Source organism: Mycolicibacter kumamotonensis (genome assembly GCF_002086285.1).
GTDB classification, from domain to species: domain Bacteria; phylum Actinomycetota; class Actinomycetes; order Mycobacteriales; family Mycobacteriaceae; genus Mycobacterium; species Mycobacterium kumamotonense.
Genome location: NZ_MVHU01000001.1, coordinates 171580 through 229250, shown reverse-complemented (window position 1 = coordinate 229250; position 57671 = coordinate 171580). Strand labels below are relative to the sequence as shown.

The following is a 57671-nucleotide window of genomic DNA, read 5'->3' as shown; positions in this document are numbered from 1 at the left end:
GGCCGGCGGCCATGATTCCCCCGAGGGCCGTACCCGCCACGCGGTGGTGCGACTGCTGATGGAATCCGGATCGATCACCGCGGGGGAGATCGGCGCCCGGCTGGGTTTGTCGGCAGCCGGGGTGCGCCGCCACCTGGACGCCCTGATCGAGATGGGTGATGCCGAGGCGCATGCGCCGGCGTCCTGGCAGCAGGTCGGCCGCGGGCGGCCGGCAAAGCGGTTCCAGCTGACCGCGGCCGGGCGGGGCAAGCTCGGCCACCGCTACGACGACCTCGCGGTGGCAGCGATGCGCCAGCTACGCGAGATCGGCGGTGAGGACGCGGTGGTCGCGTTCGCCCGCCAGCGCATCGATACCATCCTGTCCGAGGTCGCGGCCGTTGCCGCCCGCGGCGACAGCGACCCCGAGGAGGATCTGGAGGCGACCGCGGAACGGATCGCCGCGGCGCTGACCGAGGCCGGCTACGCCGCTTCCACCGCCCGGGTGGAGGGTGGTGTCCCGGGGGTGCAGATCCTGCAGCACCATTGCCCGGTGGCCAACGTCGCCAAGGAGTTCCCGGAGCTGTGCCGGGCCGAGCGGCAGGCCATGGCCGAAGTACTGGGCACCCACGTGCAGCGGCTGGCGACGATCGCCGACGGCGGCTACGTCTGCACCACCCACGTACCGCTGACCAACAGGACCGCCAAGTCGGTCCGGGCCGGCACGACAACCAAAGCCGGCAAGGCCGGCGCCGCCGAAAAACAGCACTAGCCGCACCGATCGACCTTCGGCGCACAGCCTGCGCCGAAGCCATCACGAGCACTGAAGGAGCGTCACCATGACACTCACGCCGGAGGCCACCGCTTCCCCCACGGCGGCCACAGAGCCGCTGACCCAGGAAGACACGATCGCGTCGCTGGGCCGGTACGAATACGGTTGGGCCGACACCGATGCCGCGGGCGCCGCCGCCCAGCGCGGTCTCTCCGAGGACGTCGTGCGCGACATCTCCGCGAAGAAGAACGAGCCGGAGTGGATGCTGCAGGCTCGGCTGCGCGCATACCGGACCTTCATGAAGAAGCCGATGCCCAACTGGGGCTCGGATCTGTCCGGGATCGACTTCGACAACATCAAATACTTCGTCCGGTCCACCGAGAAGCAGGCCCAGACGTGGGACGACCTGCCCGAGGACATCCGCAACACCTATGACCGGCTGGGCATCCCGGAGGCCGAGAAGCAGCGCTACATCGGTGGGGTGGCCGCACAGTACGAGTCCGAGGTGGTCTACCACAAGATCCGCGAAGACCTTGAGGCGCAGGGCGTCATCTTCCTCGACACCGACACCGCGCTCAAGGAACACGAGGAGTTGTTCCGGGAGAACTTCGCCACCGTCATCCCCGCCGGGGACAACAAGTTCTCCGCGCTGAACACCGCGGTGTGGAGCGGGGGATCGTTCATCTACGTGCCCAAGGGCGTGCACGTCGACATCCCGTTGCAGGCCTACTTCCGGATCAACACCGAGAACATGGGCCAGTTCGAGCGCACCCTGATCATCGTCGACGAAGACGCCTACGTGCACTACATCGAGGGCTGCACCGCGCCGGTGTACTCCAGCGACTCGCTGCACTCGGCGGTGGTGGAGATCATCGTCAAACCCCGGGGCCGGTGCCGCTACACCACCATTCAGAACTGGTCGGTCAACGTCTACAACCTGGTCACCAAGCGGGCGCGCGCCGAAGAGGGCGCCACCATGGAATGGGTCGACGGCAACATCGGCTCCAAGGTCACCATGAAGTACCCGGCGGTGTGGATGACCGGCGAACACGCCAAGGGCGAGGTGCTCTCGGTGGCGTTCGCCGGCGAGGACCAGCACCAGGACACCGGCGCCAAGATGCTGCACCTGGCGCCCAACACGTCGTCGAACATCGTGTCGAAGTCGGTGGCGCGCAGCGGGGGCCGGTCCTCCTACCGGGGTCTGGTGGAGATCCACAAGGGCGCGCACGGGGCGAAGTCGAGCGTGAAATGCGATGCGCTGCTGGTCGACGACGTCAGCCGCAGTGACACCTACCCCTACGTCGACATCCGCGAGGACGACGTCACCGTGGGCCACGAGGCCACCGTGTCGAAGGTCAGCGAGAACCAGCTGTTCTACCTGATGAGCCGCGGTCTGACCGAGGACGAGGCGATGGCGATGGTGGTGCGCGGCTTCGTGGAGCCGATCGCCAAGGAACTGCCGATGGAGTACGCGCTGGAGCTCAACAAGCTGATCCAGCTGCAGATGGAAGGCTCGGTGGGCTAGTGACTTCGACGGATGTGAGGTCCGCCTCCACCACCAACCTGACCGAGGCAGCCGAAGGCGTCAACAAGGGTGCCCAGTTCACCTCGTTCGACGTCGAGGCCTTCGAGGTGCCGCACGGTCGCGACGAGGCGTGGCGGTTCACCCCGCTGCGCCGGCTGCGCGGCCTGCACGACGGCTCCGCGGTCGCCGACGGGTCGGCCACGATCGAGGTCTCGGCGGACGCGGCGGTGCGGACCGAGACCGTGCAGCGCGGCGACGACCGGTTGGGCGCGGCGGGCGTACCCGCCGACCGGATTGCCGCCCAAGCCTTTTCGGCGTTCCGTGACGCGACGGTGGTCACCGTGCCCAAGGGCACGAGCGTCGAGGAGCCGATCACCATCACCGTCACCGGTCCCGGAACCGGTGCGACGGCCTACGGACACCTGCAGCTGCGGGCCGAGGAACTGTCGCGGGCGACGGTCGTCATCGACATCCGGGGCAGCGGAACCTACGCCGACAACGTCGAATTCGTCGTCGATGACGCCGCGCAGCTGACCGTGGTGTGGATCGCCGACGCCGCCGCGGACCTGGTGCACGTCAGCATGCACCACGCGGCGCTGGGCAAGGATGCGGTGCTGCGCCACACCGCCATCGAGCTGGGCGGCGAGTTGGTGCGACTGACCGGGCGGGTCCGGTTCGACGGCCCGGGCGGCGACGCCGAGCTGCTCGGCCTGTACTTCGCCGACGACGGCCAGCACCTCGAGTCGCGGCTGCTGGTCGACCACGGCCAGCCCAACTGCCGCTCCAACGTGCTCTACAAGGGCGCGCTGCAGGGCGACCCCGATTCGGCACTGCCGGACGCCCATACCGTCTGGGTCGGTGACGTGCTGATCCGCGCCGCGGGCGTGGGCACCGACACCTTCGAGGTGAACCGCAATCTGGTGCTGGCCGACGGTGCCCGCGCGGACTCGATCCCCAACCTGGAGATCGAGACCGGTGAGATCATCCAGGCCGGCCATGCCAGCGCAACCGGGCGATTCGATGACCTGCAGTTGTTCTATCTGCAGGCGCGCGGCATTCCAGAAGATCAGGCCAGACGGCTGATCGTGCGGGGTTTCTTCGGCGAGATCATCTCCAAGATCCCCGTACCGTTCGTGCAGGAGCGCCTCACCGAAGCCGTCGAGCGTGAACTCGCGGTCACCGAGAACAAGTAGCCACCAAGACTTAAGGACACGAATCAGCAATGAGCACACTGGAAATCAAAGACCTGCACGTGAGCGTCTCGCCGGGCGGCGTCGGCGACGATGCAACGGAGTCGATCCCGATCCTGCACGGCGTCGACCTGACGGTGAACTCCGGTGAGACCCACGCGCTGATGGGGCCCAACGGGTCGGGCAAGTCGACCCTGTCGTACGCGATCGCGGGCCACCCCAAATACACGGTGACGTCCGGGTCGATCACCCTCGACGGCCAGGACGTGCTGGAGATGACGGTGGACGAACGCGCACGCGCCGGTCTCTTTCTGGCGATGCAATACCCGGTCGAGGTGCCCGGGGTGTCGATGTCGAACTTCCTGCGCACCGCGGTGACCGCGGTGCGCGGCGAGGCCCCGAAGCTGCGCGCCTGGATCAAGGAGCAGCGCGCGGCCTTCAGCGAGCTGGGCATCGATTCCGGCTTCGCCGAGCGCAATGTCAACGAAGGCTTCTCCGGCGGGGAGAAGAAGCGCCACGAGATCCTGCAGCTGAGTTTGCTCAAGCCCAAGATCGCGATCCTCGACGAGACCGACTCCGGCCTGGACGTCGACGCGCTGCGGGTGGTCAGCGAAGGGGTGAATCGCTACCAGCAGGCCGAGAACGGCGGCGTGCTGCTGATCACCCACTACACCCGGATCCTGCGCTACATCCAGCCGCAGTTCGTGCACGTCTTCGCCGGTGGGCGCATCGTCGAGTCGGGCGGCCCGGAGCTCGCCAACGAGCTCGAGGAGAGCGGCTACGAGCGCTTCACCGAGCAGGCCCCGGCGGGAGCCTGACATGACGGTGTCGGTCAGTCGTCCGGCGGCGCCGGACCTCGACGCGATTCGGGCGGACTTCCCGATCCTGAATCGCGTGATGCGCGGCGGAACTCGGCTGGCCTACCTGGATTCCGGCGCCACCTCGCAGCGTCCACTGCAGGTGCTGGACGCCGAGCGGGAGTTCCTGCTGAACTCCAACGGCGCGGTGCACCGCGGCGCGCACCAGCTCATGGAGGAGGCCACCGACGCCTACGAGGACGGCCGGCGCGCCATCGCGCGTTTCGTCGGTGCCGACCCGGACGAGCTGGTGTTCACCAAGAACGCCACCGAATCGCTGAACCTGGTCTCCTATGCACTCGGCGATGATCGCTTCGAGGCCGCCGTGGGCCCGGGCGACGTCATCGTCACCACCGAGTTGGAGCATCACGCCAACCTGATTCCGTGGCAGGAGTTGGCGCGTCGCACCGGTGCCACGCTGCGCTGGTATGAGGTGACCGGCGACGGACGCATCGACCTGGACTCGCTGAAACTCGACGAACGGGTCAAAGTCGTTGCATTCACCCACCATTCGAACGTGACGGGCGCGTTGGCTCCGGTAGCCGAACTGGTGGCGCGGGCCAAGGAGGTGGGTGCGTTCACGGTGCTGGACGCGTGCCAATCGGTGCCGCACCAGCCGGTCGACCTGCACACCCTGGACGTCGACTTCGCCGCCTTCTCCGGCCACAAGATGCTCGGCCCCAACGGGATCGGGGTGCTCTACGGTCGCCGTGAGCTGTTGGCGGCCCTGCCGCCGTTTCTCACCGGCGGGTCGATGATCGAGACCGTGACGATGTCCTCGAGCACCTACGCCCCGCCGCCGCAACGTTTCGAGGCCGGTACGCCGATGACCTCGCAGGTGGTCGGGCTGGCCGCGGCCGTCCGCTACTTGGAGGCGATCGGGATGGACGTCGTGGAAGCCCATGAACGCGAGCTGGTGGCCGCCACCCTGGAAGGGCTGGCCGGCATCGACGGGGTGCGCATCGTCGGGCCGACCACGATGACTGACCGCGGGTCGCCGGTCTCATTCGTGATCGACGGTGTGCACGCACACGACGTCGGCCAGGTGCTCGACGACGACGGTGTCGCGGTGCGGGTGGGTCACCACTGCGCAATGCCGTTGCACCGCAAGTTCAATGTGGCGGCCACCGCTCGGGCGTCGTTCGCGGTGTACAACACCCACGACGAGGTTGAGCGGCTGCTGGAGGGAATCCACCGGGCCGTGAAATTCTTCGGCGGGGTGTGAAGACGTGCGACTCGAGCAGTTCTATCAGGAAGTGATCCTCGATCACTACAAGCACCCGCAGCATCGTGGGCTGCGGGAACCCTTCGGGGCCGAGGTGCACCACGTCAACCCGACCTGTGGCGACGAGCTGACCCTGCGGGTGGCGTTGTCGGCCGACGGTGAGCAGATCGCCGACATCTCCTATGACGGGCAGGGCTGCTCGATCTCGCAGGCCGCGACCTCGGTGCTGGCTTCTGAGGTGATCGGATTGACTGTGCCCCAAGCCTTGACGAAGTTCGACGCGTTCCACGAGATGATCTCGTCGCGGGGAACCGTGGAGGGTGACGAGGAAGTGCTCGGCGACGGTGTCGCGTTCGCCGGGGTCGCCAAGTATCCGGCGCGGGTCAAGTGTGCGCTGCTGGGCTGGATGGCGTTCAAAGACGCGTTGGCGCAAGCTCTCGCGAAGGCAGAGGAACAACCACTGGCGTCCGTCAGTGCGACAACTCAGGAGATGAAGCAATGAGCGAAACCGGACCGGACGAGCTGCTCGCCGAGGTCGAGGAGTCGATGCATGATGTCATCGACCCCGAGATCGGCATCAACGTCATGGACTTGGGGCTGGTCTACGACTTGTCGATCCGGCAGGACGAGGACGGTGCCGCCGCCGTCGTGACCATGACGCTCACCTCACCGGCTTGCCCGCTGCAGGACATGATCGCCGAACAGGTCGAGAACGCCACGGTGGGCGCGGGCCTGGTCAAAAAGCTCGACCTGTCCTGGGTCTGGGAGCCGGCCTGGGGCCCGGACAAGATCACCGACGAGGGCCGCGAGATGATGCGCGCCGTCGGTTTCACGGTCTGAGGGAGCCGGCCGCGTGTTCTGGCTGTGCAGGACATGCGGCGTCGAGCACGACGCCACGCCGGAGGTCTGCACGATCTGCGCCGACGAGCGGCAGTGGGTGCCGGCCGAAGGGCAGCAGTGGGCGACGCTGGAGGAGTTGGCCGCCGAGGGCGTTCGGTCCACCGTCGCCGTCCTAGAACCCGGGCTGATCGCGCTCGGCAGCACCCCGCCGCTGGGGATCGGTCAGCTGGGCAAGCTGGTGTGCACCGTGGGCGGGAACGTGCTGTGGGACCCCTCGGGGTTCCTCGACGATGCCGCCGTGGCCGCGGTGACCGAGCGCGGCCCGGTCGTCGGGATCGTCGCGAGCCATCCGCACATGTTTGGCGCCCAGGTCCAGTGGAGCCGCCGCCTCGGTGGGGTGCCGGTGTACGTCAACGCCGCCGACGCGCACTGGGTGATGCGGCCCGACCCGGTGATCAACTACTGGTCGGACCGCTTGACGCTCACACCGACGCTGACCGTGGTCCAGGTCGGTGGGCATTTCCCCGGCAGCGCGGTGGCCTGCTGGGCGGACGGCGCCGACGGGCGCGGGGTGCTGCTGGTCGGCGACACCATCTTCCCGAACCCGGATCGGCGCACCGTGGCCTTCTTGCGCAGCTATCCGAATCGGATCCCGTTGTCGGCAACGGTGGTGCAGCGGATGGCCGACACCCTGGCCGACCTGCGGTTCGACCGGATCTACGGGCTGCTGGCCAATACCATCGATACCGGCGGCGCGGCGGCGGTGCGATTCTCCGCCGACCGCCATGCTGCCTGGGTGCGCGGCGACTACGACGACCTGACCTGATCCGGCCCGAACGGCCGGGTGACCGGGCTCGTGATGGTCGCTGACATACTCGTCGCGTGAACCGCGTAGGGCCTTCGGCGGCGGTCGACTGCGACTGAGAAGAGCGGACAGGGTGACGACGAGCAGGCGACGCTTCATGGCCGGGATGGCGGCTGCGGCCGCCGGTACGGCGGTCGGCGGGCTCGCCGGGTGTGGATCGCGGGGACCCGGGGCCGACACCATCTTCATCGGCGGCCCGGTGGTGACGGTGGCGCCGGGACCACCCGAGGCCGAAGCACTTGCGGTCACCGGGGCCCGGATCAGCAAGGTCGGCACCGCCGACGAGGTGTTGCGGCTGCGGGGATCGGGGACCACCGTCGTCGACCTACGCGGGCGGGCGTTGCTGCCGGCGTTCGTCGAACCGCACGGTCACCCGTTCGAGATGGGCACCACCTTGGCCCCGCCGGCCATCGACGTGCGCCCCTTCACGGTCTCGACCGCCAGCGGCGTGTTCGAGAAGCTGACCGAGGCGGCTGCCGACACGCCCAAGGGCCAGCCGATCCTGCTCAACGGTGTCGACCCGCTGCTGCAGACCGGGCTGGGGTCGTTCACCCGCACCGAGCTGGACCGCCTGGCACCGCACAACCCCGTCGTGATCATCACCAACAGCGGCCACGCCGGCTACGGCAACACCGCCGCATTCGCCGCGGCCGGAATCACCAAGACCACGCCCAACCCGCCCGGTGCGCAGTATCTGCACGGGCCGGACGGGCAGCTGACCGGTGAGGTGCGCGAGACGGCGGCGCTGATGGCGCTTACCGCCCCGTTCTCCGGTGCGATCATGGCCAACGCCGGCGACAACCTGCGCTGGGCCTACGCCCAGCTGGCCCGCGCCGGTATCGCGACCGCCACCGAGCATTCCTATGACGCCCGTGCGCAATCGGAGGTCTTCTCCAAGCTGGCCCAGCAGGCCGACTGCGCGGTGCGGGTGCGCGCCTATGAGATCGGCACCCCGGAGCTGGCCGACGATTCGAGCAATGTGCGCGGTAAGCGGGCCGGCGCGGACGTGCTGTTCGACAAGATCGGCATGAAGATCTGGGCCGACGGATCGCCGTGGCAGGGCAACATCTTCACCACTTTCCCGTACCTGAACAACGCGACCACCGCGGGCATGGGGCTGGGTCGCGACCATCGGGGCGGGATGAACTACACACCCGAACAGATCCAGCAGCTGGCAACCGCTTTCATCGATCAGCGCTGGCAGGTCTCCTGCCATGTGCAGGGCGACGCCGCGATCGACGTGGTGCTGGACGCCTACGAACAGGCGCAGGTGCCCCCGGCGCTGCGGCCCAGGCTCGAACACGTCGGGGCCATGCGGCCCGATCAGTTCGCCCGGGCCGCACACCTGGGTGTCACCCCGAGTCTGTTCATCGAGCACATCTACTTCTGGGGAGATGTGTTGGTGGACAAGCTGTTCGGTCCCGATCACGGCGCGCACTGGATGTCGGCGCGCTCAGCGCTGGACGCCGGTTTGCGGCTGTCGTTCCACAACGACGGCACCGTCACCCCGCCCGACCCGATCGGCAACATCGCCACCGCGGTGAACCGGATCGCCAAGGGGAGTGGCCGGGTGCTGGCCCCGGAGCAACGCATCGGCGTCGACGCGGCGCTTCGGGCGCAGACCATCAACGCCGCCTGGCAGCTGCGGCTGGACACCGAGATCGGCAGCCTGGAGCCCGGCAAGTACGCCGATCTGGTGGTGCTGTCGCGCAACCCACGGCGTATCCCGCCGGCCGACCTCCGTGACGTCGCGGTCGAGGCGACCTATCTGATGGGACGCCAGACCTACGGGAAGGTGCTGGGGTAGCCCCGGTTACACCGGCGGCTCGGGGCAGCCGTCGCCGTCGGGCGCCCAGACCGAGATCCTGGTCGCCTGCAGCACGCCGTCGGCGTCCTTGGCGCCGCGGGCCGCGACGCACTTGCCGTCGCTGATCACCCCGGCACCGACGGTGACCATCCTGCGCAGGTGGGTGTCGTCACTGACCGTCACGGTGGTCTGCCCGTTGGCGCCGGTCACGGTGATGGTGTTGCCGGCCACGGAGTCGACGACACCGCGGACACCGCGATGCGGAGCGGGCGGCGCGGGGGCGTCGGTGCCACCGGGTCGCTGCGGGCATTTGCCGTCGACCGGAGTGCTGATCGCCACCCATTTCGCGGTGATCGCACCGCTGTCGGCGGGGGCGCTGTCCGGGGTGGCCCCGGCTTTGATGCAGGTCCCGGCGGTGATCTCGCCGAGCTGGGCCGGTACCGGTTCCACGATGCGGGTGGAGTCGCTGAAGGCGACCGTGGCGGTGCCGGTGGGCCGGGCCACCTCGAAGGTGCTGCCGGTCACCGAGGACACCGGGCCGATCACCCGGTCGCCCTCGGCGTGGGCCGGTGCCGGAACCAGCAGCGCGGCAGCGAACAGCGCGGCGGCGCCGGTCATCGACCAGATCGCCGGTGCGGGATTGGGGTGGGCGAACATCAACATTTCTCCGTTCGTCGACATCTGCGGCGGCTGCCGCCGGACAGGGTGTTACCACCGTTAATGGTTAAGTTAGCGCACGGCTAGCACTGTGCTGTGCGCCCGCTGTGTAGCCACTGCACCATCACCCGGCGGCGGCCGGGAACACCACGGCTTACCCGGGCGTTGGGGCAATCATGGCAACTCAAGACCTCACCGCAGCGAAATTCGAAGAAACCATCGCCGATAACGACATTGTTCTGGTCGATTTCTGGGCCTCCTGGTGCGGACCGTGTAAATCATTCGCGCCGACGTTCGAGTCCGCCTCGGAGAACCACCCCGACGTGGTGTTCGCCAAGGTCGACACCGAGGCCGAACAGCAGCTCGCCGCCGCGGCGCAGATCCGGTCCATTCCCACCCTGATGGCGTTCAAGAAGGGCACGCTGGTGTTCAACCAGGCCGGCGCGCTGCCCGCGGCGGCCCTGGAGCACCTGGTTCAGCAGGTCAAGGAGCTCGACGTGGAGGCTGCCCTGGCCGCGCAGGCTGACCAGGACAAGCCCGAACAGGTCTGATCCGCCGCACGCGATAGCGTGCAACCGTGACCGCCGCATCCGAATTCGTCCTCGTCGAACGCCCGCGTCCGCAGGTCGCGCTGATCACGCTGAACCGCCCGGAGCGGATGAACTCGATGGCGTTCGACGTCATGGTGCCACTGCGCGATGTGCTGGCGCAGATCAGTTACGACAATGCGGTGCGGGTGGTGGTGCTCACCGGCGCGGGGCGCGGATTCTCCTCCGGTGCCGACCACAAGTCGGCCGGTTCGGTGCCGCACGTGGCCGGGCTGACCCGGCCCAGTTTCGGGTTGCGGTCGATGGAACTGCTCGACGACATCATCCTGTCGCTGCGGCGGCTGCACCAGCCGGTGATCGCCGCGGTCAACGGCGCGGCCATCGGCGGCGGACTGTGCCTGGCACTGGCGGCCGACATCCGGGTCGCCGCGGCGGGCGCCTATTTTCGGGCGGCCGGGATCAACAACGGCCTGACCGCCAGTGAACTGGGGCTGAGCTATCTGCTGCCGCGGGCGATCGGGGCGTCGCGGGCGTTCGAGATCATGCTCACCGGCCGCGACGTCGACGCCGCCGAGGCCGAGCGGATCGGGTTGGTGTCCCGGGTGGTCGAGCCGGCGGATCTGCTGGATACCTGCTATGACCTGGCCGAGCGGATCGCCGGATTCTCCCGGCCGGGCACCGAACTGACCAAGCGGACGCTGTGGAGCGGACTCGATGCCGGTAGTCTGGAGGGGCACATGCAGGCCGAGGGGCTCGGACAGCTCTATGTGCGCCTGTTGACCAGCAACTTCGAGGAAGCCGTCGCTGCGCGCGCCGAGAAGCGCCCACCGGTCTTCACCGACGACAAATAGCTCAGGAGTACGCGCGCGTGATCACCGCTACGGACCTCGAGGTCCGCGCCGGAGCGCGCACGCTGCTCGACTCGGTGGGGTCGGTGTTGCGGGTGCAACCCGGCGACCGGATCGGCCTGGTCGGCCGCAACGGCGCAGGCAAGACCACCACGCTGCGCATCCTCGCCGGTGAAGGCGAGCCCTACGCGGGCGCCATCACCCGTACCGGAGAGATCGGCTACCTGCCGCAGGACCCCCGTGAAGGCAATCTCGACGTCCTGGCCCGGGACCGGGTGCTCTCGGCCCGCGGCCTCGACACGATCCTGGCCGACCTGGAGAAGCAGCAGGTTTTGATGGCCGAAGTCGTCGACGACACCGAGCGGGACCGCGCCATCCGCCGCTACGGCCAGCTCGAGGAGCGCTTCGCCGCGCTGGGCGGCTACGCCGCCGAGAGCGAGGCGGGCCGGATCTGCACCAGCCTGGGCCTGCCGGATCGGGTGCTGACCCAGCCGCTGCGCACCCTGTCGGGTGGGCAACGCCGCCGGGTGGAGCTGGCCCGCATCCTGTTCGCCGCCGGCGAGGGCGGGGCAGGGGGAGCGGGTGCCGAGACCACCCTGCTGCTCGACGAACCGACCAACCACCTCGACGCCGATTCGATCGGCTGGCTGCGCGACTTCTTGAAGAACCACAGCGGGGGACTGGTGCTGATCAGTCACGACGTGGGCCTGTTGGCCGATGTGGTCAACCGGGTGTGGTTCCTCGACGCGGTGCGTGGTGAGGCCGACGTCTACAACATGGGCTGGCAGAAGTACCTCGACGCCCGGGCCACCGATGAGCAGCGGCGCCGGCGGGAACGTGCCAACGCCGAACGCAAGGTCGCCGCGCTACGCACCCAGGCAGCCAAATTGGGCGCTAAGGCCACGAAAGCCGTTGCCGCGCAGAATATGCTGCGCCGCGCCGACCGGATGTTGGCCGCGCTGGACGAGGAACGCGTCGCCGACAAGGTCGCCAAGATCAAATTCCCGACGCCGGCCGCGTGCGGAAAGACTCCGCTGATGGCCAGCGGCCTGACCAAGATGTACGGCTCGCTGGAGGTGTTCAGCGGCGTGGACCTGGCCATCGACCGGGGTTCGCGGGTCGTGGTGCTGGGCCTCAACGGTGCCGGTAAGACCACGCTGCTGCGGGTGCTGGCCGGAGTGGAAACCCCCGACGCCGGTCAGCTCGAGCCCGGACACGGTTGCAAGATCGGCTATTTCGCCCAGGAGCACGACACCATCGACAACGCGGCGACGGTGTGGGAGAACACCGTCCATGCCGCCCCCAACACCTCTGAACAGGATCTGCGCGGCCTGCTGGGCGCGTTCATGTTCACTGGGCCGCAGCTGGATCAACCGGCCGGCACGCTGTCCGGCGGCGAGAAGACCCGGCTGGCGCTGGCGGGTCTGGTGGCCTCGACCGCGAACGTGCTGCTGCTCGACGAGCCGACCAACAACCTCGACCCGGCCTCGCGCGAGCAGGTGCTCGATGCGCTGCGCAGCTATACCGGGGCCGTCGTGCTGGTCACCCACGACCCGGGCGCGGCCGAGGCCCTCGATCCGCAGCGGGTGGTGTTGCTGCCCGACGGCACCGAGGATCACTGGTCGGCCGACTACCGCGATCTGATCGAGTTGGCATAGCACCCGGGTCGCGGTCCGTCTGGATTTCAGCCAAAGCCGCCCGGCGCCGCCGATGCCTTCCTACGCTGAACCCGTTGGTACGGCGAAGGGGTGGTGAGGGCACGTGGCGACGACGAAACCGAACAAGCTGCGCGATCGACAGCTGATCGAGTTGCGCAACGCCTACGAGCGCGGGGCCAGCATCCGCACCCTGGCGGCGTCCACCGGGCGGTCATACGGTTCGGTACACAGCATGTTGCGGGAGTCCGGTGTGGCAATGCGTAGCCGCGGCGGGCCCAACCACCGCACCCGGTCCCGCTGAGTGTTCACCCCCGGCGAGCGTGCGCGTTTGCGCGCGACACGCCGGGCGCCACTGACATTGTGTGCACGCTCGCGCCGGGCTGGCGAACCGAAAGCCGCACAACCGAAATCAGCGCTGCCGCACCGAATCCTCCACCAGGTCGAGCACCGCGGACAGTCGCCGGGGATCCTCTCCCGAGGCCAGCCGTGCCACCAGGCCGTCGAGCACCAGGTCTAGATAGGTGTGCAGCACATCGCTGGGAACGTCCTCGCGCAGTCGGCCGGCCTGCTTCTGCCGATGCAGCCGATCCGTTGTCGCAGCGGATAATTCGGCTGATCGCTCCGCCCAGCCGCGGCGGAACTCCGGGTCGTGGCGCAGCTTGCGCGCGATCTCCAGGCGAGTGGCAAGCCAGTCGAACTGCTCCGGCGCGGCCAGCATGTCCCGCATGACGCCGATCAGGCCGGACCGGGCGGCCACCTCCGCCATCTGCGCGGCATCCTCTTGGGCCAGCTCGAAGAACAGGGTGTCCTTGTCGCGGAAGTGATGGAAGATAGCCCCCCGTGACAGCCCGACGGTCTGCTCCAACCGTCGCACCGTGGCCCCGTCGTAGCCGTAGGCGGCGAAACACCGCCGCGCGCCGTCAAGGATCTGGCGACGCCGGGCCGCCAGGTGATCCTCGCTGACCCTGGGCATCAGCTGCTCGCCGCCTACGTGGCCTACCTGACCTACTTCGACTTCAACATGTTGCGCAGCACGTACTGCAGGATGCCGCCGTTGCGGTAATAGTCGGCCTCACCGGGGGTGTCGATGCGCACCACCGCGTCGAACTCGACTGCACTGCCATCGCCCTTGGTGGCCTTGACGTGCACCGTCTTCGGCGTCTTGCCCTTGTTGAGCTCCTCGATGCCGGTGATGTCGAAGACCTCGGTGCCGTCGAGCTTCAGCGACGCCGCGGACTCCCCGGCCGGGAACTGCAGCGGGATCACGCCCATGCCGATCAGGTTGGAGCGGTGAATGCGCTCGAACGACTCGGTGATGACGGCCTTGACGCCCAGCAGCACGGTGCCCTTGGCGGCCCAGTCGCGCGACGAGCCCGACCCGTATTCCTTGCCGCCCAGCACGACCAGCGGAATGTTGCGCGCCGCATAGTTCTGCGCGGCGTCGAAGATGAACTCCTGCGGGCCGCCGTCCTGGGTGAAGTCGCGGGTGTAGCCGCCCGACACATCGTCGAGTAGCTGGTTGCGCAGCCGGATGTTGGCGAACGTGCCGCGGATCATCACCTCGTGGTTGCCGCGCCGCGAGCCCAGCGAGTTGTAGTCGCGGGGGGAGACGCCGTTGGCTTCCAGGTACTGGGCGGCCGGGGTGCCCTTCTTGATCGCGCCGGCCGGGCTGATGTGGTCGGTGGTGACCGAATCACCCAGCAGCGCAAGCACCCTGGCACCGGTGATGTCGGCCACCGGTGCCGGCTCGGCGGGCATTCCGTCGAAGTAGGGCGCCTTGCGCACATACGTCGACTTCTCGTCCCAGGCGAAGGTGTTGCCCTCCGGGGTGGGCAGGGAGCGCCAGCGCTCGTCGCCGGCGAACACGTCGGCATACGAGCTGGTGAACATGTCCCGGTCGATCGAGGAGGCGATGGTCTCCTGGATCTCGGCGGTGCTCGGCCAGATGTCCTTCAAGAACACGTCATTGCCGTCGTGGTCCTTACCCAGCGGCTCGGAGGCGAAGTCGAAGTCCATGGTGCCTGCGATGGCGTAGGCGATGACCAGCGGCGGGGAGGCCAGGTAGTTCATCTTCACGTCCGGCTGGATGCGGCCCTCGAAGTTGCGGTTGCCCGACAGCACCGCCGTCACCGACAGGTCGTTGTCGTTGATCGCCTTGGAGATCTCCTCGGGCAGCGGGCCGGTGTTGCCGATGCAGGTGGTGCAGCCGTAACCGCCCAGGTAGAAGCCGAGCTTCTCCAGATACGGCCACAGGCCGGCCTTGTTGTAGTAGTCGGTCACCACCTGCGATCCGGGTGCCATGTTGGTCTTGACCCACGGCTTGGAGGTCAGGCCCTTCTCGACGGCCTTGCGGGCCAGCAGCGCCGCGCCCAGCATCACCTCGGGGTTGGAGGTGTTGGTGCACGAGGTGATGCCGGCGACGACGACGGCGCCGTGGTCGAGGATGAAGTCACCGCGGTCGGCCGAGGAGACCTTGACCGGCTTGCTGGGCCGGCCGCTGCAGTTGTTTGCCGCCGAGGGCACCGCCGCGTCGTCGTCGGCGAAGGACAGCACCGCGGGGTCCGACGCCGGGAACGACTCTTCCACCGCCTCGTCGAGCTGACTGTGCGGGGCGCTGCCCTCTTCGTCCACGTAGTTGTGAATGTCCTTGCGGAACGCGGTCTTCGCGTCGGAGAGTTCGATGCGGTCCTGCGGGCGCTTCGGTCCGGCGATCGAGGGGACCACGGTGCTCAGGTCCAGTTCGATGTACTCCGAGTACACCGGCTCCCGGGCGGGGTCGTGCCACATGCCTTGACGCTTGGCGTAGGCCTCCACCAGGGCCAGCTGCTGCTCGCTGCGGCCGGTCAGGCGCAGGTAGTTGATGGTCTCGTCATCGATTGGGAAAATCGCTGCGGTGGAACCGAACTCAGGGCTCATGTTGCCCAGGGTGGCGCGGTTGGCCAGTGGCACCTCGGCCACGCCCTTGCCGTAGAACTCGACGAACTTACCCACCACACCGTGGCGGCGCAGCATGTCGGTGACGGTCAGCACCACGTCGGTGGCGGTCACCCCCGGCTTGATCTGACCGGTCAGTTTGAACCCGACCACCCGGGGGATCAGCATCGACACCGGCTGGCCGAGCATCGCGGCCTCGGCCTCGATGCCGCCGACGCCCCAGCCCAGCACACCGAGACCGTTGACCATGGTGGTGTGGCTGTCGGTGCCCACGCAGGTGTCCGGGTAGGCCACGCCGTCACGGACCATCACGGTGCGGGCCAGGTACTCGATGTTGACCTGGTGCACGATGCCGGTGCCCGGCGGGACGACCTTGAAGTCGTCGAACGCGCCCTGGCCCCAGCGCAGGAACTGGTAGCGCTCGCCATTGCGCTGGTACTCCAGCTCCACGTTGCGTTCGAAGGCGTCGGCGCGACCGAACACGTCCAGGATCACCGAGTGGTCGATCACCAGCTCGGCCGGAGCCAGCGGGTTGACCTTCGCGGGGTCACCGCCGAGGGCCGCGACCGCTTCCCGCATGGTGGCCAGGTCGACGATGCACGGCACGCCGGTGAAGTCCTGCATGACCACCCGGGCGGGGGTGAACTGGATCTCGACGCTGGGCTCGGCGGCCGGGTCCCAGTTGGCGATCGCGTTGATGTGCTCTTTGGTGATGTTGGCGCCGTCCTCGGTGCGCAGCAGGTTCTCGGCCAGCACCTTGAGGCTGTAGGGGAGTTTCTCGGTGCCGGGGACGGCGTCGAGGCGGTAGATCTGATATTCGTCGGCGCCCACCGTGAGGGTGTCGCGTGCTCCGAACGAATTCACCGAATCTTTGCTGGTCACTTCAACTCCCCGAGATCGAGTCCTCATCCATCGACGGGTCCGCGCCGACGGGCGTCGTAAACCCTAACAGTACGCGTGTCCTGCATGAAGTAAGGATCACCTCACCTGGGCGGCACTTGATACCGTCAACACCCGTGACCACCCCGCATCTGCCGGCCTACATTCCCGGCGAGCTCTGCATCACCGTCGGCCTCGACCCGGCCACCCCGCCGGATGAATGCATGGCGCTGGTCAAGGTTGCCGTGGCCGTCGATGGGGTGAGCGCGCCGGCCGCCGACGTGCCGGCGTTGCGCAATGTGGTGGCCGATGCGGCCCGCGACGGCATCGACCTCAAGATCGTCGAGGTCGCCCGTAACCCGGGGATGGACACTGCGCTGCGCGATGTCGCCACGGTGGTGGGCTATGACTACCCGGACTCCACCGTGCTGGTGCTCAGTACGACTTATGTCGGCAGTTACAGCGGACAGTTTCACCGGGCCAAATTGGAGGCCGCCGAGGATCACGCCAAAACCGGCGATCCGGTGGTGTCTGCGCGGAATTTCCTCAATGAATTGACGACCCCCGATCTGCCGTGGACGGGACTGACCGTGGCACTGCTGATCGGGGTAGCGGCAGCGGCCGTCGGCACCCGGTTTCTGCAGGCACGCAGCAAACGCGCTGCCGCTCACGTCGAGACCACGGAATAGCGCTCTTACCGCCTGAACTCACCGCCTTTGGGCAATCGGTGATCGCCGCCTTTCGTATGGCGGCAAAGAAGTAGGTCACTAGTCGGTCACAACCCGCTTAATTACAAAGACGTAGTTTGTTACGAACGTTTCTCCAGTGACTGATGTGACGTATGGTTCAAAAGTCGCAGCTGTTAGCTGTGCTGTCGTCACCGGCCGAAGAGCGCGGCGCCCCTGCCCGAGTCCGAGGAGATCCAAGCCGAATGAGACGCATCCGCTGTGGCTCCGAGGGCGCTGTCCTCCCGTGGGCCGCCAGGCTGGCCCGTGCCGCCACAGCGTCGGTGCTCAGCGCTGCGCTGCTGGGGGGAACCCCCGGGCTGGCGGCGGCCCAACCGGCGCCGAGCCCCGACAGCATCGCCGCGCTGATCGCCGACGTCGCCGAGGCCAACCAGGCACTGCAGAACCTGGGGGCCCGGATCGCCGAAGAGAAGGAGGGCGTCAACAAGGCCCTGGTGGAACTGCAGACCGCACGTGAGAACGCGGCCGCCGCCCAGCAGGAAGTGGAGGCCAGTCATCAGGCGATCGCCGACGCCGACGCCGCGATCGTCGCCGCGCAGAAGCGGTTCAACACGTTTGCCGCGTCGACCTACGTCAACGGACCGTCCGACAGCTATCTGACCGCGACCGACCCGTCGGAGATGATCGCCGCCGCCGCCGCCGGCCGGACCCTAGCGCTGAGCTCCCAGCAGGCGCTGGACAACCTCAAGCGGGCCCGCACCGAGCAGCTGAACAAGGAGTCGGCGGCCCGGCTGGCCAAGCAGAAGGCCGACCAGGCGGTCGCCGACGCGCAGTCCAGCCAGGACGCCGCGGTCGCCGCGCTCACCGAGACCCAGCGCAGGTTCGGTGAACAGCAGGGCGAGATCGACCGGCTGGCCGCGCAGCGCAATCAGGCGCAGGCCAAGCTGGTCGCCGCCCGCGGCCAGGACCAGACCCCGGCACCGGCCGGCGGGCCCTCCGGTGACCGGTGGGGCAACCCCTCCGGGGGCCCGACGCCCGCCAAGCGCAGCGACCAGTGGGACGGGGAATGGGACCCCACCCTGCCGATGATCCCCAGCGCCAACATCCCCGGCGACCCGATCGCGGTCATCAACCAGGTGCTCGGCATCTCCCAGACCTCCGCGCAGGTGACCTCGAACCTGGGCCGCCAATTCCTCCAGTCGATCGGGCTGGCCAAACCCGATGACCCCGGTATCACCAACGGCCGCATCCCGCGGGTGTACGGCAGGCAGGCCTCGGAATACGTGATCCGGCGGGGGCTCTCACAGCGCGGCGTGCCCTACTCGTGGGGCGGTGGCAACGCCGCCGGTCCCAGCCGCGGCATCGGATCGGGTTCGGGCACCGTCGGATTCGACTGCTCCGGGCTGATCCTGTACGCGTTCGCCGGGGTGGGGATCAAGCTGCCGCACTACTCGGGCTCGCAGTACAAGATGGGCCGACAGATCCCGACCGCACTGGCGCGGCGCGGTGACGTCATCTTCTACGGCCCCGGCGGAAGTCAACACGTGACCCTCTACCTGGGCAACGGCCTGATGCTGGAGGCGCCCGACGTGGGACAGACCGTGAAGGTGTCGCCGGTGCGCAAGAGCGGCATGACGCCTTTTGTTGTCCGATACATCGAATACTGACGGCGGAGCTGATGCGACAGAATTCCTTACGGCTGTTGAGCCTCATCGGATCGCTGCTGGTGGGCGTCCCGGTGATGCTGGGCCTGTCGGCACCGGCGGCGGCCGATCCCGGATGGGACCCCACCCTGCCCGCGGTGATCAGCGCCGGGGCCCCCGGTGACCCGCTGGCCGTTGCCAACGCGTCGTTGCAGGCCACCGCGCAGGCCACCCAGACCACGATGGACCTGGGCCGCAAGTTCCTGTCCGGGCTGGGCTTCAACGTCGGCGACGAAGCCGTCGGCAACGTGTCGCCGGGCCAGCGGGTGCACGGCAAGCAGGCCATCGAGTACGTCATACGCCGGGCCGGCTCCCAGATGGGGGTGCCGTACTCCTGGGGCGGCGGTTCGCTGACCGGTCCCAGCAAGGGCATCGACTCCGGGGCCGGCACCGTCGGTTTCGACTGCTCGGGCCTGATGCGCTACGCCTTCGCGGGTGTCGGCGTCCTGATCCCGCGGTTCTCCGGCGATCAGTACAAGGCCGGCCGGCACATTCCGCCCAGCCAGGCCCGCCGCGGCGACCTGATGTTCTGGGGGCCCGGTGGCGGCCAGCACGTTGCCATGTTCCTCGGCGGCGGAAAGATGCTGGAGGCCTCCGGCAGCGCCGGCAAGGTCGTCGTCAGCCCGGTGCGGACCTCCGGGATGACGCCGTATCTGACCCGGATCATCGAGTACTGACGGCCCGTACGTCGACGGATGCTGCTAACCCTGGAATAGTGAAACGCGGGCACGACGCTGCCCCTCGGCCCGCGGGCCGTGCAAGCAGTTGTGTCTGACCGACCTTTGTGGAGGATTTCTCGATGACGTCATCGGATGGGACGCCCCCGGGCGCCAGCGGTTTCCCCGGCTCGGAGGGTGCCCAGGGCCCCGGCTCAGGGCTCGCCGCCGACGTACACGCGCTGGAGCGGGCCATCTTCGAGGTCAAGCGCGTCATCGTCGGGCAGGACCAGCTCGTGGAGCGGATCCTGGTCGGGCTGTTGGCCAAGGGCCACGTGCTGCTCGAGGGCGTGCCCGGTGTCGCCAAGACCCTGGCCGTGGAGACCTTCGCCAAGGTGGTCGGCGGGAGCTTCGCCCGCATCCAGTTCACCCCGGACCTGGTGCCGACCGACATCATCGGTACCCGCATCTACCGGCAGGGCCGCGAGGAGTTCGACACCGAACTCGGTCCGGTGATGGTCAACTTCCTGCTGGCCGACGAGATCAACCGGGCGCCGGCCAAGGTGCAGTCGGCGCTGCTGGAGGTCATGCAGGAGCGCAAGGTGTCCATCGGCGGCAAGACCATTCCCTTGCCCAACCCGTTCCTGGTGATGGCCACCCAGAACCCGATCGAGCACGAAGGTGTCTACCCGCTGCCCGAAGCGCAGCGCGACCGATTCCTGTTCAAGATCAACGTCGGCTACCCGTCGCCGGAAGAGGAGCGCGAGATCATCTACCGGATGGGTGTCACCCCGCCGGAGCCCAAGCAGATCCTCAACCCCGGCGACCTGCTGCGGCTGCAGGGCCTGGCGGCCAACAACTTCGTGCACCACGCGCTGGTCGACTACGTGGTCCGGGTCATCACCGCGACCCGCCAGCCCGAGCAGTTCGGCATGCCGGACGTGAAGAACTGGCTGTCGTTCGGGGCGTCGCCGCGTGCCTCGCTGGGCATCATCTCCGCCTCGCGGGCGCTGGCCCTGGTGCGCGGGCGCGACTACGTGATCCCGCAGGACGTCATCGAGGTCATCCCCGACGTGCTGCGGCACCGGCTGGTGTTGTCCTACGACGCGCTCGCCGATGAGATCACTTCGGAGATCGTCATCAACCGGGTGCTGCAGACCGTGGCGCTGCCGCAGGTGAACGCGGTTCCGCAGCAACCGCACTCGGCGCCGCCGGGTGCCCCGACCGCGGCGGCAGTGGCCAGCGGTCGGTGAGCGACCGGGGCACCGGGCAGGGAGCACCAGACCCGGGAACCAGTACCGCACCGCCGTCCATGCTGCGCGGCGGGATCCGTGACCCCAAGCTGGCCGCCGCGCTGCGGACCCTTGAGCTGACGGTCAAACGCAAGCTCGACGGGGTGCTGCACGGCGATCACCTCGGCCTGATCCCCGGCCCGGGTTCCGAACCCGGCGAGTCACGGCTCTACCAGCCGGGCGACGACGTGCGCCGGATGGACTGGTCGGTCACGGCGCGCACCACCCACCCGCACGTGCGGCAGATGATCGCCGACCGGGAGCTGGAGACCTGGCTGGTGATCGACATGTCGGCCAGCATGGATTTCGGCACCTCCACCTGCGAGAAGCGCGACCTCGCGGTCGCCGCGGCCGCGGCCATCGTCTTCCTCAACAGCGGCGGCGGCAACCGGCTGGGCGCGTTGGTGGCCAACGGCGAACGGATCGTGCGGGTGCCGGCGCGCTCCGGGCGCAACCACGAGCAGACGCTGCTGCGCACCATCGCCACCACGCCACGGGCCCCGGTCGGGGTGCGCGGTGACCTGGCGGCGGCCATCGACGCACTGCGCCGGCCCGAACGGCGGCGCGGCATGGCCGTCGTGATCAGTGACTTCCTCGGGCCGATCAACTGGATGCGGCCGCTGCGCGCGATCGCGGCCCGCCACGAGGTGCTGGGCATCGAGGTGCTCGATCCGCGTGACGTCGAACTGCCCGACGTCGGCGATGTGGTGTTGCAGGACACCGAATCCGGCGTCACCCGAGAGTTCACCATCGACGCCAAACTGCGCGACGACTTCGCCCGGGCCGCCGCCGCCCACCGCGCCGACGTCGCGCACGCGTTGCGCAGCTGCGGTGCACCGTTGTTGGCACTGCGCACCGATCGGGACTGGATCGCCGACATCGTCCGATTCGTCGAGTCACGCCGGCGCGGGGCGCTGGCGGGGATGCCCTGATTTCGACCCGCATGCAAAAGACAGGTCTGCTATGACATTGCCGCTACTCGGGCCGATGACGCTGTCCGGCTTCGCTCACCCGTGGTTCTTCCTGTTCTTGTTCGTCGTCCTGGGCCTGGTCGCGCTGTACATCCTCATGCAGGTGGCGCGGCAGCGGCGGATCCTGCGGTTCGCCAACATGGAGCTGCTGGAAAGCGTGGCGCCCCAGGCGCCGACCCGCTGGCGGCACCTGTCGGCGGTGCTGCTGGTGAGCTCGCTGCTGCTGTTCACCGTCGCGATGGCCGGCCCCACCCACGACGTGCGCATTCCGCGCAACCGTGCGGTGGTGATGCTGGTGATCGACGTGTCCCAGTCGATGCGGGCCACCGACGTCGAGCCCAGCCGGCTGGTGGCCGCGCAGGAGGCCGGCAAGCAGTTCGCCGACGAGCTGACCGCCGGTATCAACCTCGGGCTGATCGCCTACGCCGGCACCGCGACCGTGCTGACCTCGCCGACCACCAACCGCGAGGCCACCAAGGCGGCGATCGACAAGCTGCAACTGGCCGACCGGACCGCCACCGGGGAGGGCATCTTCACCGCACTGCAGGCGATCGCCACCGTGGGCGCGGTCATCGGCGGCGGCGACACACCGCCTCCGGCCCGCATCGTGTTGCTGTCCGACGGGAAGGAGACCGTCCCGTCCAACCCGGACAACCCCAAGGGGGCGTTCACCGCGGCGCGCACCGCCAAGGACCAGGGGGTGCCGGTCTCGACGATCTCGTTCGGCACGCCCTACGGCTACGTCGAGATCAACGAGCAACGTCAGCCGGTGCCGGTCGACGACGATTCGCTGAAGAAGATCGCCGACCTCTCCGGCGGCACCGCCTACACCGCCTCCAGCCTGGCCCAGCTCAAGGAGGTCTACGCCACCCTGCAGGATCAGATCGGCTACGAGACGATCCGCGGTGACGCGTCCACCGGCTGGTTGCGGCTGGGCGCATTCATCCTGGCGCTGTCCGGGCTGGCGGCGTTGCTGCTGAACCGGCGCCTGCCCGCCTGAGGTCGACTGCGGCCGTTGACTCTGCGCTCACGGCGCAGAAGTGCGAGTAGCTCGCGCCCTCAGCGCAGAGTCAACGTGTTGGTCCGATAAGTTGGCCGGGTGACAGATGCTGCAGAACCCGCCGAAAACCCCGTCAAACCACCGTTCGTGTCCCGTTCGGTCCTTGTCACCGGCGGAAACCGGGGCATCGGGTTGGCGATCGCTCAGCGGCTGGCCGCCGACGGCCACAAGGTGGCGGTGACCCACCGCGGCTCCGGGGCGCCCGAGGGATTGTTCGGGGTGGTGTGCGACGTAACCGACAATGACGCCGTCGACCGCGCCTTCAAAGAGGTCGAGGAGCACCAGGGGCCCGTCGAGGTGCTGGTGTCCAACGCCGGTATCTCCAAGGATGCGTTCCTGATGCGGATGACCGAGGAGCGGTTCACCGAGGTCATCGACGCGAACCTGACCGGGGCGTTCCGGGTGGCCCAACGCGCCTCACGCAGCATGCAGCGCAAGCGGTTCGGCCGGATCATCTTCATCGGGTCGGTCTCGGGCATGTGGGGCATCGGCAACCAGGCCAACTACGCGGCCGCCAAGGCCGGTCTGATCGGCATGGCCCGCTCGATCTCCCGCGAGCTGTCCAAGGCGGGCGTCACCGCCAACGTGGTCGCACCCGGCTACATCGACACCGAGATGACCCGGGCGCTCGACGAGCGGATCCAGGCGGGCGCACTGGAGTTCATCCCGGCCAAGCGCGTCGGCACCGCACAGGAGGTGGCCGGGGCGGTCAGCTTCCTGGCCTCCGAGGACGCCGGCTACATCGCCGGCGCGGTCATCCCGGTCGACGGCGGCATGGGCATGGGCCACTAGCGACTCGTTCACTCACGAAGACAGAGGATTTTTCACATGGCAGGCATTCTCGAAGGCAAGCGGATTCTGGTCACCGGGATCATCACCGACTCCTCGATCGCATTCCACATCGCCAAGGTGGCCCAGGAGGCCGGCGCGCAGCTGGTGTGCACCGGCTTCGACCGGCTGCGGCTGATCCAGCGCATCATCGATCGTCTCCCGGAGCCGGCCCCGCTGCTGGAGCTCGATGTGCAGAATCAGGAACATCTGGACACCCTGGGCGACCGGATCACCGAGGTGATCGGGGAGGGCAACAAGCTCGACGGCGTGGTGCACTCGATCGGGTTCATGCCGCAGACCGGGATGGGTGTCAACCCGTTCTTCGACGCCCCCTACGAGGACGTCGCCAAGGGCATTCACATCTCCGCCTACTCCTACGCCTCCCTGGCCAAGGCGACGCTGCCGGTGATGAACCCGGGCGGCTCGATCGTCGGGATGGACTTCGACCCGACGCGGGCGATGCCGGCCTACAACTGGATGACGGTGGCCAAGAGTGCACTGGAGTCGGTGAACCGCTTCGTCGCGCGGGAAGCCGGCCCACAAGGCGTGCGGTCGAATCTCGTTGCGGCCGGCCCGATCCGGACCCTGGCGATGAGTGCGATCGTCGGCGGTGCGCTGGGCGAGGGCGCCGGTGAGCAGATCCGCCTGCTCGAGGAGGGCTGGGACCAGCGCGCCCCGGTCGGCTGGGACATGAAAGACCCCACCCCGGTGGCCAAGACGGTCTGCGCACTGCTGTCGGACTGGCTGCCGGCGACCACCGGCACGGTCGTCTACGCCGACGGCGGCGCCCACACCCAGTTGCTCTGAATGGCGCTAGACGCCGTCCTGCTGCTGTCTTTCGGCGGACCTGAAGGCCCCGAGCAGGTTCGGCCGTTCCTGGAAAACGTCACCCGGGGCCGCGGCGTGCCACCGGATCGGCTCGACGCCGTCGCCGAGCATTACCAGCATTTCGGCGGGGTGTCACCGATCAACGCCATCAACCGGGGGCTGGTCGAGGCGTTGCGTGCCGAATTGCCCGGGCTGCCCGTGTATTTCGGCAACCGCAACTGGGCACCCTACGTTGAGGACGTGGTGGCGCAGATGGCCGCCGATGGCGTCCGCCGCGCCGCGGTGCTGGCGACCTCGGCCTGGGGCGGCTATTCCGGTTGCGAGCAGTACGCCGAAGACATCGCCCGGGCGCGGCGGGCGGTCGGAGAGCGGGCCCCCGAACTGGTCAAGCTGCGGCACTACTTCGACCATCCGCTGTTCGTGGAGATGTTCGCCGAGGCGATCGCCACCGCTGCCGAGGAGTTGCCGGCCGGCCTGCGCGACTCGGCACGCCTGGTGTTCACCGCGCACTCGATACCGGTGGCCGCAGACGAACGCTACGGCCCGCGGCTCTACAGCCGCCAGGTCGCCCACGCCACCGCACTGGTCGCGGCCGCGGCCGGCTACACCGACTACGACCAGGTGTGGCAGTCGCGTTCCGGGCCCCCACAGGTGCCCTGGCTGGAGCCCGATGTCGAAGCGCACCTGGGTGGGTTGGCCGCTGCCGGTGTGCCCGCGGTGATCGTGTGTCCGATCGGGTTCCTCAGCGACAACATCGAGGTGGTCTGGGATCTCGACCACGAAGTGCGGCTGCAGGCGCAGGCCGCCGGAATCGCCTACGCCCGCGCGAGCACCCCGAACGCGGATCGGCGATTGGCCCGCCTGGCGCGCGGTCTCATCGACGAACTGCGCGAGGGCGGCGAACCCGAACGCGCGCCCGGCCCGGTGGGGCTGGGCTGCGGCTTCGGTGTCAACGGTGCGCGCTGCGGTTCCTCGCACTGCGCCGCGGCCGTCGCCCCCGCCGGTCAGCCGCCGGTGGCCTAGCGCCGCCAGGCCGAATGCAGGATCGCGCTCACCGCGGCGCTGCGCGAGGAACGCACCACCGCCGCCAGGGGCCGCACCGCGTCGGTCGCGTGCTGCACCTCCGCCGAGGACTGCGCCCCCACGGTGAGCCCGGAACTGACCGTGATGATGGCATCGACGTGGGCGGCCGTCTCCAAGACGCGCACCGCGCGAGTCGGTGCGTGGTCTGGGATGCGGTGGTGCCGTTGCGATTCCACCAACTGCTCGACGAGCATTCGCGGATCGTCGCCCAGCTGGCCGGCCCAGCCCGAGCCGGTGACGGCCAAGGCGTCCGCTGCCGTCCGGACCGCCGACCGCAGCGCGTACTCCGCCTCACCCAGATCGTGATGCTCCACCGGCACCGTGGCGGGCACGGCATGGACCGTCCAGGACAGCTCGGTCACCGGGGCCTCGGCATCGGCCGGGAAGGTGGTGTCCTCGGCGGTGTCGGTGTCGTCGCTGAACGCCGGCACCAGCCCGACCGGGGACCCCGCGCCCGGCGCACCGATGAGCACCGCCTCGCCGGCGAGGATGGCTTCCCGCTCGAAGACCGTTCCGGCCGGCAGACCGCGCACATCGCCCGGTACCGGAAACACCGGTTGGATGGCCGCACCGGCGCCTTGCATCGCCGCGCCGCGCACCACCTGCAGCAGCGACGCCGCGCCGCCGCCGGACCCACCGGACCAGCGCAGGCCGGCCTCGCCGATGCTGATCGCGTCGTAGGCCGCCACCGATTGCACTGGCGCCCAGGCCGATAGTGCGTCCAACAGGTCGTCTGGCGCGGCCTGACCGGCGAGCCAGGCATTGGCCCACACCGACAGCGAGACACTCGGACACCACATGATGCAAGGCAGTGTAGTTGTCCGCGCTGGCTGTCCGGTCCGCACGGATTCGGGTGAATCTCGGGCTATCCTGGCCGCATGTCGACTGCCCTGGTCTGGTTGGTCTTCGCGCTCGGGCTTGCCGGCGCCGAGGCGCTCACCGGCGACATGTTCTTGCTGATGCTGTCCGGGGGCGCGCTGTCGGCGGCCGGGGTCAGCTGGCTGACGGACTGGCCGCTGTGGACCGACGGCGCGGTGTTCCTGGTCGTGTCGGTGCTGCTGCTGGTGCTGGTACGTCCCGCCCTGCGGCGGAGGCTGTGGGCCGGGGCGGGCAGTGAGACCGGGGTGCGGGCCCTGCAGGGCAAGACCGCGCTGGTGCTCGACCGCGTCGAACAGCACGGCGGCCAGGTGAAGCTCGACGGCGAGATCTGGACGGCCCGCCCGCTGGCCGACGGGGATGTCTTCGAACCGGGCGAGCAGGTCACGGTGTTGCATATCGACGGGGCGACCGCGGTGGTCGGCAAGGTCTTGTAGAGAAAGGGAGTGCTCATGGAAGGCGCAACGACCGGCCTGGTTCTGCTGGCGGTACTGGTGTTGTTCGCGGCGATCGTGGTCGCCAAGTCGGTGGCGCTGATTCCCCAGGCCGAAGCGGCGGTGATCGAAAGGCTGGGCCGCTACAGCCGCACGGTCAGCGGCCAGTTGACCCTGCTGGTGCCGTTCATCGACCGGGTGCGCGCCCGCATCGACCTTCGCGAGCGGGTGGTGTCGTTCCCGCCGCAGCCGGTGATCACCGAGGACAACCTGACGCTGAACATCGACACCGTCGTCTACTTTCAGGTCACCAACCCCAAGGCCGCGGTGTATGAGATCAGCAACTACATCGTCGGTGTCGAGCAGCTGACCACCACCACGCTGCGCAACGTGGTCGGCGGGATGACCCTGGAGCAGACGCTGACCTCCCGCGAGGTGATCAACAGCCAACTGCGCGGCGTGCTCGACGAGGCCACCGGACGCTGGGGTCTGCGGGTGGCCCGGGTGGAGCTGCGCAGCATCGATCCGCCGCCGTCGATCCAGGCGTCGATGGAGAAGCAGATGAAGGCCGACCGCGAGAAGCGGGCGATGATCCTGACCGCCGAGGGGCAGCGGGAAGCCGCGATCAAACAGGCCGAGGGGGAGAAGCAGGCCGAAATCCTCACCGCCGAGGGCGCCAAGCAGGCGGCGATCCTGGCCGCTGAGGCGGAGCGGCAATCCCGGATGCTGCGCGCCCAGGGCGAGCGGGCCGCCGCCTACCTGCAGGCGCAGGGGCAGGCCAAGGCGATCGAGAAGACCTTCGCCGCGATCAAGGCCGCCCGGCCCACCCCCGAACTGCTGGCCTACCAGTACCTGCAGGTGCTGCCGGAGATGGCCCGCGGCGAGGCCAACAAGGTGTGGGTGGTCCCCAGCGATTTCAACACCGCCCTGCAGGGCTTCACCAAGCTGCTCGGTGCGCCCGGCGAAGACGGTGTCTTCCGGTACCAGCCGTCGCCCGTCGACGAGGATCCGACCTCTCCGGCGGACGACAGCGACGAGGTCGCCGACTGGTTCACCACCCAGACCGACCCGGCGATCGCGCAGGCGGTCGCCAAGGCCGAGGCAGATGCGCGCAAGCCGGTCGAGGGCGCGATACTCCCGCCGCAGCTCGATCCCGGCCTGGCGTGAGCGTTCTGACCGCGCGACCGACCTACGCGGCACTGGCGGCGTTTCTGGCCGGTGACGCGGTGGCCTCGGCGATCCCGGTGCCCTACGTCGCGGCGAACATGGATGCCATGCGCATCCCGCCCCGGCTCCGCCGGGCGGTCCCGGTGGCCAAAGCCGTCACCGCGCTGGGTCTGGCCTCGGTGTTCCGCTTCCCGTTGGTCGCGCGGGCGACCACCGCGGCGTTGACGCTGTACTTCGCCGGGGCGCTCGGAATTCACCTGCGGGTCGGTAACCGGGTGGCGAACATCGTTCCCGCGGTGCTGCTGCTGGCGGTGTTCGCGGCGATGACGGTTCAGGGCCCGCACACCGCCGACGGCGGGGTACGGGCCCTGAACTCGGGACGCGGACGCTAACCCTTGCGGGCGGCGGTGTGCTCGTCGAGGCTGGTCGCCTTGTAGGCGTAGGCGGCCACGACCGCGCCGAGTACCTGCGCGACCAGGTACACCCAGAGGTATTTCCAGGCGAAGATTCCCGACAACATCAGGCCGAAGGTGATGGCCGGGTTGAACGCGGCACCGGAGATGGCGCCGACCGCCACCACGCCGACGGTCACGATGAACCCGATCGCCAGGCCGTAGAAGCTGTTACCGGCACTGTCTTTGCTGGTTGCGGTGTGCAGAACGATGTAGCACAGCGCGAAGGTGAATATCAGCTCGGCCAGAAGTGCCGGCCAGATGGCCCCGCTCAGATCCAGAGTCCCGGTCGAGTACTTGTCGTGCCACAACCCGAATCCCACGCCGAAGGCCGCGAGTGCGCCGACCAACTGAGCGACGATGTAGGGCCCCAGGTCACCTGCGGGCAGGGCGCCGCGCAGATACGCGGCGATGGAGACCGCCGGGTTGAGGTGACCACCGGAGATGTGGCCGCTGGCGTACACCATCACCATCAGCACCGAGCCGATGCCCAGCGCGGTGGCGGCGACACATTCGGTGCCGGATAACACGATGCCGATCACCGCGAACATGAAAACAAACGTGCCGATCAATTCTGTCAAATACTTGCGCACTGCGACGTTCCGATCAGCCATTGATCCGGTCCTTTCAATCCGTCGAGTACTTCTAAAATCGTGCTGTACCCGCACATGGCACTGAGGAAGACTTTAACGGGGTACCGGTGTTCCTCCCGATATGTGTGGAGCGTTTTACACCGAATTGTTGCCGGATTGAGGAGCCCTTCGTGTTGTTTGCCAATGCCCTTTCCACAGCATTTACCGAATTGCTCGATGTCGAGTACCCGGTGGTCTGCGCGCCGATGGCCGTCGCCGCCGGCGGCCGCCTGGCCGCGGCGGTCAGCCGGGCGGGTGGACTGGGCCTGATCGGCGGTGGCTACGGCGACGAACCCTGGCTTCGGCGCGAATTCGACCGGGCCGGCGACGCCCGGGTCGGCTGCGGGTTCATCACCTGGGCACTGGCCGAACAGCCTGGGCTGCTGGAGGTGGCCCTGAGCTACCGCCCGGCGGCGGTCATGCTCTCGTTCGGCGATCCCGCGCCGTTCGCTGCGGCGATCAAGGGCTCGGGCGCGCGGCTGATCTGCCAGGTCCAGGATCTCGACCAGGCCGCCCGCGCGCTGGCGTGCGGCGCCGATGTGCTTGTGGCACAGGGTATCGAGGCCGGCGGGCACGGCTGCGGCCGGCGCACCACCATGACCCTGGTGCCCGAGATCGCCGATCTGGTCGCCGCCCGCGATTGCGACGTCCCGGTGCTGGCCGCCGGGGGCATCGCCGACGGGCGCGGTCTGGCAGCGGCGCTGATGCTCGGCGCATCCGGGGTGCTGTGCGGCAGCCTCTTCTACTCCGCGGACGAAGCGCTGACCACCCCCGCAGCACGCCAGACGGTCGCGGCCGCCACCGGCGACAGCACCTGCCGCACCAGCGTGTACGACGTGGTCCGCGGTCACCGATGGCCGGCCGGGCACACCATGAGCGTGCTGCGCAACGCTTTCACCGATCGGTGGCACGGCGCCGAAGCCGAACTGGCGGCCGCGGGGGAGCCGGTCGCCGCACAATACCGGCAGGCCGTCGCCGACGCCGACTACCGCACCGCCAACGTCACCGTCGGCCAGGCCGCCGGGTTGATCGGGGCCCCCGCTCCGGCCGGCGACATCATGGCCGGGCTCACCGCCGGGGCGGCGCGTCTGCTGGGCGGCCGAAGCGTCGGCTAGCGGTCCAACCGCAGCTCGACCATCGGAAGCGCGGTATCGGTGGCGGTCACCGGCTCGCCCAGCGTCCGTTCGAGCACGGCGCTGAACTGTTCCCAGGCGCGGGGATGGCGCTGGATGTAGTCGCCCAGCACCCGGTCCGCCTCGCCTTGGTCGAGTACGCGGGCGGTGGCCGGTGCGGGGCGCCGGCTGCCGGCGTAGACCCGTACCCGGGGATTGGCGAGGATGTTGCGGAACCATTGGGCGCGGTCCCCGAAGCCCGACGCCACGATGTAGGTGTCGGCTCGCGGATGGCCTTGGGCCTCAAGGACTTCCAGAACGACCCGGCGTGCGCTCCCGGTCTTGCGCCCGATGTGTTCGAGCATCAGCAGTCGCCCGCCGAGCAGGCCGCCGAGCCGTGCCCGATACAGCCAGGTCGGCGCCCGCATCAGCCGCCGCGAACGCAACAGTCGACTGGCGGCGTCGGCGAGGATAGACATGCTCAGCAGGTCACCGCCGGTTCGGCGGGCTCCTCGGTCACGGCGGTATCCGCGGCGTTCGGGTATCGACGATGGGTGCGCACCTCATAGACCAGCAGCGCCACCCCGACGGCGGCCGTACACGCCGACACCGCGAACAGCAGCGGGCTCACATCGCCGGTGAGGGCGTCCCCGAGCACCACCACCGCGGCGGTGCCGGGAAGCAGACCGATCAGGGTGGCCACCGTGTAGGGCAGCAGCCGCACCGCCGATGCGCCGGCGGCGTAGTTGATCACCGAGAACGGGATGGCCGGAATCAGCCGCAGCGACACCACCGCCGGCCACCCCCGGTGGCGCAGGCGCGCGTCCAGCGAGTCCATCCGGGGATGGCGCACCACCCGGCTCAGCTGCCATCCGAACACCCGCATCAGGATCAGCACGGTCACCGCGCTGAGCGCGCTGGCGGCCACCGCCAGGACCACACCGAGCCAGGGCCCGAACAGCAGGCCGGCGGCCAGTGTGAAGGCGGTCCGGGGGAACGGGAATACGGTGACCACGGTGTGCGCGGTCAGAAAGGCCAGCGGAAACCACGGGCCGAGGGTCTGGGCCCAGTCGCGCAACTGCACGGCGGTGGGCACCGGAACCAGCAGCGCCACCGCCACCAGGATCACGATCGCCGCGGTGGTCAATGCCAACCGCCACACCGCTACTTGGCGCGCGGTGGCCACCAGGGCCGGCCATGCGCTGCGCAACGCCTGCGGGATTGCGGTGTCGGCGGACTTCACGGGCTCAGCGTACGGGCCGATGGTTAACGCGTTGCGTCGCACAGCGGGTGTTTCTTCGCTGGGCACACCTCCGCCGCTCCCACCGATCGCCATCATTTAGCCTGGTTAACACGTGTCGGGTAGCGATCGATCTGCTACTCATGAGTAACCATAGGAGCCGCCGGTGTCAATCGACGTGTCCGCCGAACCCGCCGGCCCGGAGCAGGCCCGCGCCCGCTGGCGCGCCGCGGTGGCCGGGGTGCTGGCCAAGAGCGCGCGCCGTGAGCCAGCCGATATCGAGGCAGAGACCGGTGGTGAGCCCGAGCGGCTGTTGGACACCCCGGTGCAGGGACCGGACGGTTTCGCGATCCGGGCGCTCTACACCGCCTTCGACGCGCTGCCGGAGCCGCCGCTGCCGGGCAGCTGGCCCTACGTGCGTGGCGCCGACGCCCTGCGCGACGTCAACACCGGCTGGAAGGTCGCCGAGGTCTTCCCGGCTAGCGGTGTGGTGTCGGCCTCGCAGAGCGGCGCGGACATCAACGGCGCTGTGCTGGGTGCGCTGACCGAAGGGGTCAGCGCACTGGTCCTGCGGGTCGGGGACGGCGGAGTGCCGGCCGGTGAGCTGCGGCGCGTCTTCGACGATGTCTACCTGGAACTGGTTCCGGTGCTGCTCGACGGAGCGGGGCACGGTGACTACACCACCGTCGCCGAGGTGATGCTGGGGCTGGTCGACGGCCTCGACCCGGACAACCGGGCCAACCTGTCGGTGGATCTGGGCGCCGACCCGCTGACCGCGCCGTTGGCAGGCCGGCCTGCCCCGGCCATCGACGAGGTGATCGCCGCAGCCTCGCGTGCCGCCGGTCAGCGCGGTGTGCGGGCGATCGCCGTCAACGGCCCCGCGTTGCACAACCTGGGCGCCGGGGCGGTCGAAGAGCTGGCCGGTGCGCTGGCCGTGGCCGTGGCCTACTTGCGGCTGCTCACCGACGCCGGCCTGAGCGTCGCCGGCGCCGCTCGCCAGATCAGCTTCCGGATCGCCGCCGACGACGACCAATTCATGACGATCGCCAAGATCCGGGCGGTGCGCCAGCTCTGGGCGCGGGTCACCGAGGTGGCCGGGGCACCGGAAGCCGGCGCCGCCATCGTCCACGCCGAGACCTCGCTGGCGATGATGACGCAGCGCGACCCGTGGGTGAACATGCTGCGCACCACGCTGGCCGCCTTCGGAGCCGGGGTGGGCGGGGCGGACACCGTGCTGGTGTGGCCGTTCGACGCCGCGATCGCGGGTGGCCAGCCTGGCACCTCGGCCGGCTTCGCCCGGCGCATCGCGCGCAACACCCAGCTGCTGCTGCTGGAGGAGTCGCACCTGGGCCAGGTGCTGGACCCGGCCGGCGGATCGTGGTTCGTCGAAGACCTCACCGAGCAGCTGGCGCAGCAGGCGTGGCGGCAGTTCCAGGAGCTCGAAAAGCGTGCAGCGCTCGGTGGTTTCGAGGCCGCCCGCGAGCACCTCGCCGAACGGATCGCCGCGGTCGCCGCCGCCCGCGCCGACGACATCGCGCACCGCCGCAACGCGATCACCGGGGTCAACGAGTACCCGAACCTCGATGAGCCGCCGCTGCCGCCGTCCGCGACGCAGCATGCCCCGGCCGGCGTTCGGCGTTACGCGGCGCAGTTCGAGGAGCTGCGGGACCGCTCCGACGCCTACGTGGCGCGCACCGGTGCGCGACCGCAGGTGTTGCTGCTGCCGCTGGGACCGATGGCCGAACACAACATTCGGGCCACGTTCGCCGCCAACCTGCTGGCCTCCGGCGGCATCGCGGTGATCAACCCCGGGACGGTGGACGCCAAGCGGGTGGCCGCCGCCGTCGCCGACGCCGGCTCGCCGGGCGTGGCGGTGCTGTGCGGCAGCGATGCCCGCTACGGCGCGGAAGCGGCCGCGGTGATCGGGGCGGCGCGCGCCGCCGGCGTCGACCGGGTTTACCTGGCGGGGCCGGCCAAGGCACTGGCTGGTAACGCCGACACCGATCCGAAGCCGGACGAGTACCTGACGATGAAAATCGATGCGGTGCAGGCGTTGTCGGACTTACTTACCCGATTGGGGGCTTGAGAGCCATGACCACCAGCACCTCGCACGGCACGCTCGGCAGCTTCGCCGAGGTCGCGCTGCACGGTGACCGCGTCGCCGAACCGGTGACCGAGACCGCTGTGGCCGAGCATGTCGCGGCTGCCGCCGCGGCCGCCCATGGCTACACCCCCGAGCAGCTGGAATGGCACACCCCGGAGGGCATCGCCGTCAAATCGGTGTACACCGCCGCCGACCGGGCCGCCGCGGTCGCGCAGGGCTACCCGCTGGACAGCTTCCCCGGCGAGGCGCCGTTCGTGCGCGGGCCGTATCCGACGATGTACGTCAACCAGCCGTGGACGATTCGCCAGTACGCCGGGTTCTCCACCGCGGCGGACTCCAACGCGTTCTACCGCCGCAACCTCGCGGCCGGGCAGAAGGGCCTCTCGGTCGCGTTCGACCTGGCCACCCACCGCGGCTACGACTCGGATCACCCCCGGGTGCAGGGCGACGTCGGAATGGCCGGGGTGGCAATCGATTCCATCCTGGACATGCGGCAGTTATTCGACGGCATCGACCTGAGCGCGGTCAGCGTCTCGATGACCATGAACGGCGCGGTGCTGCCGATCCTGGCGCTGTATGTGGTGGCCGCCGAGGAGCAGGGGGTGCCGCCGGAGAAGCTGGCCGGCACCATCCAGAACGACATCCTCAAAGAGTTCATGGTGCGCAACACCTACATCTACCCGCCGAAGCCGTCGATGCGGATCATCTCCGACATCTTCGCCTACACCAGCGCCAAGATGCCCAAGTTCAACTCGATCTCGATCTCGGGCTATCACATCCAGGAGGCCGGTGCCACAGCCGATCTCGAGTTGGCCTACACGCTGGCCGACGGGGTGGACTACATCAAGGCCGGGTTGGACGCCGGCCTGGACATCGACAAGTTCGCGCCCCGGCTGTCGTTCTTCTGGGGCATCGGGATGAACTTCTTCATGGAGGTCGCCAAGCTGCGCGCCGGGCGGCTGCTGTGGAGCGAGCTGGTGGCCCGGTTCAACCCGAAGAGCGCGAAATCACTGTCGCTGCGCACCCATTCGCAGACCTCGGGGTGGTCGCTGACCGCCCAGGACGTTTTCAACAACGTGGCGCGAACCTGTATCGAGGCGATGGCGGCCACTCAGGGCCACACCCAGTCGCTGCACACCAACGCCCTCGACGAGGCGCTGGCGCTGCCCACCGACTTCTCCGCCCGCATCGCCCGCAACACCCAGCTGCTGCTGCAGCAGGAGTCGGGCACCACTCGCCCGATCGACCCGTGGGGCGGCTCTTACTACGTGGAGTGGCTGACCCACCAGTTGGCACAGCGGGCCCGCGCCCACATCGCCGAGGTCGAGGAGCACGGCGGCATGGCCCAGGCCATCAGCGACGGCATCCCCAAGCTGCGCATCGAGGAGGCCGCCGCCCGCACGCAGGCCCGGATCGACTCCGGGCGTCAGCCGCTGATCGGCGTCAACAAGTACCAGGTCGCCGAAGACACCGAGATCGAGGTACTCAAGGTCGAGAACAGTCGGGTGCGCGCCGAACAGCTGGCCAAGCTGCAGCAGTTGCGGGCCGAGCGCGACGAGCACGCCTGCCAGGCCGCCCTGGCCGAGCTGACCCGGGCCGCCGGTGCTGGGGGGTCGGCGGGGGAGGACGGGCTGGGCAACAACCTGCTGGCGCTGGCCATCGACGCCGCCCGGGCCAAGGCCACCCTCGGGGAGATCTCGGATGCGCTGGAGAAGGTCTACGGTCGCCATCAGGCCGAGATCCGTACCATCTCCGGCGTCTACCGTGACGAAGTCGGGAAAGGCAGCAACATCGCTAGCGCAACCGCCCTGGTCGAGAAGTTCGCCGAGGCCGACGGCCGCCGGCCTCGCATCCTGGTCGCCAAGATGGGCCAGGACGGGCACGACCGCGGCCAGAAGGTGATCGCGACCGCGTTCGCCGACATCGGGTTCGATGTGGATGTCGGCGCGCTGTTCTCCACCCCCGACGAGGTGGCACGCCAGGCCGCCGACAACGACGTGCACGTGGTCGGGGTGTCGTCGCTGGCCGCCGGGCACCTGACGCTGGTGCCGGCCCTGCGCGACGCCCTGGCGCAGGTGGGCCGGCCCGACATCGTGATCGTGGTCGGGGGAGTCATCCCGCCCGGCGACTTCGACGAGCTCTACGCCGCCGGGGCGACCGCGATCTTCCCGCCCGGAACGGTGATCGCCGACGCCGCGGTGGATCTGCTGCACACCCTGGCGTCCCGGCGAGGCTACGAGCTCGCCGAGCCCGACGACCCGGCAGAACCGGCCGCCGACCAGAAATAGATGGCCGACAACGTGTCCGACACCGTCACCGAGTTGGCGGCGGCGGTGCGCTCCGGGGATCGGTCGGTGCTGCCGCGGGCCATCACCCTCGTGGAGTCGACCCGCGCCGACCACCGCCAACAGGCCCAGGAGCTGCTGCTGGCGTTGCTTCCGCACGCCGGCGGGGCCCGACGGGTCGGTATCACCGGCGTCCCGGGCGTGGGCAAGTCGACCACCATCGAGGCGCTCGGAATGCACCTCATCGAACACGGGCACCGGGTGGCGGTGCTGGCCGTCGACCCGTCGTCGACCCGCACCGGGGGCTCGATCCTGGGTGACAAGACCCGCATGCAGCGGCTGGCCGCGCACCCCGACGCCTACATCCGTCCCTCGCCGACATCGGGCACCCTGGGCGGGGTCGCCAAGGCCACCCGCGAGACGGTGGTGCTGCTCGAGGCTGCCGGCTTCGACGTGATCCTGATCGAGACCGTCGGCGTCGGGCAGTCCGAGGTGACGGTGGCCAACATGGTCGACACCTTCGTCTTCTTGACCTTGGCCCGCACCGGAGACCAGTTGCAAGGCATCAAGAAAGGCGTGCTGGAGCTGGCCGACGTCGTGGTGGTCAACAAGGCCGACGGCGAACACCTCGCCGAGGCGCGGATGGCCGCACGGGAGCTGTTGACCGCGATACGGCTCATCTATCCCCGTGAAACCCTTTGGCGGCCACCGGTCTTGACGATGAGTGCCATCGAGGGCACCGGGCTGGCGGAATTCTGGGACACCGTCGAGCGGCATCGGCAGACCCTGATCGACGCCGGTGAGTTCGAGAACCGGCGCCGTGCGCAGCAGGTGGACTGGACCCGCCAGCTGGTGCAGGATGCGGTGCTGGAGCGGGCGCTGTCGGATCCGTCGGTGCGCCGGGTGCGCGCCGAGGTGGAACAGCAGGTGCTCAGCGGTGAACTGACTCCCGCGCTGGCCGCCCAGCGAATCCTCGAGGCCATCTGGAACTAGGACTCTGCGGCCGACGCAATCTAATAACACAACTTATGTGTGCCGGTCGCGGGGTAGATTCCAGTCATGATGCAGTATCCCGACGCTCGCCAGACGGCGCTTCCGGCGAACGTGCATGGCATGGCAGATCCGAACTTCGCCTGGGCCGTGCGTGCTTTCGCCGCGATGTTCCCCGGCCGCCGCTACGGCGGCGGGGCGCTGGCCGTCTACCTGGACGGCAAACCCGTCGTCGACGTGTGGACCGGGTGGTCGGACCGGGCGGGCCGGGTGCCGTGGTCGGCCGACACCGGCGCCATGGTGTTCTCGGCGACCAAAGGCGCGGCGTCGACGGTCATCCATCGGTTGGTCGACCGCGGTCTCATCGACTACGACGCCCCGGTGGCGCAGTACTGGCCGGAGTTCGGCGCCAACGGCAAGGCCGCGATCACCGTCCGGCAGCTGCTGGGCCACCGGGTCGGGCTGACCCACCTGCACGGCGCCACCAGGGCAGACCTACTGGACCACGTCACGATGGAAGCGCGGATGGCCGCCGCGGCGCCGGGACGCGAGTTCGGCAAGTCCGCCTATCACGCGTTGACCTACGGCTGGCTGCTCTCCGGGCTGGCCCGGGCGGTCACCGGCATCGGCATGCGCGAATTGTTCCGCGCCGAGCTCGCCGACCCGCTGGACACCGACGGGCTGCACCTGGGTCGTCCGCCGGTGGATTCGCCGACCGTCGCCGCGGAGATCATCATGCCCCAGCGCAACCGCCGCAACCGGGCGGTGGAGCTGCTGGCGTCCAGGGCGGCCGCGATGCTGCCGTACGGGGGCTTCGGCGCCATCTACTTCCCCGGTGTGATGAGCACCTTGCGCGGCGATATCCCGCTGCTGGACACCGAGGCTGCCGCCGTCAACGGGGTGGCCACCGCCCGCGGCTTGGCCCGGCTGTACGGCGCACTGGCCAACGGCGGGCGGATCGACGGTACCCAGCTGTTGTCGCGCCGGCTGGTGGGCGGCCTGACCGGTCGGCGCAGCTTGGAACTGGACCGGACCGTCGGGTTTCCGTTGGCGTTCCACCTGGGCTACCACGCGGTTCCGTTCGGATCGGCGCTGCCGGGCTTCGGCCACATCGGGTTGGGCGGCTCCCTGGGTTGGGCTGATCCGGCCAGTGGGCTCGCGATCGGCTTCGTGCACAACCGGCTGCTGACCCCGTTCCTGGCGGTCGACCACGCCGGCTTCGTCGGCGCCGCCGCGCTGATCCGCCGGGGCGCCGCCGGGGCCCGCCGCAACGGATACAGCCCGGTCCCGCGGCTCGGGGCGCCGTTCGCCGAACGGGATGCCGCGACCGGATAGCACCCGGCTCGGCCGGCCCCGTTAGGGTGTCCCGAGTGACTGACCGTACGCCGAAGCTCTACATCTTCCCGCACGCCGGCGGATCGCCGCAGTACTACATTCCGTTCTCCAAAGCGTTCGTTACCGATGTCAAACGCATCGGAGTGCAGTACCCGGGCAAAGGCGGTAACCACGACCTCGGTGCGTTCACCAGCATCGAAGATCTCGCCGACCGGGTCTGTGAGAAGCTGCCCACGCCCACCGACGGCCCGGCGGCCTTCTTCGGCCACAGCATGGGCGCCCTGCTGGCATTCGAGGTAGCCCGTCGGTTCGAGGCGGACGGCAAGGCGGTCGCGGCGCTGTTCCTGTCCGCAGCGGGCGCACCGGGGCGTGCGGGTTATGACAACATCGGCGACTCCGACCGGGGGCTGCTCGAGGCGGTAAGCCAGATGACCGGAGTCAATCCGGAGTTTTTGGAGAACGAGGAGTTCGCGGCGAAGATCCTGCCGACGCTGCGGGGGCTGAAGGCCATCGCGAACTACGACTGCCCGCCCGAGGCCCGGGTGTCGTGCCCGATCGTCGCCTTCCGCGGAGACGAGGACGACGTCGCTACCGCCGAGAAGGTCGCCCCGTGGGCCGAGCGCACCACCGCCGAGTTCAGCGTTCGGACGTTCACCGCGCCCGGCCACCACTTTTATCTCAACGATCACCTGCCAGAACTCGTCGGCGAAATCGAGGAGAAACTTGCGGTCTATTGCCGCGGATGACACTCGGCCCGGCGGCGCCAATTCTGTGAAGTACCTGTTGGTGCCGGTGTGACCCCTGGTGCTGGGGACAACATCTGCGTTAACATTCCGAATCTGCTGCGTTGGCCCTGTATGGCAGCCATAAATTCCCTGTCAACAGCGCCTACGTGGTAGCCTCCGCGGGAGGGAAACACCTGGGATGTCGGGGTCCAAGGCGTTTTTGCGAAGGTTCCAAACATCCAGAAGGGGTACCCGTGTCGATGGTCGAATCACCCGCGCCGGCCCTGTCGGCCACGCGATCACGGCGCCCGGATGTACCCGCCCCCACCTTGTGCCGGCGCGGCGGGCAACCGGCCCCCGGTCAGGCTGAAGCACTCAGCTGAGCAGGCCGGGGCAACGCTGCCCGCGGGCCTGACTTCGCAGGGGGAAGCAACCCAAATGTCGCTAATCCACCATATGTCGCTAATCCAATTGCATACCTCCGCTGTGCAGGACAATCGCGCAGCGAAATCGTCAGTTCGGACCACAAACCTGATGACTTTCGACCGGGCCGAACCACTCGGCAGGTGAGGTCCGCGGACCTGACAGCACAAGGAGAAAACATCGCTATGCCGGTTACTCAATCGCACATTCCGACCTTGTTGGCGGACCGGGCCCGGGAAAAGCCGGACGCGCCTGCGTACACCTTCATCGACTTCGACGTCGACCCGGCCGGCTACCGCGAGACGGTGACCTGGTCGCAGCTGCGCAACCGCGCACAGGTGGTTGCTGCCGAGCTGGCGACCTGCGCATCCCCGGGTGACCGCGTGGCACTGCTGGCCCCGCAGAGCATGGAGTACATCGTCGGGTTCTACGGCGCGCTGGAGGCCGGCATGATCGCCGTCCCGCTACCGGTGCCGATGTTCGGTGCGCACGACGAGAGGGTGTCGGCAGCACTGCGCGACTGTTCCCCGGCAGCGATCCTGACCACGTCGGCCTCGGTGGGCGACATCGCCAACTCGATCCGTGACCTCGGCGGTACACCGCCGGTGGTGATCGAGGTGGACGCGTTGGACCTCGACTCCGAGCCGCTGGAGGCGCCCGCCGCCGCCACAGTGCACACCAAGACGGCGTTTCTGCAGTACACGTCGGGGTCCACCCGGACCCCGGCCGGCGTCATGGTCGGGCACCACAACGCGATCGAGAACATGCGGCAGATGATCGCCGACACGTTCGAGAACGTCGGCAAGACCGTGCCGGCCGACACCACCCTGGTGGCGTGGCTGCCCTTCTACCACGACCTCGGCCTGATGTGCGGCATCATCTTCCCGCTGGTGGGGGGCCACCAGGCGGTGATCTTCAGCCCGATGGCGTTCCTGGCCAAGCCGGCCCGCTGGATGCAGCTGGTGGCCAGCTATCCCAACGCCTACACCGGTGTACCGAACTTCGCCTACGAATTGGCGGTGCGGCGTACCTCCGACGAGGACATGGCCGGGCTCGACCTGGGACATGTTCACACCTTCGCGTTCGGTGCGGAACGGGTGCACGCTGCGACGCTGCGCCGGCTCGTCGAGCGGTTCGCCAAGTTCAACCTCAACCCGGCGGCGCTGCGGCCCGGCTACGGCCTGGCCGAGGCGACCGTCTACCTGACCTCGAACACCCCCGGCAACCCGCCGCCGACCGCGCGCTTCGACTACACCAAGCTGGCGAACGGCACCGCGGAGCCCAGCGGGCCCGAAGGCGGCGTCGAACTGGTCAGCTGCGGTGTGCCGCGCGCCTGCACGGTTCGCGTCGTGGACCCGGACACCCAGACGGAGAACCCGGAGGGCACGGTCGGCGAGATCTGGGCATACGGTCCCAACGTCGCCGCGGGTTACTGGCACAACCAGCAGGCGACCGAGGCGACGTTCTCCGGCAAGCTGGTCGACCCGTCGCCGGGTACGCCGCAGGGGCCCTGGCTCAAGACCGGCGACCTCGGGGTCATCTCCGGTGGCGAGCTCTACATCGTCGGCCGGATCAAGGACCTGCTGATCGTCGACGGGAAAAACCACTACCCGGACGACATCGAGGCCACCGTCCAGGAGATAACCGGCGGTCGCGTGGCCGCGGTCTCCATCCCGAACAGCCGGTCGGAGGAGCTTGTTACGATCGCCGAGTTCAAGAACAAGGGGGGCTCGGATGAGGAGGTCCAGGGCAGGCTGAATGAGGTGAGGCGGAAGGTCACGGCAGCGCTGTCGAAGGCACACGGCCTGGCTATCGGCGATCTGGTTCTGGTGCCGCAGGGCGCCATTCCGATCACGACAAGCGGCAAGATCCGGCGCTCCAGCTGCGTGGAGATGTACCAGCGGGACGGATTCGACCGACTGGATGCTTCTGCTCGGTCTGTGTGAAGCGATGAGGGGCTGCTCGCGCGGCTTTCGGGGAGGTTGAGTTGAGCGAGATGAATGGTGTACCGGCCGGGGGGCCGGACCGCCGGGCGATTGTCGCTGAGGCGTTGCGCAAGATTGATGATTTGACGGCGCGGTTGGCGGTGGCTGAGGCCGGGGATACTGAGCCGATCGCGGTGGTGGGTTTGGGTTGTCGTTTTCCTGGTGGGGTGGATGATCCGGCCGGTTTTTGGCGGTTGTTGTGTGCTGAGGGGTCGGGGATTGTTCGGGTTCCGGCGGAGCGCTGGGATGCGGATGCGTTTTATTCGTCGGATCATTCGGTGCCGGGGACGATTTGTTCTCGTGAGGGCGGGTTTTTGACGTCGTGGCGGCCTGATGAGTTTGATGCGGAGTTTTTTGGTATTTCGCCGCGTGAGGCTGATGCGATGGATCCTCAGCAGCGGTTGTTGATGGAGGTGGCCTGGGAGGCGTTGGAGCATGCCGGGATCACCAAGGAGGCGATCCGCGGCACCCAGACCGGCATTTTCGTCGGCATGACCACCAACGACTACGCCCTCAATATCGTCGGCGGTATCCGCCCCGCAGAAATCGATCCTTACGTCCCCTTCGGTAACGCCGCCAATTTCGCGGCCGGCCGGTTGGCGTATTTCTTGGGTGTGCATGGTCCGGCGATCATGTTGGATACGGCGTGTTCGTCGTCGTTGGTGACGATTCATTTGGCGTGTGCGAGTTTGCGGCGCCGCGAGTCGGATCAGGCGCTGGCCGCCGGGGTGAATTTGATGTTGACCCCGCAGAACAGTATTGCGACGTCGCGGTGGGGGATGTTGGCGCCGGATGGGCAGTGCAAGACCTTTGACGCCGGCGCGGACGGTTATGTGCGTTCCGAGGGTGCCGGGGTGGTGGTGCTCAAGCGGTTGTCGGATGCCCAGCGTGATGGTGACCGGATTTTGGCGGTGGTGCGGGGTTCGGCGGTGAATCAGGATGGGCCGTCGTCGGGTCAGACGGTGCCGTCGGGTCCGGCGCAGCAGAAGGTGGTGCGGGCGGCGTTGGCGTCGGCGCGGTTGGAGCCGGGCGATATCGATTATGTCGAGGCGCATGGTACGGGTACGGCGTTGGGTGATCCGATCGAGTTGGATGCGCTGTCGGCGGTGTTCGGTGAGCGGGGTTCGTCGGCGCCGTTGGTGTTGGGGTCGGTCAAGACCAATCTTGGTCATCTTGAATCTGCTTCTGGTGTTGCGGGTTTCATTAAGACGGTGTTGGCGGTGCAGCATGGGTTCATTCCGCGGCATTTGAATTTTTCGCAGTTGACGCCGAATGCGGGTGCGGGGGCGTCGAAGTTTGAGATTGCGGCGCAGGCGATGGGGTGGCCGGCGGTGTCTCGTGCGCGTCGGGCGGGGGTGTCCTCGTTCGGGGTGTCGGGCACTAATGCGCATGTGATCGTCGAGCAGGCTCCGGTTGTCGAGTCGGCGGAGTCTGCGGGGTCTGCTGAGGTGCCGGTGGTGAGCACGTTGGTGGTCTCGGGTAAGTCGCCGGCGCGGATTGCGGCCACTGCCGGGGTGTTGGCGCAGTGGTTGGCCGGTGATGGTGCCGAGGTGCCCCTGGCCGACGTCGCCCACACCCTGCGCGAACACCGCAGCAGCTTCCGCTACAGCGCGGGAGTCTGCGCCCGCGACCGCGACGCGGCCATCGCCGGGTTGGCCGCGCTGGCCGCCGGTGAGAGCGCCCCCGGCGTCGCCGAGCCGCGGATCCGACCCTCAAGCGCCCGACCGGTGTTCGTGTTTTCCGGTCAGGGTTCGCATTGGGCGGGGATGGGTCGTCGGTTGTTGGCTGATGAGCCGGTGTTTGCTGCGGCGGTTGATGAGTTGGAGCCGGTGTTTGTTCGCCAGGTGGGTTTTTCGCTGCGGGAGGTGATTGCCGGCGGCGTGGAGATCTCTGGTGATGCGCAGGTGCAGCCGGTGATCATGGGGTTGCAGTTGGCGTTGGCGGCGTTGTGGCGCTCCTATGGGGTGGTTCCGGATGCGGTGATCGGGCATTCGATGGGGGAGGTGTCTGCGGCGGTGGTGGCCGGGGCGCTGACCGTCGAGCAGGGTTTGAAGGTGATTGCGGTGCGGTCGCGGTTGATGTCGCGGCAGGCCGGTCAGGGTGCGGTGGCGTTGTTGGAGTTGGATGCCGGGGCCGTGCAGGAGTTGTTGGGGCGGTATCCGCAGGTGGCGGTGGCGGGGTATTTGTCGCCGCGGCAGACGGTGGTGGCGGGTTCGCCGGCTGATGTGGATGCGGTGATTGCGGCGGTGGCGGCCCAGGAGCGGTTTGCGCGCCGGGTCAATATGGAGGTGGCCTCGCATACGGCGTTCATGGATCCGATTTTGGCGGAGTTGCGGGCTGAGTTGGCTGATGTGGTGCCGGCGGCGGGGCGGATCCCGTTCTTTTCCACGGTCGTTGATCCGGGCGGGCCCACTCCGGTTCTAGATGCCGACTACTGGGCCGACAATGTGCGCCAGCCGGCCCGGGTCAGCCAGGCCATCAATGCCGCGGCACAAGATCACGGCACCTTCATCGAAATCAGCCCACACCCGATCCTGACGCACACCATCGACGAGAACCTGGAGTCGGTTCCGCACTGCACTGTGGCCACCTTGGTGCGCGACGGCGACGACACCGTGAATTTCCACCAGCATCTCAACGGCGCGCACCCGGTGAGCCCTCGCGAGTTGCCGCATCCGGCTGAGCCGCACCCGGTGCTGCCCGTCACGCCGTGGCGGCACACCCACCATTGGCTCGAGACCGAAAGCTCCTTCACCGCAGCCGAATCCGCACCCAGGCCCGGCGTCCTGCTGGGCACGCACATCAAGATCGGCAGCACACCGACCGTCCACCTGTGGCAGGCGCGGCTGGCTCCGGAGTCCAAGCCGTACCCGGGCAGCCACCGCAACAACGGTGTGGAGCTGGTGCCCGCATCGGTACTGCTGCAAACGCTTTCCGATGCGGCGATCGAGGTGAACGGCCACCCGGCCGTCACCGACATCCGCTTCGAGCACCCGATCATCGTCGACAAGCCCCGGACCATCCAGGTCGTCGCCGACGCCGAATCGATCGTCGTGTCGTCGAAGGTGGTGCCATCGGACCCGGCGTCCGACGACGGGGGTGTGCGCTGGATCAAACACCTCAGCGCGCGCATCGCGCCACGCGGCGAATCCGTCCCGGACGGCGCCGATGCGATGCACAAGAACGGCCACGCCGGAACGCAATTCGATGATGATGCGGTGACCTCACTGTGGCTGGCTTGGGGCAGCGAAGGACGGCCCTTCGAGTGGTCGATCACCTCGGGGCGGTCGACCCCGGTGGAATTGCGGGCCGACATCGAAGCGACGGCATCCGCGCCGGGGACGGTGACGCTGGTCGACGCCGCGCTGCACGTCGCACGCCTGGTGGACGGATCCAACCCCGAGTTGATGGTGCCCGCCGCGGTCGACAGCGTCCGATTCGGTGAACCGCCCGCCGACGGCCGGGCCGGCGTCACCGTGCACCGGCGCGAGGCCGGCGAGGGGGAACTCGTCGTCGACATCGCCGTGACCACACCCGAGGGTGCGGCCTGCGCCGAGATCCACGGGCTGCGTTACACGGCACTGGACACGGCGACCCCCGCCCAGGACCCCAGCGCGATCGCGCACGCGATCGAATGGCAGCCCTGGGACGCGGCGCCCCAGACCCCCGACCAGCCCGCCACCCTGGCGGTGGTCGGCGACGGCGACGCGGCCGAGGCCCTGCGCAGCGGACTGACCGCAGCCGGCCACTGCACGGCCGGCGTCGGCGAGGCCCAGGCCGTGGTCTACGTCGCCGACGCCCGGCCCGACGAGACGGACCTGGACTGCACATCGCGGCTGGTCAGCGAGGTGTCCGGCCTGGTGTCGCGGCTGGCTGAGCGCGACGCCCACCCGCCCGCGCTGTGGATCATCACCCACGGCGTCCACGAGGCCGCCTCCGATGCCGCGGTGCGTCAGAGCTGCCTGTGGGGCCTGGCCGGGGTGATCAGGGCCGAGCAACCGCAGCTGTGCGGCGGACTGATCGACCTGCCCGAAAACCCCGTCGCGATGACCGAGTGCGTCGCGACGCTGTCGACGGTGCTGCGCACCCCGGCGAAATCAATCCTGGTGCTGCGCGACGGTCAGTTCCTCGCGCCGACGTTCACCCCGATCTCCGGCCCGCCGCAACGCGAGCCGATGGTCTGCCAACCCGACGGCGCCTACCTGATCACCGGCGGCATGGGAGCACTCGGCCTGCTGATGGCGGGGTGGCTGGCCGACCGTGGCGCCCGCCGGCTGGTGCTGGCCGGGCGCAGCGCGCTGCCGCCGCGACGGGACTGGGATGGCAAAGAAAATCAGGACCTCGACGCCGACCTCCAGCGCAAGATCGCCGCGATCCGGGCGCTGGAGCGCCGCGGCGTCACCGTCGACGTGGCCGCCCTCGACATCGGTTCCCGAGACGGTGTGGTCGACCTGTTGGCCCGCCGCGACGCCGCGGGAGCGCCTCCGATCCGCGGCATCATCCACGCCGCCGGCGTCACCGAAGGACAGCTGCTGACCGAGGTCGACGACGACCGGCTCCGGGACACCATGTGGCCCAAGGTCGCCGGCGCCCAGGTGCTGCATGAACTGTTCCCGCCGGCCAGCGTGGACTTCTTCTTCATGACCGCCGCGGCCGGTGCGGTGTTCGGGGTGCCCGGACAGGGCGCCTACGCGAGCGCGAACGCCTACCTGGACGGTCTGGCCCGCGCCCGCCACCAGCGCGGCTGCCACAGCGTCAGCCTGGACTGGGTGGCCTGGAAGGGCCTCGGCTTCGGCGCCGAGGCGCACGTCGTGCTGCACGAGTTGGAGCGGATGGGCTCCCGGCCGATTTCACCGGCCGAGGCCTTCGCCGCCTGGGACCACGTGGAGCACTACGACGTCGCCCAGGCCGTCATGGTGCCGCTGCCCTCGACAGGCGAGCCGGGCGGGCCGGCCGACAGCGCCGCACCGACCCGAGACTGGGCGCAGCTGCCCGCCGATGAGATACTCAGCGAGCTGGAATTCGGGTTGCGCAGCATCCTGGCCCGCGAGCTTCGCATGCCCGAGGCCGAACTACAGCTGGACCGGCCATTCGCCGAGCTCGGCCTCAACTCGGTGATGGCCATGGCAGTCCGCCGCGATATCGAAGCCCTGGTCGGTCTGGAGCTCTCGGCGACGATGCTGTGGAACCACCCGACGACTGCGGCGCTGGCGGCCCACCTGACCGGCAAGCTGCTGCCGCAAGAGGACTCCGGCGCCGACCCGGCGGCCACCAATGGCGAGCTGGCCGAGTCGGCCGACAGTGTGTTGAATGAGCTGTTCGACAGCGTGGAATCGGCTCCGGCCGGATGGGACGGGATCTAGTGGGAATCGGGTTCCCCGCATGACCGCAGCGTTTGACGAAGAATCACTGCGTAACTGGCTGGCCGACTACCTGGTCACCAATATCGGCTGCAGCCCGGACGAGATCGATTTCAACTCGTCGCTGAACGACCTGGGTGTCGGATCCCGTGACGCGGTGGTGCTCTGCGGCGAGCTGTCGGAGTTGCTCGGTCGCAAGGTCTCGCCGGTCGAACTCTGGGAGCACCCGTCGGTCGCGGAGCTGGCCCGGTTCCTCATTGAGCCGGAGTCCGCCGACGAGGAGTCCGCACCCGAGCCGGGTCGGTTCGGCACCGACGAGCCCATCGCGGTGATCGGTCTGGGCTGCCGGTTCCCCGGCGACATCAACTCCCCGGAAGCGCTGTGGCAGTTCCTGATCGACGGTGGCAATGCGGTCACGGAGGTACCGGCGGACCGCTGGGCGCCGTTCGACGACGGCTCTCCCGAGACCGCCAACGCGATCGCCCGCACCACCCGCTGGGGCTCGTTCCTGAGCGACATCGCCGCCTTCGACGCCGACTTCTTCGAGATCTCCAGCCGCGAAGCCGTCAAGATGGACCCCCAGCAGCGGCTGCTGCTGGAAGTGGCGTGGGAAGCGTTGGAGTACGCCGGAATTCCGGCGACCTCCTTGCGGCGCTCGCAGACCGGCGTATACGTCGGTGCCAGCATCACCGAGTACGGCTGCCACGCATCCGCCGACCTGACCGGCGTGGACGCCTGGAGCAACGCCGGTGGCGCACTGAGCATCATCGCCAACCGGTTGTCGTATTTCCTGGACCTGCGCGGCCCTTCGGTGACCGTGGACACCGCGTGCTCGTCGTCGCTGGTCGCCCTGCATCTGGCGTGCCGGAGCCTGCGCACCGGCGAGTGTGAGACCGCCATCGCCGGCGGGGTGAACCTGCTGATGTCCCCGGCGGTGTTCCGCGGCTTCGACCAGAGCGGAGCGCTGTCGGTGACCGGCGCCTGCCACGCGTTCGACGCCGAAGCCGACGGATTCGTCCGTGGTGAGGGCTGCGGTGTCGTGGTGCTCAAGCGCCTGTCGGACGCCCGCCGCGACGGCGACCGGGTGCTGGCGGTGGTCCGCGGCTCGGCGATCAACCAAGACGGCCGTTCCAACGGCCTGCTGGCGCCCAACCCGGCCGCCCAGATGGCGGTGCTGCGCTCGGCCTACGCCGACGCCGGGATCGCGCCGCAGGAAGTCGACTACGTCGAAACCCACGGCACCGGAACCCTGCTCGGCGACCCGATCGAAGCCCGGGCGCTGGGCACCGTACTGGGGCGTGGACGCCCCGCGGATGCGCCGTTGCTGCTCGGTGCCGCCAAGTCGAACCTCGGTCACCTCGAGGCGGCCGCCGGCATGGTCGGCTTCATCAAAACCGTGCTGGCCGTGCAGCGAGGCCAGATCCCGCGCAACCTGCACTTCAACGCGCCGAATCCCCACATCGCCTTCGACCAGTTGCGACTGAAGGTCGTTGCCGAACAACAGGACTGGCCGTCCACCGAGCATCCGCGGCGGGCCGGGGTCTCCTCCTTCGGCTTCGGCGGCACCAACGCGCACGTGGTGCTCGAACAGGCGCCGCCCGCCAAAGTCACTGCCCGCGAAGCGGATCCAGCAGTCACCACCCTGGTGGTCTCGGGACGGACCCCGGAGCGGATCGCAGCGGCCGCCGCCGACCTGGCCGCCTGGCTGGACGGGGCCGGCGCCGAGGTCGACCTGCCCGACGTCGCGCACACCCTCAACCACCACCGCGCCCGGCAGGCCCAGTTCGCCACCATCTGCGCCAGGGACCGCGGCCAGGCGATCAGCGGCCTGCAGGCGCTGGCCGCCGGTACGTCGGCCGACGGTGTCGTCGGTCCGCACGACGGGCCATGCGGGCCCGGCACGGTTTTCGTCTATTCCGGGCAGGGCTCGCACTGGGCCGGCATGGGTCGGCAACTACTCACCGACGAACCGGCGTTCGCGCGGGCCCTGGCCGTGCTGGAACCGGCATTCGTCGAACACGTCGGGTTCTCGCTGTGGCAGGTGATCTCCGGCGGTGAACCGGTCAGCGGCGACGCCCAGGTGCAGCCCGTCCTGATGGGGCTGCAACTGGCCCTGACCGAGTTGTGGCGCTCCTACGGGGTGCACCCCGACGCCGTCATCGGTCACTCCATGGGCGAGGTGACCGCGGCTGTCGTGGCCGGCGCACTGAGTCCGGCCGACGGATTCCGGGTGATCGCGGCCCGTTCCCGGCTGATGTCACAACAAGCAGGCCAGGGCGCGGTGGCGTTGCTCAACCTGGACAGCGAAGCCACCGAGGCGCTCATCGCCGGCTACCCCGATGTCAGCGTGGCGGGATACCTGTCGCCCAAGCAGACCGTGGTGGCCGGACCGGTGGCGCCGGTCGACGCGGTGATCGCCGCCGTCAGCGGCCAGAACAAGTTCGCCCGGCGGGTCAACATGGAGGTGGCCTCGCACACCGCGCTGATGGACCCCATCCTGCCCGACCTGCGCGCGGCGCTGGCGGACCTGACCCCCGACGTCGCGACCATCCCGTTCTTCTCCACCGTGACCGATGCCGCCATGCCGGCCGGCGGGATGCCGCTGCTGGACGCCGACTACTGGGTGAACAACGTTCGCCAGCCCGCGCTGCTGACCCAGGCGGTCGCCGCCGCGGCCGGCGAGTACACCACGTTCGTGGAGGTCAGCGCCCACCCGATTCTCACCCACGCGATCGCCGACACCGTGGAAGCACTCGGCGGTCACCACCACAGCGTGGGAACCCTGACGCGCAACGCCGACGACGCGATCAGCTTCCACACCAGCCTCAACCGCACGCACACCGCCCAGCCGCCGCAGACCCCGCACCCGCCGGAACCGCATCCGGTGTTGCCGGCCACGCCGTGGCAGCACAGCCGCTACTGGATCGATACCGTCTCCATCCGCGGCGCCGCGGGGCCGGGGACCACCGCCGTTGACCGGGCCACCGGCAGCCCCGGCGCGCTGCCCACCGACTGGTGGTGCGAGCTGACCTGGCCGCAAGCGGCGGCCGTGACGGCCGCTGACACCGCCGGTGACCCGCGGTGGCTGGTGATCGGTGACGACGAGCTGGGTTCCGAACTCGGCGCGGTGACCACCCTGGGCACCTCGGCGCTGGCCGCCGGCGCCGACCCGGCGGCACTGTCGGCGGCACTGACCGGGGTCACCCATGTGCTGTATGCGCCGACCGTCTCCGCGGACCTGAGCGCGGCACCGGCCTACGACACCTTCAACGCCGGGCGGCGGCTGGCGGCGGCCCTGCTGGACCGGCCGGAGTCGCCGAGGCTGTACCTGCTCACGCGCAACGCCCAACCGGTCGGCGACGGCGACCGGGCCCACCCCGCGCATGCCGTGTTGTGGGGACTGGGCCGCACCCTGGCCCTGGAACACCCCGAGATCTGGGGCCGGGTCGTCGACGTCGACGAGTCCGTTCCGGCGTCGGTGGTGGCCGGGTACCTTCGCGCCGAGGCCGGAGCCGCCGACACCGAGGACCAGATCGTCTACCGCGCCGGTCTCCGCCGCGTCCCGCGGCTGCGCAGGGGCCGCCCCACCGGGGCCGCGGTACCGGTCGAGTTCGACACGGACAGCTGCCATCTGGTGATCGGCGCCACCGGAAACATCGGACCGCAGCTGGTCCGGCAACTGGCGGCCAGTGGGGCCAGGACCATTGTCGCGGTCTCGCGTCGTCCGGGCACACGTCTCGACGAGCTGGCGGCCGAACTGTCCTCGACCGGCACGACGCTGGTGACGGTGGCCGCCGATGCCGCCGACGAGACCGCGATGAGCGCACTGTTCGACCGGTTCGGCGCCGACCTGCCGCCGCTGGCCGGGATTCACGTGGCCGCCTTCGCCGGCGGGCCGGTGACGCTGCGCGACATGACCGATGACGACGTCACCGCCATGTTCCGGCCGAAGCTCGACGTGGTCGCGGTGCTGCACAAGCTGTCGCTACGGCACCCGGTCCGCTATTTCGTGCTGTTCTCCTCGATCTCGGGCATCACCGGATCGCGCTGGCTGGCGCATTACACGGCGACCACCACCTTCCTGGACACCTTCGCCTACGCACGTCGCGCCGCCGGACTGCCGGCCACCGCGATCAACTGGGGGCTGTGGAAGTCGTTGAACGACACCCAGTCCGACGCCGAACGCCAGGTGACCGTGGAGTCCGGCCTGGAGCCGATGGCCGATGAGGTGGCGATCGGAGCACTGCCGTTGGTGATCGGGACGCAGAGCGCCGTGCGGCACACCGTGGTGGCGGCGGACTGGCCGCGGCTGGCCACCGCCTACCGCACCCGCGCGGCACTGCACATCGTCGACGACCTGCTGGCCGTCGCCGAGCCCGCCGACGGATTGGCGCCGGTCACCACCGAGTTCCGCCGCGCCCTAGCCGAAGCCGAACCCGAACAGCGCCTGGAGGTGCTGCGCGACCACGTCACCGCGCAGGTCATCGCCGCGATGGGTCTGGCGTCACGCCACGCTCTGGACCCCACCGCCGGATTCTTCGCCTCCGGCATGGATTCGCTGATGAGCGTCACCCTGCAGCGGGCACTGTCGGACAGTCTCGGCGAAACCCTGCCGGCCGCAGTGGTCTTCGACTATCCGACCATCGAGGCGCTGACCGGATATCTGGCCACGATCCTGCCCGAGCTGGTCGAGGCCACCGAGCAGGACAGCACCGACGCCTATGACGACATGAGCGATGACGAGCTGCTCGCGCAGCTCTCGGAGAGGTTGAGTTGAGCGAGATAGGTTCCGCGTCGGCAGGGAGGGCCGAGTCGGCCGGGGGGTCGGATCGTCGCTCGATTGTCGCTGAGGCGTTGCGCAAGATTGATGATTTGACGGCGCGGTTGGCGGTGGCTGAGGCCGGGGATACTGAGCCGATCGCGGTGGTGGGTTTGGGTTGTCGTTTTCCTGGTGGGGTGGATGATCCGGCCGGTTTTTGGCGGTTGTTGTGTGCTGAGGGGTCGGGGATTGTTCGGGTTCCGGCGGAGCGCTGGGATGCGGATGCGTTTTATTCGTCGGATCATTCGGTGCCGGGGACGATTTGTTCTCGTGAGGGCGGGTTTTTGACGTCGTGGCGGCCTGATGAGTTTGATGCGGAGTTTTTTGGTATTTCGCCGCGTGAGGCTGATGCGATGGATCCTCAGCAGCGGTTGTTGATGGAGGTGGCCTGGGAGGCGTTGGAGCATGCCGGGATCACCAAGGAGGCGATCCGCGGCACCCAGACCGGCATTTTCGTCGGCATGACCACCAACGACTACGCCCTCAATATCGTCGGCGGTATCCGCCCCGCAGAAATCGATCCTTACGTCCCCTTCGGTAACGCCGCCAATTTCGCGGCCGGCCGGTTGGCGTATTTCTTGGGTGTGCATGGTCCGGCGATCATGTTGGATACGGCGTGTTCGTCGTCGTTGGTGACGATTCATTTGGCGTGTGCGAGTTTGCGGCGCCGCGAGTCGGATCAGGCGCTGGCCGCCGGGGTGAATTTGATGTTGACCCCGCAGAACAGTATTGCGACGTCGCGGTGGGGGATGTTGGCGCCGGATGGGCAGTGCAAGACCTTTGACGCCGGCGCGGACGGTTATGTGCGTTCCGAGGGTGCCGGGGTGGTGGTGCTCAAGCGGTTGTCGGATGCCCAGCGTGATGGTGACCGGATTTTGGCGGTGGTGCGGGGTTCGGCGGTGAATCAGGATGGGCCGTCGTCGGGTCAGACGGTGCCGTCGGGTCCGGCGCAGCAGAAGGTGGTGCGGGCGGCGTTGGCGTCGGCGCGGTTGGAGCCGGGCGATATCGATTATGTCGAGGCGCATGGTACGGGTACGGCGTTGGGTGATCCGATCGAGTTGGATGCGCTGTCGGCGGTGTTCGGTGAGCGGGGTTCGTCGGCGCCGTTGGTGTTGGGGTCGGTCAAGACCAATCTTGGTCATCTTGAATCTGCTTCTGGTGTTGCGGGTTTCATTAAGACGGTGTTGGCGGTGCAGCATGGGTTCATTCCGCGGCATTTGAATTTTTCGCAGTTGACGCCGAATGCGGGTGCGGGGGCGTCGAAGTTTGAGATTGCGGCGCAGGCGATGGGGTGGCCGGCGGTGTCTCGTGCGCGTCGGGCGGGGGTGTCCTCGTTCGGGGTGTCGGGCACTAATGCGCATGTGATCGTCGAGCAGGCTCCGGTTGTCGAGTCGGCGGAGTCTGCGGGGTCTGCTGAGGTGCCGGTGGTGAGCACGTTGGTGGTCTCGGGTAAGTCGCCGGCGCGGATTGCGGCCACTGCCGGGGTGTTGGCGCAGTGGTTGGCCGGTGATGGTGCCGAGGTGCCCCTGGCCGACGTCGCCCACACCCTGCGCGAACACCGCAGCAGCTTCCGCTACAGCGCGGGAGTCTGCGCCCGCGACCGCGACGCGGCCATCGCCGGGTTGGCCGCGCTGGCCGCCGGTGAGAGCGCCCCCGGCGTCGCCGAGCCGCGGATCCGACCCTCAAGCGCCCGACCGGTGTTCGTGTTTTCCGGTCAGGGTTCGCATTGGGCGGGGATGGGTCGTCGGTTGTTGGCTGATGAGCCGGTGTTTGCTGCGGCGGTTGATGAGTTGGAGCCGGTGTTTGTTCGCCAGGTGGGTTTTTCGCTGCGGGAGGTGATTGCCGGCGGCGTGGAGATCTCTGGTGATGCGCAGGTGCAGCCGGTGATCATGGGGTTGCAGTTGGCGTTGGCGGCGTTGTGGCGCTCCTATGGGGTGGTTCCGGATGCGGTGATCGGGCATTCGATGGGGGAGGTGTCTGCGGCGGTGGTGGCCGGGGCGCTGACCGTCGAGCAGGGTTTGAAGGTGATTGCGGTGCGGTCGCGGTTGATGTCGCGGCAGGCCGGTCAGGGTGCGGTGGCGTTGTTGGAGTTGGATGCCGGGGCCGTGCAGGAGTTGTTGGGGCGGTATCCGCAGGTGGCGGTGGCGGGGTATTTGTCGCCGCGGCAGACGGTGGTGGCGGGTTCGCCGGCTGATGTGGATGCGGTGATTGCGGCGGTGGCGGCCCAGGAGCGGTTTGCGCGCCGGGTCAATATGGAGGTGGCCTCGCATACGGCGTTCATGGATCCGATTTTGGCGGAGTTGCGGGCTGAGTTGGCTGATGTGGTGCCGGCGGCGGGGCGGATCCCGTTCTTTTCCACGGTCGTTGATCCGGGCGGGCCCACTCCGGTTCTAGATGCCGACTACTGGGCCGACAATGTGCGCCAGCCGGCCCGGGTCAGCCAGGCCATCAATGCCGCGGCACAAGATCACGGCACCTTCATCGAAATCAGCCCACACCCGCTGTTGACGCACTCGATCATCGAAACGGTCGAGGCCGCCGCGGGCGAACCGGCGACGGTGGCGTCCACGCTGCGCCGGGGCGACGACGAAACCCTGAGCTTCCACCTGCAGCTCGCCGAACTGGGCCTCGGCGGTAACGGCGTCAGGGCCGGCAGCTTCGCCGAACTGCCCACCGCCCCATGGCAACACACCCACCATTGGCTCTCCGCACCCGCGCGGTCCGGCCAGGCGCTCGACGTCCACCCGCTGCTGGGTGCCCACGTCGAGCTGCTCACCGGCCGCGACCACATCTGGCAGACCGACCTGAGCGCTGAGCTACTGCCGTGGCTGACCGAGCATCAGGTTGGGGGACAAACCGTGCTGCCGGCAGCGGCGCTGATCGAGATGGCGCTGGCAGCGGGCAGCCAAGCACTCGCGAAGCCCGTCGGGTCGATCACGGTGACCGGCCTGGCGATCGAACAGCCGCTGGTAATCGACGGCGCCATGCAGATCACCACGCAGCTCAGCGGCGCGGAGGCGCAGCCCCGGATCGAGATCCACGCCCGGTCGGCCGGCGAAGCCTGGTCGCGATATGCCCACGCCGAGATCGCAGCGGCCGGGCAGCCGGCCGAGACCCCCTCGGGGCAGAGCGTGCTCACCCTGCCCGATGATGTCGCCACCCATCCCGCCTACCAGCTGCACCCGGTGCTGCTCGATGCCGCGCTGCGGCAACTTGCGGCGGCGATCCCCGGCGGCGAGGCCGATGCCCTCGGTTATGCGCCGACAGCGGTGGCCGCCGTACGGGTGTTCGCGCCTGCGGGACGCCAGGTGCGTTGCCACACCGAGGTGACCGGCGGCGAGGACGGGGCCGCCGTGGGCCGGGTCGTTCTCACCGACGAGGCGGGCGCCACCCTGGCCGAACTCACCGGCATCGAACTGCGCCCGATCGACCCGCGCACGCTGCGGGTGCCGCTGGAGCAGAAGATCTTCGGCACGGAGTGGATCGAAACCGAGGCGCCGGAGTCCTCCGGCGCGGCCGACGGCAGCTGGCTGCTGCTGGCCGAACCCGACGCCGCCGACGGCGGGGCCGAGGACCTGGCCGCGGCCTTCGCCGCGCGGCTGACCGCCGCCAACCGCAAGGTCGTCACCGGGCCGTTCGCCGATCGGCCGGAGCTGACCGAGGCGGTCACGCAGGCCGCCGCCGATCCCGCGCACCCACCTGCCGGCATCGTGGTGTTCCTCGGACGGCGAAACGGCGACATCGCCGACCCGCAGGCACTGGCCCGTGCCCGCGACCTGATCTGGACGGCGTCGACGGCGGCCCGGGCAGCGGTCGAGGGCTGGGCGGGGACCAAGGGCGCGCGGCTATGGCTGGTCAGCCGCGGCGGGCTGGCGGTCGCAGGCGACGAACCGGGCGACCCGGCCATCGGTGCGCTCAAGGGTGTGATCCGCACCTGGCGGTTCCCCGGCGAACTGGCCCGGGTGCTGGCCGACGAACCGGACCTGGGCGCCACCCTGGTCGACCTGGATGCCGAGGCCGGCATCGAGGCCCAGGCCGACACGATGCTGGCCGAGCTGGGAGCCCCGCTGCGCGACGACGTCATCGCCTACCGCCGGCAGCAGCGCCACACCGAACGCCTCACCCGGGCCGCCCTCGACAGCGGGACGCCGCAAGCGGCCCAGGCCACCGTCCGCGCCGACGGCTCGTATCTGCTCACCGGCGGGCTCGGCGGGCTGGGCACCGTGGTGGCCCGCTGGCTGGCGGCCCGCGGCGCCGGGCGGATCATTCTCAACGGCCGCAGCGAGCCCTCCGAACAGCAGCGCGCAGTGCTCGAAGAGCTGTCTGCCCAGACCGAGGTCGCCTTCGTCGCGGGTGATATCAGTTCGCCGGGGGTGGCGCAGCGCCTGGTCGCCGCCGCCGAGGAGACCGGCCGGCCGCTGCGCGGCGTCGTACACGCGGCCGGCGTGCTCGGTGACGGGCTGGTGACGGCCGTGACCCCGGAGAGCCTGGAGAGCATCTGGGCGGCCAAGGCCGCCGGCGCGGCGCAGCTGCACGCCGCCACCGTGGACCGCCGGCTCGACTGGTGGGTGGGTTTCTCCTCGATGGCCGCCCTGCTGGGCCTGCCCGGCCAGCTCGGCTATGCCACCTCCAACGCGTGGCTCGATGCGCTGATGGCCTGGCGGCACGCCTCCGGCCTGCCCGCCACCGCCATCAACTGGGGACAGTGGTCCGATGTGGGCCTCGGAGCCTCGATGACCCTGAGCGTCCTGGATCCGATCAGCCCCGACGAAGGTGTCGAGGCGCTGGACGCGGTGCTCGGCGCCGGCTCCCTCGGGTCCCGGGTCGGGGTGGGACGGTTGCGCATCGACCGTGCGGTCGCCACCTCACCGGAGTTCCGCGACCTGACCTTCTTCGAGGACCTGGTCGGTGACGGCACGGCGGCCGGTGAGACCGGTGGACCGGGAAGCGGGGCGACCGCAGACCCGTCGGCTGCCGGGGCCCCGGACTGGGCGCAGATCCCCCCCGACCAGCGACGCGACGAGCTGGTGGTCAGGCTGCAGGCTATCCTTGCCCGCGAGCTCCGGACATCGGCGGCAGCGGTCGACGTGGACCAGCCGTTCCCGGAGATGGGCCTCGACTCGATGATCGCGATGACGGTTCTGAAAGAGACACAGCAGCTGGTGGGAGTGGATTTGTCGGCGTCGATGCTGTGGAATCACCCCAGCATTTCAGCTTTGGCGACGCATCTGGTGGGATTGCTGTCATCACGGTACGCACCACAGGACGACGCAGTACAAGACGACGGTCATCTGACGTTCGACTCCACCGGCGGTGTGCTGGACGAGTTGTTCGATCAGGTCGAGTCGGCATCGACCGGGAGCGAGAGCGGTAGTTTTTGATGACGACGATCTTCAACAGGATGTCGGCGATGGGTGCCGACAAGCGGGGGGCCCTGACCGAGCAGTTCGAGAAGGCGTCGCGGATCGCCGCCGCCGAACCGATCGCGGTCGTCGGGATCGGCTGCCGATTCCCCGGTGACGCGTCGGGTCCGGAGGCCTACTGGGACCTGCTGGCCAACGGCCGCGACGCGATCACCGAAATCCCCCCGGACCGTTGGGACGCCGACGAATACTACGACCCTGACCCGCTGGCGCCGGGGCGGATGTCGTCGAAGTGGGGCGGCTTCATCTCCGATGTCGCCGGTTTCGACGCCGACTTCTTCGGGATCTCCCCGCGCGAAGCCGAGGCGATGGACCCGCAGCAGCGGCTGATGCTGGAGGTGGCCTGGGAGGCGCTCGAGCACGCCGGGATGTCTCCGGAACGGCTCTCCGGTATCCGCTCCGCGGTGATGATGGGTGTGTATTACACCGAGTACCAAGGAATTTCTGCGTCCAACCCGGATGCGATTGACGGCTACTCGGCCACCGGCAACGCCCACGCCGTCGCCGTCGGCCGCATCGCCTACCTGCTGGGCCTGCGCGGGCCGGCGATCGCGATGGACTCGGCATGCTCGTCGTCGCTGGTCACCATCCACATGGCCTGCCAGAGCCTGCGGATGC

At 68.9% G+C, this 57671-nt stretch carries 43 protein-coding genes (2 of these 43 only partly in view); 36 read left to right on the top strand and 7 right to left on the bottom strand.

Annotated features, from left to right (window positions below; translation table 11 throughout):
- The 9 genes from BST28_RS00960 to BST28_RS00920 all read left to right on the top strand — a co-directional run.
- Positions 1-748, top strand: partial view of a helix-turn-helix transcriptional regulator gene (locus BST28_RS00960; protein WP_019735438.1) — the 3' portion only. The gene continues 95 nt to the left of window position 1, outside the view; 748 of the gene's 843 nt are visible here — the last part of the coding sequence; its start codon lies beyond the left edge, outside the window; its stop codon occupies positions 746-748.
- A 67-nt stretch (positions 749-815) separates the two neighbouring features.
- Positions 816-2273 (top strand): Fe-S cluster assembly protein SufB, encoded by a 1458-nt coding sequence (sufB, locus tag BST28_RS00955; protein WP_019735437.1) that lies wholly within the window; start codon positions 816-818, stop codon positions 2271-2273.
- On the top strand, positions 2273-3466 hold the full coding sequence (gene sufD, locus BST28_RS00950) for a Fe-S cluster assembly protein SufD (protein WP_083079500.1): 1194 nt from the start codon (positions 2273-2275) through the stop codon (positions 3464-3466). The genes sufB and sufD overlap by 1 nt, the downstream gene beginning before the upstream one ends.
- A gap of 29 nt (positions 3467-3495) precedes the next feature.
- On the top strand, positions 3496-4281 hold the full coding sequence (sufC, locus tag BST28_RS00945; RefSeq protein ID WP_083079498.1) for a Fe-S cluster assembly ATPase SufC: 786 nt from the start codon (positions 3496-3498) through the stop codon (positions 4279-4281).
- Position 4282: 1 nt separating this feature from the next.
- On the top strand, positions 4283-5545 hold the full coding sequence (locus BST28_RS00940) for a cysteine desulfurase (RefSeq protein ID WP_065288814.1): 1263 nt from the start codon (positions 4283-4285) through the stop codon (positions 5543-5545).
- Between the two features lie 4 nt (positions 5546-5549).
- Positions 5550-6047, top strand: a complete 498-nt coding sequence (gene sufU / locus BST28_RS00935; RefSeq protein ID WP_019734656.1) for a Fe-S cluster assembly sulfur transfer protein SufU — start codon at positions 5550-5552, stop codon at positions 6045-6047.
- On the top strand, positions 6044-6385 hold the full coding sequence (locus BST28_RS00930) for a metal-sulfur cluster assembly factor (protein WP_019734657.1): 342 nt from the start codon (positions 6044-6046) through the stop codon (positions 6383-6385). The genes sufU and BST28_RS00930 overlap by 4 nt, the downstream gene beginning before the upstream one ends.
- A gap of 13 nt (positions 6386-6398) precedes the next feature.
- Positions 6399-7211, top strand: coding sequence for an MBL fold metallo-hydrolase (locus tag BST28_RS00925; protein WP_083079495.1), 813 nt, complete (start codon positions 6399-6401; stop codon positions 7209-7211).
- Positions 7212-7323: 112 nt separating this feature from the next.
- Positions 7324-9057 carry an amidohydrolase gene (locus BST28_RS00920; protein WP_065288817.1) on the top strand — a complete coding sequence of 578 codons (1734 nt, stop codon included), beginning with the start codon at positions 7324-7326 and terminating at the stop codon, positions 9055-9057.
- A 6-nt stretch (positions 9058-9063) separates the two neighbouring features.
- Here the strand turns inward: BST28_RS00920 and BST28_RS00915 are convergent, their stop codons facing one another.
- On the bottom strand, positions 9064-9738 hold the full coding sequence (locus BST28_RS00915; RefSeq protein ID WP_234808153.1) for a DUF5666 domain-containing protein: 675 nt from the start codon (positions 9736-9738) through the stop codon (positions 9064-9066).
- 152 nt (positions 9739-9890) lie between these two features.
- On the opposite strand from BST28_RS00915, the gene trxA reads away from it, so the two are divergent.
- The 4 genes from trxA to BST28_RS00895 all read left to right on the top strand — a co-directional run bounded on the left by trxA (position 9891) and on the right by BST28_RS00895 (position 13069).
- Positions 9891-10265: a thioredoxin gene (gene trxA, locus BST28_RS00910; protein ID WP_019736351.1), complete on the top strand. Its 375-nt coding sequence runs from the start codon at positions 9891-9893 to the stop codon at positions 10263-10265.
- A gap of 26 nt (positions 10266-10291) precedes the next feature.
- A complete protein-coding gene (locus tag BST28_RS00905) occupies positions 10292-11113 on the top strand; it encodes an enoyl-CoA hydratase (protein WP_065288819.1) in 822 nt (273 codons plus the stop codon).
- A gap of 17 nt (positions 11114-11130) precedes the next feature.
- Positions 11131-12768, top strand: a complete 1638-nt coding sequence (locus tag BST28_RS00900; RefSeq protein ID WP_019736349.1) for an ABC-F family ATP-binding cassette domain-containing protein — start codon at positions 11131-11133, stop codon at positions 12766-12768.
- A gap of 103 nt (positions 12769-12871) precedes the next feature.
- Positions 12872-13069 (top strand): helix-turn-helix domain-containing protein, encoded by a 198-nt coding sequence (locus tag BST28_RS00895; RefSeq protein WP_019736348.1) that lies wholly within the window; start codon positions 12872-12874, stop codon positions 13067-13069.
- A 108-nt stretch (positions 13070-13177) separates the two neighbouring features.
- Here the strand turns inward: BST28_RS00895 and BST28_RS00890 are convergent, their stop codons facing one another.
- Together BST28_RS00890 and BST28_RS00885 are read right to left on the bottom strand one after the other, a co-directional pair.
- Complete coding sequence (locus tag BST28_RS00890) at positions 13178-13741, bottom strand: TetR/AcrR family transcriptional regulator (RefSeq protein ID WP_065288820.1); 564 nt, start codon at positions 13739-13741, stop codon at positions 13178-13180.
- 32 nt (positions 13742-13773) lie between these two features.
- Complete coding sequence (locus tag BST28_RS00885) at positions 13774-16611, bottom strand: aconitate hydratase (RefSeq protein ID WP_109560603.1); 2838 nt, start codon at positions 16609-16611, stop codon at positions 13774-13776.
- Positions 16612-16718: 107 nt separating this feature from the next.
- Here BST28_RS00885 and BST28_RS00880 point away from each other — a divergent pair, with 107 nt between their 5' ends.
- The 9 genes from BST28_RS00880 to BST28_RS00840 all read left to right on the top strand — a co-directional run bounded on the left by BST28_RS00880 (position 16719) and on the right by BST28_RS00840 (position 25631).
- On the top strand, positions 16719-17270 hold the full coding sequence (locus BST28_RS00880) for an Rv1476 family membrane protein (protein ID WP_065288821.1): 552 nt from the start codon (positions 16719-16721) through the stop codon (positions 17268-17270).
- Between the two features lie 242 nt (positions 17271-17512).
- A complete protein-coding gene (gene ripA, locus BST28_RS00875) occupies positions 17513-18934 on the top strand; it encodes an NlpC/P60 family peptidoglycan endopeptidase RipA (RefSeq protein ID WP_019736344.1) in 1422 nt (473 codons plus the stop codon).
- A gap of 11 nt (positions 18935-18945) precedes the next feature.
- Entirely contained in the window at positions 18946-19647 is a 702-nt protein-coding gene (gene ripB, locus BST28_RS00870; RefSeq protein WP_019736343.1) for an NlpC/P60 family peptidoglycan endopeptidase RipB, read from the top strand.
- 122 nt (positions 19648-19769) lie between these two features.
- Positions 19770-20879 carry a chaperone MoxR1 gene (gene moxR1 / locus BST28_RS00865; protein ID WP_083079567.1) on the top strand — a complete coding sequence of 370 codons (1110 nt, stop codon included), beginning with the start codon at positions 19770-19772 and terminating at the stop codon, positions 20877-20879.
- Between the two features lie 59 nt (positions 20880-20938).
- On the top strand, positions 20939-21850 hold the full coding sequence (locus BST28_RS00860) for a DUF58 domain-containing protein (protein WP_083079491.1): 912 nt from the start codon (positions 20939-20941) through the stop codon (positions 21848-21850).
- A 31-nt stretch (positions 21851-21881) separates the two neighbouring features.
- On the top strand, positions 21882-22889 hold the full coding sequence (locus BST28_RS00855) for a VWA domain-containing protein (protein WP_065288822.1): 1008 nt from the start codon (positions 21882-21884) through the stop codon (positions 22887-22889).
- 99 nt (positions 22890-22988) lie between these two features.
- The gene (gene fabG1, locus BST28_RS00850) at positions 22989-23741 is read left to right on the top strand and encodes a 3-oxoacyl-ACP reductase FabG1 (RefSeq protein ID WP_083079489.1); all 753 of its coding nucleotides are present in this window, start codon (positions 22989-22991) and stop codon (positions 23739-23741) included.
- A gap of 36 nt (positions 23742-23777) precedes the next feature.
- The gene (gene inhA / locus BST28_RS00845; protein ID WP_083079487.1) at positions 23778-24587 is read left to right on the top strand and encodes an NADH-dependent enoyl-ACP reductase InhA; all 810 of its coding nucleotides are present in this window, start codon (positions 23778-23780) and stop codon (positions 24585-24587) included.
- On the top strand, positions 24588-25631 hold the full coding sequence (locus tag BST28_RS00840; protein ID WP_083079485.1) for a ferrochelatase: 1044 nt from the start codon (positions 24588-24590) through the stop codon (positions 25629-25631).
- Here the strand turns inward: BST28_RS00840 and BST28_RS00835 are convergent.
- Positions 25628-26491 (bottom strand): Rv1486c family protein, encoded by an 864-nt coding sequence (locus BST28_RS00835; RefSeq protein ID WP_083079483.1) that lies wholly within the window; start codon positions 26489-26491, stop codon positions 25628-25630. The genes BST28_RS00840 and BST28_RS00835 overlap by 4 nt on opposite strands.
- 78 nt (positions 26492-26569) lie before the next feature.
- On the opposite strand from BST28_RS00835, the gene BST28_RS00830 reads away from it, so the two are divergent.
- Genes BST28_RS00830 through BST28_RS00820 form a run of 3 tightly spaced genes read left to right on the top strand, consistent with a single transcriptional unit; the run spans position 26570 to position 28560 of the window.
- Positions 26570-27004, top strand: coding sequence for an NfeD family protein (locus BST28_RS00830; RefSeq protein WP_019738085.1), 435 nt, complete (start codon positions 26570-26572; stop codon positions 27002-27004).
- Between the two features lie 15 nt (positions 27005-27019).
- Entirely contained in the window at positions 27020-28168 is a 1149-nt protein-coding gene (locus BST28_RS00825; protein WP_083079481.1) for an SPFH domain-containing protein, read from the top strand.
- A complete protein-coding gene (locus tag BST28_RS00820; RefSeq protein WP_083079479.1) occupies positions 28165-28560 on the top strand; it encodes a DoxX family protein in 396 nt (131 codons plus the stop codon). Before BST28_RS00825 ends, BST28_RS00820 begins: the two co-directional genes overlap by 4 nt.
- Here the strand turns inward: BST28_RS00820 and BST28_RS00815 are convergent.
- Positions 28557-29234, bottom strand: a complete 678-nt coding sequence (locus BST28_RS00815) for an MIP/aquaporin family protein (RefSeq protein ID WP_080575756.1) — start codon at positions 29232-29234, stop codon at positions 28557-28559. The two genes, BST28_RS00820 and BST28_RS00815, sit on opposite strands and share 4 nt — an antisense overlap.
- A gap of 149 nt (positions 29235-29383) precedes the next feature.
- Between BST28_RS00815 and BST28_RS00810 the strand changes: the two genes are divergently transcribed.
- Positions 29384-30367 (top strand): NAD(P)H-dependent flavin oxidoreductase, encoded by a 984-nt coding sequence (locus BST28_RS00810; protein WP_272937529.1) that lies wholly within the window; start codon positions 29384-29386, stop codon positions 30365-30367.
- Here the strand turns inward: BST28_RS00810 and BST28_RS00805 are convergent.
- Both BST28_RS00805 and BST28_RS00800 read right to left on the bottom strand, forming a co-directional pair.
- Complete coding sequence (locus BST28_RS00805; protein WP_083079477.1) at positions 30364-30843, bottom strand: nitroreductase family deazaflavin-dependent oxidoreductase; 480 nt, start codon at positions 30841-30843, stop codon at positions 30364-30366. The genes BST28_RS00810 and BST28_RS00805 overlap by 4 nt on opposite strands.
- A 2-nt stretch (positions 30844-30845) precedes the next feature.
- A complete protein-coding gene (locus BST28_RS00800; RefSeq protein ID WP_083079475.1) occupies positions 30846-31607 on the bottom strand; it encodes a TVP38/TMEM64 family protein in 762 nt (253 codons plus the stop codon).
- Between the two features lie 163 nt (positions 31608-31770).
- Between BST28_RS00800 and mutA the strand changes: the two genes are divergently transcribed.
- From mutA to BST28_RS00750, 10 genes are all read left to right on the top strand, one after another.
- On the top strand, positions 31771-33690 hold the full coding sequence (gene mutA / locus BST28_RS00795) for a methylmalonyl-CoA mutase small subunit (protein WP_083079473.1): 1920 nt from the start codon (positions 31771-31773) through the stop codon (positions 33688-33690).
- Positions 33691-33695: 5 nt separating this feature from the next.
- The gene (scpA, locus tag BST28_RS00790; RefSeq protein WP_083079471.1) at positions 33696-35996 is read left to right on the top strand and encodes a methylmalonyl-CoA mutase; all 2301 of its coding nucleotides are present in this window, start codon (positions 33696-33698) and stop codon (positions 35994-35996) included.
- A complete protein-coding gene (meaB, locus tag BST28_RS00785) occupies positions 35997-36986 on the top strand; it encodes a methylmalonyl Co-A mutase-associated GTPase MeaB (RefSeq protein ID WP_083079470.1) in 990 nt (329 codons plus the stop codon).
- 66 nt (positions 36987-37052) lie between these two features.
- The gene (gene lipL / locus BST28_RS00780; protein WP_019736037.1) at positions 37053-38318 is read left to right on the top strand and encodes an esterase/beta-lactamase LipL; all 1266 of its coding nucleotides are present in this window, start codon (positions 37053-37055) and stop codon (positions 38316-38318) included.
- Between the two features lie 35 nt (positions 38319-38353).
- Positions 38354-39064 (top strand): thioesterase II family protein, encoded by a 711-nt coding sequence (locus BST28_RS00775; protein WP_019736036.1) that lies wholly within the window; start codon positions 38354-38356, stop codon positions 39062-39064.
- A gap of 587 nt (positions 39065-39651) precedes the next feature.
- The gene (locus BST28_RS00770; protein ID WP_083079468.1) at positions 39652-41412 is read left to right on the top strand and encodes an AMP-binding protein; all 1761 of its coding nucleotides are present in this window, start codon (positions 39652-39654) and stop codon (positions 41410-41412) included.
- Positions 41413-41462: 50 nt separating this feature from the next.
- Entirely contained in the window at positions 41463-46814 is a 5352-nt protein-coding gene (locus tag BST28_RS00765) for a type I polyketide synthase (protein ID WP_083079465.1), read from the top strand.
- Positions 46815-46833: 19 nt separating this feature from the next.
- Positions 46834-51588: a type I polyketide synthase gene (locus tag BST28_RS00760; protein WP_083079463.1), complete on the top strand. Its 4755-nt coding sequence runs from the start codon at positions 46834-46836 to the stop codon at positions 51586-51588.
- 5 nt (positions 51589-51593) lie between these two features.
- Positions 51594-57011: a type I polyketide synthase gene (locus tag BST28_RS00755; protein ID WP_083079565.1), complete on the top strand. Its 5418-nt coding sequence runs from the start codon at positions 51594-51596 to the stop codon at positions 57009-57011.
- Positions 57011-57671, top strand: partial view of a type I polyketide synthase gene (locus BST28_RS00750; RefSeq protein ID WP_083079461.1) — the 5' portion only. 4784 nt of this gene lie beyond the right edge of the window; only the first 661 of its 5445 coding nucleotides appear in the window; it begins with the start codon at positions 57011-57013; its stop codon lies off the right edge, out of view. Before BST28_RS00755 ends, BST28_RS00750 begins: the two co-directional genes overlap by 1 nt.

What these genes read in the sequence shown, in the direction of transcription:
- sufB (WP_019735437.1), top strand. Translation starts at nt 816, where the DNA reads ATGACACTCACGCCGGAGGCCACCGCTTCCCCCACGGCGGCCACAGAG.
- sufC (WP_083079498.1), top strand. Translation starts at nt 3,496, where the DNA reads ATGAGCACACTGGAAATCAAAGACCTGCACGTGAGCGTCTCGCCGGGC.
- BST28_RS00940 (WP_065288814.1), top strand. Translation starts at nt 4,283, where the DNA reads ATGACGGTGTCGGTCAGTCGTCCGGCGGCGCCGGACCTCGACGCGATT.
- BST28_RS00930 (WP_019734657.1), top strand. Translation starts at nt 6,044, where the DNA reads ATGAGCGAAACCGGACCGGACGAGCTGCTCGCCGAGGTCGAGGAGTCG.
- BST28_RS00915 (WP_234808153.1), bottom strand. Translation starts at nt 9,738, where the DNA reads ATGTCGACGAACGGAGAAATGTTGATGTTCGCCCACCCCAATCCCGCA.
- trxA (WP_019736351.1), top strand. Translation starts at nt 9,891, where the DNA reads ATGGCAACTCAAGACCTCACCGCAGCGAAATTCGAAGAAACCATCGCC.
- BST28_RS00890 (WP_065288820.1), bottom strand. Translation starts at nt 13,741, where the DNA reads ATGCCCAGGGTCAGCGAGGATCACCTGGCGGCCCGGCGTCGCCAGATC.
- BST28_RS00885 (WP_109560603.1), bottom strand. Translation starts at nt 16,611, where the DNA reads ATGAGGACTCGATCTCGGGGAGTTGAAGTGACCAGCAAAGATTCGGTG.
- ripA (WP_019736344.1), top strand. Translation starts at nt 17,513, where the DNA reads ATGAGACGCATCCGCTGTGGCTCCGAGGGCGCTGTCCTCCCGTGGGCC.
- ripB (WP_019736343.1), top strand. Translation starts at nt 18,946, where the DNA reads ATGCGACAGAATTCCTTACGGCTGTTGAGCCTCATCGGATCGCTGCTG.
- moxR1 (WP_083079567.1), top strand. Translation starts at nt 19,770, where the DNA reads ATGACGTCATCGGATGGGACGCCCCCGGGCGCCAGCGGTTTCCCCGGC.
- BST28_RS00860 (WP_083079491.1), top strand. Translation starts at nt 20,939, where the DNA reads ATGCTGCGCGGCGGGATCCGTGACCCCAAGCTGGCCGCCGCGCTGCGG.
- BST28_RS00855 (WP_065288822.1), top strand. Translation starts at nt 21,882, where the DNA reads ATGACATTGCCGCTACTCGGGCCGATGACGCTGTCCGGCTTCGCTCAC.
- inhA (WP_083079487.1), top strand. Translation starts at nt 23,778, where the DNA reads ATGGCAGGCATTCTCGAAGGCAAGCGGATTCTGGTCACCGGGATCATC.
- BST28_RS00840 (WP_083079485.1), top strand. Translation starts at nt 24,588, where the DNA reads ATGGCGCTAGACGCCGTCCTGCTGCTGTCTTTCGGCGGACCTGAAGGC.
- BST28_RS00835 (WP_083079483.1), bottom strand. Translation starts at nt 26,491, where the DNA reads ATGTGGTGTCCGAGTGTCTCGCTGTCGGTGTGGGCCAATGCCTGGCTC.
- BST28_RS00830 (WP_019738085.1), top strand. Translation starts at nt 26,570, where the DNA reads ATGTCGACTGCCCTGGTCTGGTTGGTCTTCGCGCTCGGGCTTGCCGGC.
- BST28_RS00825 (WP_083079481.1), top strand. Translation starts at nt 27,020, where the DNA reads ATGGAAGGCGCAACGACCGGCCTGGTTCTGCTGGCGGTACTGGTGTTG.
- BST28_RS00815 (WP_080575756.1), bottom strand. Translation starts at nt 29,234, where the DNA reads ATGGCTGATCGGAACGTCGCAGTGCGCAAGTATTTGACAGAATTGATC.
- BST28_RS00805 (WP_083079477.1), bottom strand. Translation starts at nt 30,843, where the DNA reads ATGTCTATCCTCGCCGACGCCGCCAGTCGACTGTTGCGTTCGCGGCGG.
- scpA (WP_083079471.1), top strand. Translation starts at nt 33,696, where the DNA reads ATGACCACCAGCACCTCGCACGGCACGCTCGGCAGCTTCGCCGAGGTC.
- meaB (WP_083079470.1), top strand. Translation starts at nt 35,997, where the DNA reads ATGGCCGACAACGTGTCCGACACCGTCACCGAGTTGGCGGCGGCGGTG.
- lipL (WP_019736037.1), top strand. Translation starts at nt 37,053, where the DNA reads ATGATGCAGTATCCCGACGCTCGCCAGACGGCGCTTCCGGCGAACGTG.
- BST28_RS00770 (WP_083079468.1), top strand. Translation starts at nt 39,652, where the DNA reads ATGCCGGTTACTCAATCGCACATTCCGACCTTGTTGGCGGACCGGGCC.
- BST28_RS00765 (WP_083079465.1), top strand. Translation starts at nt 41,463, where the DNA reads ATGAATGGTGTACCGGCCGGGGGGCCGGACCGCCGGGCGATTGTCGCT.
- BST28_RS00760 (WP_083079463.1), top strand. Translation starts at nt 46,834, where the DNA reads ATGACCGCAGCGTTTGACGAAGAATCACTGCGTAACTGGCTGGCCGAC.